58 protein-coding genes (1 of these 58 only partly in view) are annotated in these 57,501 nt (G+C 45.6%); 26 read left to right on the forward strand and 32 right to left on the reverse strand.

Going from position 1 to position 57,501, the window contains the following annotated elements:
* The 12 genes from GY843_RS17055 to ccoN form a co-directional block, all read right to left on the reverse strand.
* Positions 1–396: adenine phosphoribosyltransferase (locus tag GY843_RS17055; RefSeq protein ID WP_297311369.1), on the reverse strand; the 396-nt coding region annotated here is incomplete at its 3' end.
* Positions 397–553: 157 nt separating this feature from the next.
* Complete coding sequence (fnr, locus tag GY843_RS17060; RefSeq protein WP_297311370.1) at positions 554–1,348, reverse strand: fumarate/nitrate reduction transcriptional regulator Fnr; 795 nt, start codon at positions 1,346–1,348, stop codon at positions 554–556.
* Between the two features lie 83 nt (positions 1,349–1,431).
* The gene (hemN, locus tag GY843_RS17065) at positions 1,432–2,820 is read right to left on the reverse strand and encodes an oxygen-independent coproporphyrinogen III oxidase (protein WP_297311372.1); all 1,389 of its coding nucleotides are present in this window, start codon (positions 2,818–2,820) and stop codon (positions 1,432–1,434) included.
* A gap of 44 nt (positions 2,821–2,864) precedes the next feature.
* Positions 2,865–3,527: a sulfite exporter TauE/SafE family protein gene (locus GY843_RS17070; RefSeq protein WP_297311373.1), complete on the reverse strand. Its 663-nt coding sequence runs from the start codon at positions 3,525–3,527 to the stop codon at positions 2,865–2,867.
* Positions 3,520–3,714: a cbb3-type cytochrome oxidase assembly protein CcoS gene (ccoS, locus tag GY843_RS17075; protein WP_297311375.1), complete on the reverse strand. Its 195-nt coding sequence runs from the start codon at positions 3,712–3,714 to the stop codon at positions 3,520–3,522. The genes GY843_RS17070 and ccoS overlap by 8 nt, the downstream gene beginning before the upstream one ends.
* Before the next feature lie 47 nt (positions 3,715–3,761).
* Complete coding sequence (locus tag GY843_RS17080; protein WP_297311377.1) at positions 3,762–6,278, reverse strand: heavy metal translocating P-type ATPase metal-binding domain-containing protein; 2,517 nt, start codon at positions 6,276–6,278, stop codon at positions 3,762–3,764.
* Positions 6,279–6,294: 16 nt separating this feature from the next.
* A complete protein-coding gene (locus GY843_RS17085; RefSeq protein ID WP_297311379.1) occupies positions 6,295–6,849 on the reverse strand; it encodes a FixH family protein in 555 nt (184 codons plus the stop codon).
* A gap of 97 nt (positions 6,850–6,946) precedes the next feature.
* The gene (ccoG, locus tag GY843_RS17090; protein ID WP_297311381.1) at positions 6,947–8,371 is read right to left on the reverse strand and encodes a cytochrome c oxidase accessory protein CcoG; all 1,425 of its coding nucleotides are present in this window, start codon (positions 8,369–8,371) and stop codon (positions 6,947–6,949) included.
* Between the two features lie 161 nt (positions 8,372–8,532).
* Positions 8,533–9,426, reverse strand: a complete 894-nt coding sequence (gene ccoP, locus GY843_RS17095; protein ID WP_297311492.1) for a cytochrome-c oxidase, cbb3-type subunit III — start codon at positions 9,424–9,426, stop codon at positions 8,533–8,535.
* A 5-nt stretch (positions 9,427–9,431) separates the two neighbouring features.
* Positions 9,432–9,620, reverse strand: coding sequence for a cbb3-type cytochrome c oxidase subunit 3 (locus tag GY843_RS17100; RefSeq protein ID WP_297311383.1), 189 nt, complete (start codon positions 9,618–9,620; stop codon positions 9,432–9,434).
* Positions 9,621–9,627: 7 nt separating this feature from the next.
* A complete protein-coding gene (gene ccoO / locus GY843_RS17105) occupies positions 9,628–10,248 on the reverse strand; it encodes a cytochrome-c oxidase, cbb3-type subunit II (protein ID WP_297311385.1) in 621 nt (206 codons plus the stop codon).
* Positions 10,249–10,268: 20 nt separating this feature from the next.
* Positions 10,269–11,699, reverse strand: a complete 1,431-nt coding sequence (ccoN, locus tag GY843_RS17110) for a cytochrome-c oxidase, cbb3-type subunit I (RefSeq protein ID WP_297311387.1) — start codon at positions 11,697–11,699, stop codon at positions 10,269–10,271.
* Between the two features lie 371 nt (positions 11,700–12,070).
* Between ccoN and GY843_RS17115 the strand changes: the two genes are divergently transcribed.
* On the forward strand, positions 12,071–12,673 hold the full coding sequence (locus tag GY843_RS17115; RefSeq protein ID WP_297311389.1) for an alpha/beta family hydrolase: 603 nt from the start codon (positions 12,071–12,073) through the stop codon (positions 12,671–12,673).
* On the forward strand, positions 12,670–13,743 hold the full coding sequence (gene rlmM, locus GY843_RS17120; protein ID WP_297311391.1) for a 23S rRNA (cytidine(2498)-2'-O)-methyltransferase RlmM: 1,074 nt from the start codon (positions 12,670–12,672) through the stop codon (positions 13,741–13,743). The genes GY843_RS17115 and rlmM overlap by 4 nt, the downstream gene beginning before the upstream one ends.
* Before the next feature lie 26 nt (positions 13,744–13,769).
* On the opposite strand, the gene GY843_RS17125 is transcribed toward rlmM, so the two are convergent.
* Positions 13,770–14,051 (reverse strand): antibiotic biosynthesis monooxygenase, encoded by a 282-nt coding sequence (locus tag GY843_RS17125; RefSeq protein WP_297311393.1) that lies wholly within the window; start codon positions 14,049–14,051, stop codon positions 13,770–13,772.
* Between the two features lie 160 nt (positions 14,052–14,211).
* Between GY843_RS17125 and tusA the strand changes: the two genes are divergently transcribed.
* Both tusA and GY843_RS17135 read left to right on the forward strand, forming a co-directional pair.
* Positions 14,212–14,451 carry a sulfurtransferase TusA gene (gene tusA, locus GY843_RS17130; protein ID WP_297311394.1) on the forward strand — a complete coding sequence of 80 codons (240 nt, stop codon included), beginning with the start codon at positions 14,212–14,214 and terminating at the stop codon, positions 14,449–14,451.
* Positions 14,452–14,559: 108 nt separating this feature from the next.
* Positions 14,560–14,976: a ProQ/FinO family protein gene (locus GY843_RS17135; RefSeq protein WP_297311396.1), complete on the forward strand. Its 417-nt coding sequence runs from the start codon at positions 14,560–14,562 to the stop codon at positions 14,974–14,976.
* A gap of 63 nt (positions 14,977–15,039) precedes the next feature.
* Here the strand turns inward: GY843_RS17135 and GY843_RS17140 are convergent, their stop codons facing one another.
* From GY843_RS17140 to GY843_RS17155, 4 genes are all read right to left on the reverse strand, one after another.
* On the reverse strand, positions 15,040–16,992 hold the full coding sequence (locus tag GY843_RS17140) for an EAL domain-containing protein (RefSeq protein ID WP_297311398.1): 1,953 nt from the start codon (positions 16,990–16,992) through the stop codon (positions 15,040–15,042).
* A 24-nt stretch (positions 16,993–17,016) separates the two neighbouring features.
* Complete coding sequence (locus GY843_RS17145) at positions 17,017–17,700, reverse strand: transglutaminase-like cysteine peptidase (RefSeq protein ID WP_297311399.1); 684 nt, start codon at positions 17,698–17,700, stop codon at positions 17,017–17,019.
* A 53-nt stretch (positions 17,701–17,753) separates the two neighbouring features.
* Entirely contained in the window at positions 17,754–18,680 is a 927-nt protein-coding gene (locus GY843_RS17150) for a DUF3080 family protein (protein WP_297311493.1), read from the reverse strand.
* A 183-nt stretch (positions 18,681–18,863) separates the two neighbouring features.
* The gene (locus tag GY843_RS17155; RefSeq protein ID WP_367183867.1) at positions 18,864–20,237 is read right to left on the reverse strand and encodes an MATE family efflux transporter; all 1,374 of its coding nucleotides are present in this window, start codon (positions 20,235–20,237) and stop codon (positions 18,864–18,866) included.
* A gap of 349 nt (positions 20,238–20,586) precedes the next feature.
* Between GY843_RS17155 and GY843_RS17160 the strand changes: the two genes are divergently transcribed.
* On the forward strand, positions 20,587–20,790 hold the full coding sequence (locus GY843_RS17160; RefSeq protein ID WP_297311401.1) for a cold-shock protein: 204 nt from the start codon (positions 20,587–20,589) through the stop codon (positions 20,788–20,790).
* A gap of 397 nt (positions 20,791–21,187) precedes the next feature.
* Here the strand turns inward: GY843_RS17160 and mqo are convergent, their stop codons facing one another.
* Entirely contained in the window at positions 21,188–22,732 is a 1,545-nt protein-coding gene (gene mqo / locus GY843_RS17170; RefSeq protein ID WP_297311402.1) for a malate dehydrogenase (quinone), read from the reverse strand.
* 469 nt (positions 22,733–23,201) lie between these two features.
* On the opposite strand from mqo, the gene GY843_RS17175 reads away from it, so the two are divergent.
* Both GY843_RS17175 and GY843_RS17180 read left to right on the forward strand, forming a co-directional pair.
* Positions 23,202–23,603 carry an SMI1/KNR4 family protein gene (locus GY843_RS17175; protein WP_297311403.1) on the forward strand — a complete coding sequence of 134 codons (402 nt, stop codon included), beginning with the start codon at positions 23,202–23,204 and terminating at the stop codon, positions 23,601–23,603.
* Between the two features lie 4 nt (positions 23,604–23,607).
* Positions 23,608–24,018: a tetratricopeptide repeat protein gene (locus GY843_RS17180; protein ID WP_297311404.1), complete on the forward strand. Its 411-nt coding sequence runs from the start codon at positions 23,608–23,610 to the stop codon at positions 24,016–24,018.
* Between the two features lie 45 nt (positions 24,019–24,063).
* Here GY843_RS17180 and GY843_RS17185 read toward each other — a convergent pair whose 3' ends face one another.
* The 3 genes from GY843_RS17185 to GY843_RS17195 form a co-directional block, all read right to left on the reverse strand.
* Positions 24,064–25,824, reverse strand: a complete 1,761-nt coding sequence (locus tag GY843_RS17185) for a class I poly(R)-hydroxyalkanoic acid synthase (protein ID WP_297311406.1) — start codon at positions 25,822–25,824, stop codon at positions 24,064–24,066.
* Between the two features lie 263 nt (positions 25,825–26,087).
* Positions 26,088–27,581 carry a methyl-accepting chemotaxis protein gene (locus GY843_RS17190; protein ID WP_297311408.1) on the reverse strand — a complete coding sequence of 498 codons (1,494 nt, stop codon included), beginning with the start codon at positions 27,579–27,581 and terminating at the stop codon, positions 26,088–26,090.
* 5 nt (positions 27,582–27,586) lie between these two features.
* Entirely contained in the window at positions 27,587–28,114 is a 528-nt protein-coding gene (locus GY843_RS17195) for a PAS domain-containing protein (RefSeq protein WP_297311410.1), read from the reverse strand.
* A 144-nt stretch (positions 28,115–28,258) separates the two neighbouring features.
* On the opposite strand from GY843_RS17195, the gene GY843_RS17200 reads away from it, so the two are divergent.
* Positions 28,259–28,513 (forward strand): glutaredoxin family protein, encoded by a 255-nt coding sequence (locus GY843_RS17200; protein ID WP_297311413.1) that lies wholly within the window; start codon positions 28,259–28,261, stop codon positions 28,511–28,513.
* Positions 28,514–28,522: 9 nt separating this feature from the next.
* Here GY843_RS17200 and GY843_RS17205 read toward each other — a convergent pair whose 3' ends face one another.
* Positions 28,523–29,326 (reverse strand): TatD family hydrolase, encoded by an 804-nt coding sequence (locus tag GY843_RS17205; protein WP_367183866.1) that lies wholly within the window; start codon positions 29,324–29,326, stop codon positions 28,523–28,525.
* A 45-nt stretch (positions 29,327–29,371) separates the two neighbouring features.
* Complete coding sequence (locus GY843_RS17210; RefSeq protein WP_297311416.1) at positions 29,372–31,336, reverse strand: transglycosylase SLT domain-containing protein; 1,965 nt, start codon at positions 31,334–31,336, stop codon at positions 29,372–29,374.
* 157 nt (positions 31,337–31,493) lie between these two features.
* Between GY843_RS17210 and GY843_RS17215 the strand changes: the two genes are divergently transcribed.
* Entirely contained in the window at positions 31,494–33,389 is a 1,896-nt protein-coding gene (locus GY843_RS17215) for an ATP-binding cassette domain-containing protein (protein WP_297311418.1), read from the forward strand.
* Between the two features lie 24 nt (positions 33,390–33,413).
* On the opposite strand, the gene GY843_RS17220 is transcribed toward GY843_RS17215, so the two are convergent.
* Entirely contained in the window at positions 33,414–33,854 is a 441-nt protein-coding gene (locus GY843_RS17220; protein WP_297311420.1) for a universal stress protein, read from the reverse strand.
* A 188-nt stretch (positions 33,855–34,042) separates the two neighbouring features.
* Between GY843_RS17220 and GY843_RS17225 the strand changes: the two genes are divergently transcribed.
* Together GY843_RS17225 and GY843_RS17230 are read left to right on the forward strand one after the other, a co-directional pair.
* Positions 34,043–34,549, forward strand: coding sequence for a hypothetical protein (locus tag GY843_RS17225; protein ID WP_297311422.1), 507 nt, complete (start codon positions 34,043–34,045; stop codon positions 34,547–34,549).
* An 11-nt stretch (positions 34,550–34,560) separates the two neighbouring features.
* On the forward strand, positions 34,561–34,773 hold the full coding sequence (locus GY843_RS17230; RefSeq protein ID WP_297311424.1) for a DUF1653 domain-containing protein: 213 nt from the start codon (positions 34,561–34,563) through the stop codon (positions 34,771–34,773).
* Here the strand turns inward: GY843_RS17230 and GY843_RS17235 are convergent.
* Entirely contained in the window at positions 34,770–35,471 is a 702-nt protein-coding gene (locus GY843_RS17235) for a DNA topoisomerase I (protein ID WP_297311426.1), read from the reverse strand. The genes GY843_RS17230 and GY843_RS17235 overlap by 4 nt on opposite strands.
* Positions 35,472–35,755: 284 nt before the next feature.
* Here GY843_RS17235 and topA point away from each other — a divergent pair, with 284 nt between their 5' ends.
* The 3 genes from topA to GY843_RS17250 are packed head-to-tail and all read left to right on the forward strand — an operon-like array spanning position 35,756 to position 39,203.
* Positions 35,756–38,392: a type I DNA topoisomerase gene (topA, locus tag GY843_RS17240; RefSeq protein WP_297311428.1), complete on the forward strand. Its 2,637-nt coding sequence runs from the start codon at positions 35,756–35,758 to the stop codon at positions 38,390–38,392.
* A gap of 11 nt (positions 38,393–38,403) precedes the next feature.
* The gene (locus GY843_RS17245) at positions 38,404–38,928 is read left to right on the forward strand and encodes a DUF6586 family protein (protein ID WP_297311430.1); all 525 of its coding nucleotides are present in this window, start codon (positions 38,404–38,406) and stop codon (positions 38,926–38,928) included.
* Between the two features lie 5 nt (positions 38,929–38,933).
* Positions 38,934–39,203, forward strand: a complete 270-nt coding sequence (locus tag GY843_RS17250; RefSeq protein WP_297311432.1) for a hypothetical protein — start codon at positions 38,934–38,936, stop codon at positions 39,201–39,203.
* Between the two features lie 144 nt (positions 39,204–39,347).
* Here GY843_RS17250 and GY843_RS17255 read toward each other — a convergent pair whose 3' ends face one another.
* Together GY843_RS17255 and lexA are read right to left on the reverse strand one after the other, a co-directional pair.
* The gene (locus tag GY843_RS17255; RefSeq protein WP_297311434.1) at positions 39,348–39,806 is read right to left on the reverse strand and encodes a SulA-like leucine-rich domain-containing protein; all 459 of its coding nucleotides are present in this window, start codon (positions 39,804–39,806) and stop codon (positions 39,348–39,350) included.
* A gap of 2 nt (positions 39,807–39,808) precedes the next feature.
* A complete protein-coding gene (gene lexA, locus GY843_RS17260; protein WP_367183868.1) occupies positions 39,809–40,414 on the reverse strand; it encodes a transcriptional repressor LexA in 606 nt (201 codons plus the stop codon).
* Between the two features lie 175 nt (positions 40,415–40,589).
* Between lexA and dinG the strand changes: the two genes are divergently transcribed.
* From dinG to GY843_RS17285, 5 genes are read left to right on the forward strand one after another with little or no spacing between them, the layout of a single operon-like run.
* Positions 40,590–42,707: an ATP-dependent DNA helicase DinG gene (gene dinG / locus GY843_RS17265; protein ID WP_297311437.1), complete on the forward strand. Its 2,118-nt coding sequence runs from the start codon at positions 40,590–40,592 to the stop codon at positions 42,705–42,707.
* Positions 42,708–42,736: 29 nt separating this feature from the next.
* Entirely contained in the window at positions 42,737–44,242 is a 1,506-nt protein-coding gene (rhlB, locus tag GY843_RS17270; RefSeq protein WP_297311500.1) for an ATP-dependent RNA helicase RhlB, read from the forward strand.
* The gene (locus tag GY843_RS17275; RefSeq protein ID WP_297311439.1) at positions 44,214–44,438 is read left to right on the forward strand and encodes a hypothetical protein; all 225 of its coding nucleotides are present in this window, start codon (positions 44,214–44,216) and stop codon (positions 44,436–44,438) included. The genes rhlB and GY843_RS17275 overlap by 29 nt, the downstream gene beginning before the upstream one ends.
* Positions 44,439–44,491: 53 nt before the next feature.
* Positions 44,492–45,520 (forward strand): NAD(P)H-dependent glycerol-3-phosphate dehydrogenase, encoded by a 1,029-nt coding sequence (locus GY843_RS17280; RefSeq protein ID WP_297311441.1) that lies wholly within the window; start codon positions 44,492–44,494, stop codon positions 45,518–45,520.
* On the forward strand, positions 45,517–45,966 hold the full coding sequence (locus tag GY843_RS17285; protein WP_297311443.1) for a histidine phosphatase family protein: 450 nt from the start codon (positions 45,517–45,519) through the stop codon (positions 45,964–45,966). The genes GY843_RS17280 and GY843_RS17285 overlap by 4 nt, the downstream gene beginning before the upstream one ends.
* Here the strand turns inward: GY843_RS17285 and GY843_RS17290 are convergent.
* Entirely contained in the window at positions 45,914–47,191 is a 1,278-nt protein-coding gene (locus tag GY843_RS17290) for an O-antigen ligase family protein (protein ID WP_297311445.1), read from the reverse strand. The two genes, GY843_RS17285 and GY843_RS17290, sit on opposite strands and share 53 nt — an antisense overlap.
* A gap of 692 nt (positions 47,192–47,883) precedes the next feature.
* Here GY843_RS17290 and GY843_RS17295 point away from each other — a divergent pair.
* From GY843_RS17295 to GY843_RS17305, 3 genes are read left to right on the forward strand one after another with little or no spacing between them, the layout of a single operon-like run.
* On the forward strand, positions 47,884–48,681 hold the full coding sequence (locus tag GY843_RS17295; protein WP_297311447.1) for an alpha/beta fold hydrolase: 798 nt from the start codon (positions 47,884–47,886) through the stop codon (positions 48,679–48,681).
* A gap of 60 nt (positions 48,682–48,741) precedes the next feature.
* Complete coding sequence (locus GY843_RS17300) at positions 48,742–49,578, forward strand: DUF4892 domain-containing protein (protein WP_297311449.1); 837 nt, start codon at positions 48,742–48,744, stop codon at positions 49,576–49,578.
* Positions 49,579–49,600: 22 nt separating this feature from the next.
* Positions 49,601–50,491 (forward strand): patatin-like phospholipase family protein, encoded by an 891-nt coding sequence (locus GY843_RS17305; protein WP_297311451.1) that lies wholly within the window; start codon positions 49,601–49,603, stop codon positions 50,489–50,491.
* Position 50,492: 1 nt separating this feature from the next.
* Here GY843_RS17305 and GY843_RS17310 read toward each other — a convergent pair whose 3' ends face one another.
* A complete protein-coding gene (locus GY843_RS17310; RefSeq protein ID WP_297311452.1) occupies positions 50,493–51,050 on the reverse strand; it encodes a Smr/MutS family protein in 558 nt (185 codons plus the stop codon).
* Positions 51,051–51,116: 66 nt separating this feature from the next.
* On the opposite strand from GY843_RS17310, the gene prmB reads away from it, so the two are divergent.
* From prmB to GY843_RS17325, 3 genes are read left to right on the forward strand one after another with little or no spacing between them, the layout of a single operon-like run.
* Positions 51,117–52,043 carry a 50S ribosomal protein L3 N(5)-glutamine methyltransferase gene (gene prmB, locus GY843_RS17315; protein ID WP_297311455.1) on the forward strand — a complete coding sequence of 309 codons (927 nt, stop codon included), beginning with the start codon at positions 51,117–51,119 and terminating at the stop codon, positions 52,041–52,043.
* Between the two features lie 47 nt (positions 52,044–52,090).
* A complete protein-coding gene (gene aroC / locus GY843_RS17320) occupies positions 52,091–53,182 on the forward strand; it encodes a chorismate synthase (protein WP_297311457.1) in 1,092 nt (363 codons plus the stop codon).
* Positions 53,183–53,205: 23 nt separating this feature from the next.
* On the forward strand, positions 53,206–54,015 hold the full coding sequence (locus GY843_RS17325) for a lytic transglycosylase domain-containing protein (RefSeq protein WP_297311459.1): 810 nt from the start codon (positions 53,206–53,208) through the stop codon (positions 54,013–54,015).
* Here GY843_RS17325 and GY843_RS17330 read toward each other — a convergent pair.
* On the reverse strand, positions 54,012–54,869 hold the full coding sequence (locus GY843_RS17330) for a LysR family transcriptional regulator (protein ID WP_297311460.1): 858 nt from the start codon (positions 54,867–54,869) through the stop codon (positions 54,012–54,014). The genes GY843_RS17325 and GY843_RS17330 overlap by 4 nt on opposite strands.
* Positions 54,870–55,014: 145 nt before the next feature.
* Between GY843_RS17330 and GY843_RS17335 the strand changes: the two genes are divergently transcribed.
* Positions 55,015–55,671, forward strand: coding sequence for a glutathione S-transferase family protein (locus GY843_RS17335; protein ID WP_297311462.1), 657 nt, complete (start codon positions 55,015–55,017; stop codon positions 55,669–55,671).
* A gap of 115 nt (positions 55,672–55,786) precedes the next feature.
* Here the strand turns inward: GY843_RS17335 and GY843_RS17340 are convergent, their stop codons facing one another.
* Together GY843_RS17340 and GY843_RS17345 are read right to left on the reverse strand one after the other, a co-directional pair.
* Positions 55,787–57,199, reverse strand: coding sequence for a coniferyl aldehyde dehydrogenase (locus GY843_RS17340; RefSeq protein WP_297311464.1), 1,413 nt, complete (start codon positions 57,197–57,199; stop codon positions 55,787–55,789).
* A gap of 246 nt (positions 57,200–57,445) precedes the next feature.
* Positions 57,446–57,501, reverse strand: the final stretch of a protein-coding gene (locus GY843_RS17345) for a LysR family transcriptional regulator (protein ID WP_297311465.1). It continues 829 nt past the right edge of the window; 56 of the gene's 885 nt are visible here — the last part of the coding sequence; its start codon lies off the right edge, out of view; it ends in the stop codon at positions 57,446–57,448.

Below are 57,501 nucleotides of genomic sequence, written 5' to 3' on the forward strand. Positions count from 1 at the left end.
AATTGTTCCACCAGTGGCGATTAGGTCATCAAATACTAGTACCCGGTCGCCCTCGGTTACCGCATCCACCTGCATCTCAACTGCTGCGGTGCCATATTCCAGTTTGTATTCCTGATGGATGGTTTCACCAGGTAATTTACCCTTTTTACGCACCAGCACCAGTGGAATGTTCAGGTGATAAGACATAATTGAGCTGATCAGAAAACCACGAGCATCAATACTGGCGATATGTGTGATTTCACTGTCGATATAACGCTGAATAAATGCGTCAGAGATCATGCGCAGTGCTTTAGGGTCTTTGAACAGAGGTGTAATGTCACGGAATTGAACGCCCGGCTCAGGCCAGTCAGGAATGGTACGAATAACTGACTTCACATAACATTCGTCGTAAGACATTGAAAACTCCTTGGTAGCTACGTTTTGACTTAGCTCAATGATTTGCTGGTGGTCTAGCTGTTTAATGTAACCGTTGGGTTACACATTGAGATGGCTACTTAATTGTGCAACTAGCAGGCATCGGCGACTCAGGTCGCCGGTGCTGTTTTATCTCAAGTCAGGAACAACCGTTCTTTCCGCATTGGGCAGCGAGCTGTTCAGTATCTTCTGAGCTAATGCTCTCACCAGATAGCTCGTACAGTTTTTCTAGATCATCGATATGCACTTCCTTGCCTTCAACCTGTAATAGATTGCTTTTCTGGAAGCGGGTAAAGATACGGCTGACAGTTTCAACGGCCAGACCCAGATAATTACCTATCTCATTACGAGACATGGATAGGCGGAAGCTGGTTTCGGAATAGCCACGAAGCTTGAAACGCATAGATAGTTTTACCAGGAAAGTGGCAACACGTTCTTCTGCATTTTTCTTCGACAGCAGTAACATCATCTGCTGCTCTTCGCGGATCTCTTTACTCATTGTGCGCAACAGCTGTCTACGCAGTTCAGGTAATTGTCCGGATAGCTCATCTAAGCGTTCGAAAGGGATTTCACAAACTGTGGTGGTTTCCAGAATCTTAGCTGAAACGGGATACTCATTATTATCAAAACCACTCATACCCACCAGTTCACCCGGGAAATAGAAGCCAGTGATCTGCTCTTCACCCTCGTTGGTGATGGTATAAGTTTTAACGGTTCCTGCACGGATAGCATAGACACTGGCGAAAGGAGAGCCTTGATGAAATAGGTGTTCACCTTTCTTCAAAGGGCGGCTTTTTTCGATGATATCGTCCAGGCGCTCCATCTCAGTCATATCCAGAGAGACTGGTAGACAGAGAGAGCTAAGGCTGCAGGTGTTACAGCTTACCTGCTGCAGACTGCGAAGTTTGCCTTCAGATGCCTTATTTTCAGCCATAATATGATCCTGTTGTGTTTATTATCGAGTGGCTACCGTTTGATTATGTAGTATTTCTATCGACTCGGGAAGCTCCCTTCGGATTAAATAATCCGTGAGAATCGCTGAGTATTCTGGTCCTTTGGTATATAAGCATCAAATGCCATACAAATTCGGCGGATCAATAATCGGCCTGAAGGTGATACAACAATCCGTTCACTATCCAGTGAAATCAAGCCATCTTCGGTGAATGCCTCTAGCTCCTGCTGAGCTTCTGCAAAGTATTCGTCAAAGTTAATATCGAAGCGTTTTTCTACAGCCGCTTTTTCCAGCTCGAAGTGGCAAATCAACTGGGTGATCACATGACGACGGATAATATCGTCTTGAGTCAGGCTCACACCGCGTTTGATGGCATGATCGTTACTCTCAACTGCATTAGTGTAGGCAGAGATTTCATGTTCATTCTGATAGTAAACAGAGCCAATTTGGCTGATTGAAGATACACCCATTGCCACTAAATCACATTCCGACTGTGTGGTATAACCCTGGAAATTACGGTGTAAGTTACCGGTACGTTGTGCCACAGCTAACTCATCATCTGGTTTGGCAAAGTGGTCCATGCCTATATAGACATAACCTGCCTGAAGCAGTTTATTGATGGTGGATTCCAATATAGCCAGTTTAGTTTCCGGGCTTGGTAGATCTTCTTCCTGAATATGGCGCTGTGGACGGAAACGATCAGGTAGATGCGCATAGTTGAATACTGACAGGCGATCAGGATTCATCTCAATCACACGATCCAGTGTGGCATTAAAACCTTCCAGTGTCTGGTGAGGTAGGCCGTAGATCAGATCCAGGTTCAGAGAGCGGAAACCTAGACGACGTGCTTCTTCCAGGATTGCGGCAGTCTCTTCAACCGATTGCACACGATTAACAGCTTCCTGAACTTTAGGATCAATATCCTGCAAGCCGAGGCTGATACGGTTAAAGCCAATCTCACGTAGAACCTTAATGGTTTCCAGTGATGCTTCGCGTGGATCAATCTCGATCGAGTAATCACCGCTATCATCATCAAGAAGATTAAAATTCTTACGCATTTCACCCATCAGCTCGATCATCTGTTCATGGCTGATGAATGTTGGTGTACCACCGCCCCAGTGCAACTGTGTTACAGGACGATCATTGCTGTACCATTCAGAAAGCTTAGCCATCTCTTTGTATACAGTATCGAGATAAGGCTGAGCTTTTTTACGGCTACGGGTAATCACTTTGTTACACGCGCAGTAGTAGCAAACATGTTCGCAGAATGGAATGTGTACATACAGCGATAACGGAGCGCTTAAATCTGCGCTGGTCTGGCCAGTTTTAACCAGATCGGCAGCGGATAACTCAGGGTCAAACTGAACAGCGGTTGGATAAGAGGTGTAACGCGGACCAGATAGGTCGTAACGTTTGATCAGGTCTAGATCCCATTTAATCAGATTATTATCCACGCAAACTTTCCTCACTCAATGTAACCCGCGCTCTTTGCGGATAGCTAGCTAATTATGCCCTGCCATGGGATTGTGTAGATTCCCATCAGAATAATTACGCTGCCAGATATGTGTTTTGTCAGACTCTTCTGGAGAATCTGTTTAACCTGTTGGGCAAGTACGCCCGTGAGTAGCATCACTGGAAGCGTTCCTAAACCAAAGGCGATCATCAATTCTGCACTTAGCACCCAGTCGGAAGCTGCAGAAGCCCAGATCAGTGTGCTGTAAACCAAACCGCAGGGTAACCAGCCCCACAGAAGTCCAAGTAATATGGACTGGCCTAAAGTTTTCACTGGTAGCAGCTTACTGGCAAGGGGGCTGATTTGTTTCCAAACAATGCCGCCTGCCTGTTCAACCTTGCTAAGTATTTGCCACCATTGCGCTATATATAAGCCCATAAAAATTAGCATCAGGCCTGCAAATGTGCGAAGTGCAAGCTGGACGGTTGGATTTTCGATCAACCAACTCAGGCTGCCTAAAATTGCGCCTGCGATGCCGTAGCTGATAATCCGTCCGCTGTTATAACCCAGTAACAGTCCTAACCCTTTACTACCGCCGGGACTGCTCATCGATACTGTGGCAGCAATACCTCCACACATTCCCAGGCAGTGTGTACCACCTAACAGACCCAGAAAAAAAGCGGTTGGCAGCGCCAGGGCTTCAGTCATCTTTTTTCTGTTCCGGGGTTACCTTGGCATCATCGGGAATAAGGTCTTCGTCGTCATCGTACAAAATACTGTGCGCAGGGCTTTCCAGATCTTCGTACTGGCCTGTGTTTACACTCCAGAAAAAGGCCCAGATACCACAGCCAGCAAGAATTATAGCGATGGGAATAAGCAGGAAAATAATATCCATTGAAACAGATGGCTCTTTATATAACGAAGCCGATATTCTACCTGATTTTACTGCGCGGAGTTAGCTTTGAGCTCTTCTGAGGCCTTTTCTGTCTGCTGGTTATCGATTGCTCGGTGTTTTGGCAGACGGTTAAGTCTCATGGCGTTACCTACAACCACCAAAGAACTGGCTGACATACCTATAGCTGCCATATAAGGGGCGATAAAACCAAGTGCAGCGAGAGGTAGAGCTAAGAGATTGTAGCAGAGCGACCAACCCAGATTCTGACGGATAACGGCCCGAGTCTTGCGTGATAAGCGGATACCATCCACCAGACGAAGTAGGTCGTGACTGATCAGTACGCCATCGGCATTGGTTTTTGCCAGGTCTGTGGCTGTGCCCATGGCAACAGAGGTCTGAGCACCGGCTAACACGGGGATATCGTTGATTCCATCGCCAACCATAATAACTTGAGCGCCTTGTTCCTGAAGCTGTTTTACATGCTCCAGTTTCTCCGCAGGAGAAACGCCCGATACGGCCTGGTTGATACCCAGATAAGCTGCTACTTCTTCAACGGCAGAGGAGTTGTCACCTGTTAGCATTTCACAGGTCAGCCCTAGCTGCTGTAGTTGTTCGATTGCTTGTTTAGCCTCTCGGCGGATCTGGTCGTTCAGGCGGAACCAGGCCAGAGGTTTTTCTTCACTACAGAGAAGTAACCACTGACCACTGGTTTGTGGCAGCGCTGGAGCAGAAGAGGAGGTGATTGCAGCAGCGTAATCTGGTTTACCTATGCGGTATTTGACTTGATCTAACCTGCCTTGAATGCCCTGACCAAGCTCAGCCGTAATCTCTGTTGCTTGTAATTCACCAAACTGCTCATGGAAAGCTCTGGCAATAGGGTGTTCACTGTGCTGTTCCAGTGCAGCTGCTAGCTGAGTACATTGTTCAGCGTTCAGGTTTGAGAGGGGAACCACTTCCTGTAGGCTCAGATTACCTTCTGTCAGGGTTCCTGTTTTGTCGAAAATAACGTGAGTTGCATTGGCTAGACTCTCCAATACATGACCGCGGGTGATTAATAATCCGTTCTGACGCAGGGTCCCAGTGGCAGCGGTAAGAGCTGTCGGTGTCGCAAGGGAGAGTGCGCAAGGGCAGGTCACCACAAGGACAGACAGGGTAATCCAAAAAGCGTGGGCCGGTTCTACTATCCACCAACCGAAGCCTACACCACTTGCGGTTAGAAGAACCGCTGCAACAAAATAACTGGCAACTTTATCTGCTAGTTGAGCCGCTTTCGGTTTTTCCTCTTGCGCACGTTCCAGTAATCGGACTATGGCAGATAGTTGTGTATCACCACCAACCTGTGTGATTTCAACAGTGATTGGGTTTTCAACGTTGATCGTACCCCCAACGACATGGTCGTCGGTTTCTTTACGAATAGGTAGGTATTCACCGGTTAGAGCAGATTCATCAACAGAGCTGCTACCAGTAATAATTAAACCATCGGCTGGAATTGTGTGCCCTGGTTTAATCAGTACTCGGTCGCCTGTTTTAAGGTCCTGGGCAGGAATTAGCTGTTCTTCACCATCAACTATCTTGATCGCACTTGCGGGTAATAAGTTAAGTAGAGCATTACCTGCACGACCGGTACGGTGGCGTGCCACCATCTCCAGAAAACGACCGATTAGCAGGAAGAAGGTGAACATGGTGACTGAGTCAAAATAGACTTCACCACTGTCAGTAATGGTCGCCCAGACACTAGCAAAGTAGGCACCATAGATTGCAATGGATACAGGTACATCCATGGTCAGATGACGGGTTTTAATGTCGCGTAGGGCCGCAATTATAAAGGGACGCGCAGAATAGAGCACAACGGGTGTGGCAATTATCATGCTGGTCCAGCGGATGAAGGTGACATACTTATCATCAATGCCTTGCAGAGCTCCACCATAGAGGGCGACTGCCATCATCATGGTTTGCATCATGCCAATGCCTGCCACACCTAGTCTGCGGGTTGCGCGTTTCTTCTCCTGCTCCAGCAGTTGTTCTTCTTTATCTGGATGGTAGGGGTGGGCTTGATAGCCGATGCGATAGATCTCGGCCAGAAGATGACTAAGTTTGCACTCTTCTGTTTTCCAGCTGATTCTAGCGCGGTGATTTGTCAGGTTTACGCTGACCTTTTCAACACCTGTAATGTTCTTGATATGATTTTCGAGTAACCAAACGCAGGCCGCACAGGTAATCCCTTCGATGACCAGTATCGCTTCAGCGCTGCTATTTGTCTCATCATGGGTAACAAACCCTTGCTGAACCGATTCATCATCGTAAAGGCCTAATTCCAGCAACAGGTTATCGGATAGATCTTTACTGCTGATGTCAGGGGAATAAGCTGATTCTGTGCGATGTTTGTAGTAGTTATCTAACCCACTCTCAACAATGGTTTGCGCCACCGCCTGACAACCAGGGCAGCACATTTGTTTAGGTTCACCATTGATAATGGTTTTATAGTTGCTTCCTGCGGGTATTGTTAGTCCGCAATGGAAGCAATCGCTTGATGCCGGAGTCGGCTGGGAGCTAGTTTCTTGCACAGAAGTTAACCCTGATTTAACGCTCAAGTGATGGAGTCAGCTCAATAGTCTTCTGATCATAAGGTGGGTAAGACTGAGTACTTAGACGCCAGCTGCCGTCAACAGGCTCCAAAATTATGTTGCGCTTGCCTTGGAGTGCCGATTTGAGGCTGCCTGTGTATGCTTCACTTGAGGGTACTTTCTTCAAAGTAATGGTCTGGTCATATTTTTTATGAGTAGGGCTGGCAATGTCCAGAATTAGCTCATCAGGCCTTTCGCTGTGGTCAGATTTTAACAGCAGCATCAAATCGCCAGTAAGGTTATCTAACTGTAGGTTTGCGCTTATACCCATCTCTGCAGCTGCTCGAGATTTAGTAGAATCAACTTCGTATCCACGTACCACTCGGGAATGGTCTGAGGTTACTAGTCCGTCAGCGGTAGTAATGGCCAGGTAAAGGAGCGTCATGCCGACGAACACTACTACAATCAAAGGTGCCAGAATAAACCATAACCAGGGTTGTTTATACCAAGGTGCTACTGCGTTGTTACCGTTATCACTCATTACATCAATACCTAAAAAAACAGCTGCCATGCTTATGCCGGATGAAAGTGGCATAAACGGGGCAGCTATTCTAACTCATTGTTACTCACAGGGGGAGGTGTAAACTTCCCGCTGTTTTTGACCGTTATCAGCGTTTAGGTGCAGGGCCGATAAAGCGGTTTTCCTCTTCAACAAGTATTGATGGTGTATCAACCGCTTGTACCTTGAAGTGGATGGTGTTGTTGGATTTACTTAGATACTTAGGCTCGATATTCAAGCGTATCGGAAGATCAAGCAGTTCACCTGATTTAACGGTAACAACCTCGTCCCCCAAATACTCAATACCTTCAAGTCCAACAATAGATACCTGGTACTTATGGTCAACCTGTTCTTTGTTGGCAATTTTCAGGGTGTAGACGTTTTCTATCTTGCCTGATGACGTTTCAACAAAGAGTTGGCCACGGTCACGCAGAATATCAACCTCAAGCGGTACACGGCTGAGTAATGTATAGCCAAAAGCGATAAACATGGCGCAAAGTACGGCAAAATAACCAACTAGGCGCGGGCGTAGGATGTGTGTTTTGTTCCCTTCAAGTTGATGTTCTGTAGTGTAGCGAACAAGGCCTTTGTCGTAACCTACACGTTCCATCATATCATCGCAGGCATCAACACAGGCACCGCAGGCAACACATTCGTATTGCAGGCCATCACGGATATCAATTCCTACAGGGCAGACATGGACACAGGCATTACAGTCTATGCAATCACCCAGGCCCTGAGCTTTGTAGTCTGCATTTTTCTTACGCTTACCACGGTTTTCGCCGCGTTTTTCGTCGTAAGAGATAATAAGCGTATCCTGGTCAAACATTACAGACTGGAAGCGTGCGTATGGGCACATGTAGATGCAGACCTGCTCGCGCAGCCAGCCAGCGTTACCATAAGTAGCGACGGCGAGGAAACCAAGCCACCATGTTTCCCATGGGCCAAGGTTCCATGTAGCGATATTGTTGAGCAGTTCCTTTATTGGTGTGAAGTAACCAACAAAAGCAATTGCTGAAGCGACAGAAAACAGTACCCAGAGGGTGTGTTTAACGGCCTTCTTGCGAATTTTTGTTGCCGTCCACCCTTTCTGCTTATCCATTTTCATGCGGGCGTTACGGTCGCCTTCAGCAAAGTTTTCGATCCAGATGTAGATCCAGGTCCAGACAAACTGAGGGCAGGCGTAACCGCACCAGAGGCGGCCAGCAAATACAGTAAAGAAGAACAGAGCGAAGGCCAGAATGATCAGAAGCCAGGAAAGCAACATGAAATCCTGTGGCCAGAACGTCATACCAAAGACATGGAACTGTCTGTTTGGTAGATCGAAAAGTACCGCCTGACGGCCATCCCAGGGAATCCAGGAGAAGCCAAAGAACATAAGTAGCATAATGAAACTACTTATCTGGCGGAATTTCTTAAAGATACCTGTGTAGTGCTTTACGTAGATGTGTTCACGTTTGGCGTACAGGTCATAGCTCTCTCCCTGTGCCTTTTTTGACTTCGGAGTGACATCTTTAACCGGAATCTGACTCATACTGTTGCTCACCAGTGAAAATTAAGTCTTTAACTCTTTGTTTTTTAATAAACCCTACGCTCTATAAGGTTTATTAGAAAACTTGAATATTATAATAGAGGAGCACAAAAAAAGGCGACATGATCTACATCATATCGCCTTTTTATTTTTAGCTCTTGTCCTTATTTATTGGACAGGCTGTATACGTAAGCAGTGATCAGGTGAATCTTGTCATCGCTCAGCAGATCTTTGTGAGCAGGCATTACACCGTTACGACCGTTACGGATAGAGTGTGCTACCTTCTCGAAGGAGCCGCCGTACAACCAAACATCATCTGTCAGGTTAGGCGCGCCCAGAATTGGCAGACCTTTACCATCAGCACCGTGACAAGCAGTACACAGAGCAGCGAACTGTGCTTTACCGCGCTCAGCGCCTTCAGCATCAGATTCAGCACCGCTCAGAGACAGTACGTAGTTTGTTACGTCACGCACGCCTTCTTCGCCCAGTACAGTGCCCCAAGGAGGCATTGCACCGTTACGGCCGTTAGCGATAGATGCTTTGATTGTCGCAGCATCACCACCATACAACCAATCAGCATCAGCCAGGTTAGGGAAGCCGTATGCACCTGTAGCTGCTGTACCGTGACATACGGAGCAGTTGTTGGCGAACATACGCTGACCCATTTTCAGGCCGCCTTCGTTTTCTGATTTCTGCAGGTCTTCAACAGACAGTGCTGCATACTTAGCGAAAACTGGCTTGTAGGTTTCTTCAGCGTGCTGCATCTCTTCTTCCCACTGACCGTGAGAAGACCAGCCCAGCAGACCCTGGAAGTTACCCAGACCTGGGTAAAGGGCCAGGTAAGCCAGACCAAAGATTACAGTCGCGATGAACATCTGGAACCACCAGCGAGGCAGTGGGTTGTCATACTCTTCGATACCATCGAAAGAGTGACCCACAGTTTCCTCTGTGGTTTCTTTGTGTGTCTCGCTTTTGCGAGTTGCGAGCAGCAGCCAAGTACAACCGAAGATGACTGCCAGGGTAATCACTGTTACCCATGCGCTCCAAAAGGAACTCATATCACTCATTTATCTTTTCTCCCGTTATTGATCTCACTATTCACGACCGGTTCGTCATCAGGTTCCTGAAGAGGCATGTTTGCTGCCTCGTCATACTTGTCCTTGTTCTTTGGATTGAGAACCCAAGCGAACAGGGCCAGGAACGTGATAAGCATCACGACCGGAATATATGGACCATAAACTTCGTAACTCACGCGTTACTTACCGCTTGTTGGTGTATTCAGAATGCATTTTGCCCAGAGCCTGCAGGTAAGCTACGAGAGCATCGATCTCGTATTTGCCCTGTACAGCATCCTGTGCACCAGCGATCTGTTCGTCAGTGAATGGTACGCCCAGTGTTTGCTGCGCTTCCATCTTCTTAACGATGTCCTTACCAGTCAGCTTGTTTTCGAACAGCCAAGGGTAAGCCGGCATTTTGGACTCAGGTACAACACTACGTGGGTCGTACAGGTGAGCACGCTGCCAGTCATCGGAGTAACGACCACCTACACGAGCCAGGTCTGGACCTGTACGCTTAGAACCCCACAGGTGTGGATATTCAAAAACGTGCTCGTTAGCGGTAGAGAAGTGACCGTAACGCTCAGTTTCCGCACGGAACGGACGGATCATCTGAGTGTGACATACGTTACAACCTTCACGGATGTAGATGTCGCGACCTTCAAACTCCAGAGGAGTGTAGGTACGCAGGCCTTCAATCGGCTTAGTAGTCGAAGTCGAGAAGAACAGAGGTACGATCTCGGCCAGACCACCACCACTGATCACAACGATGATCAGCAGGATCATTAAGCCGATATTCTTTTCAATAGTTTCGTGTTTGATCATTTCTATCTGCTCCTTTGACCTTAAGCTGCCTGTGCAGAAGCATCAGCTTCTGGTGCAGTGCTGCCTTTACGAACAGTCTGCCAAGTGTTGTAGGCCATCAGAACCATACCTGTCAGGAAGAATACACCGCCCAACCAGCGTACGAAGTAACCTGGGTGAGATGCTTCCAGAGCTTCTACGAAGCTGTAAGTCAGGGTGCCGTCTTCGTTAACTGCACGCCACATCAGACCCTGCAGGATACCGTTAACCCACATCGCGCAGATGTACAGTACAGTACCAACAGTTGCCAGCCAGAAGTGAGTGTTGATCAGGCCAACGCTGTACATCTGAGCCTTACCGAACAGGCGAGGGATCATGTGGTATACAGCACCGATAGAGATCATTGCTACCCAACCCAGTGCACCAGCGTGTACGTGACCAACAGTCCAGTCAGTATCGTGAGACAGTGCGTTTACTGTCTTGATAGACATCATTGGACCTTCGAACGTAGACATACCGTAGAAAGACAGGGATACAACCAGGAAGCGTAGAACAGGGTCTGTACGCAGTTTGTGCCATGCGCCAGACAGAGTCATCATACCGTTGATCATACCACCCCAAGATGGAGCCAGCAGGATCAGGGACATAACCATGCCTACAGACTGAGTCCAGTCTGGCAGCGCAGAGTAGTGCAGGTGGTGACCACCAGCCCACATGTAAGTCGCGATCAGAGCCCAGAAGTGAACTACAGACAGACGGTAAGAGTAGATTGGACGCTCGGCCTGTTTTGGTACGAAGTAGTACATCATACCCAGGAAGCCCGCAGTCAGGAAGAAACCTACCGCGTTATGTCCGTACCACCACTGAACCATCGCATCAACAGTACCAGGGTAGATAGAGTAAGATTTCCACAGAGTAACAGGGATAGCCATGCTGTTTACGATGTGCAGAACCGCAACCGTAATGATGAAGGCCATGTAGAACCAGTTACCAACGTAGATGTGAGAAGTCTTACGCATTTTCACTGTTCCCAGGAAAACGATTGCGTAAGCAACCCAAACTACAGTGATCAGCAGGTCGATTGGCCATTCCAGCTCAGCATATTCCTTGGAGGAAGTCAGACCCAGAGGCAGTGTAATCGCTGCAGACAGGATAACTAGCTGCCAGCCCCAGAAGGTAAAGGATGCTAAAGCGTCAGAGAACAGGCGAACCTGGCTGGTACGCTGTACAACGTAGTATGAAGTTGCAAACAGCGCGCATCCGCCGAATGCAAAGATAACTGCGTTTGTGTGCAGTGGACGCAGACGACCATAGGTCAGCCACGCGGTATCAAAGTTTAGTGCCGGCCAAACCAACTGGGCAGCGATCAGGACACCGACGGTCATACCGACGATACCCCATATCACTGTCATAATGGCGAACTGGCGCACCACTTTATAATTGTAGGTGGGGTGTTCAGTTGCTGTGCTCATGTCAGGCTCTCATCAACAAGCTATTTATGGAAATTTTGAGTTTCGCTGGCAATTATCTTGGAATAGGAGAGCGTTTTCAATGTGTTTAGGCGATTTGATGAGGCATTTTGTCGCACTTGCGAAATTGCGACATAGGTCTAATTATGCTGCTACTTAATAATTAGCCGTGTTTTTAACCTGCTGAAAAATATAGTCTTTTTGCTTATTCTAAATATGGTTTTATTTATTGTTTTTCGGAATAAGCTGGCTTTTTTTGACTTAGGTCTAGGTTTTATTCCAAAGTTCGCATCTCTTTTTCGAAATTCTTTTGATTTAAGTCAAGTTTGAACTTGGGGTTTTCCCTAGTTCTGGCCTGTTATGGAGCTAACTCTGTGTTAATTAATGGAAAACCTACATTTGGAAGGGTTATTTTGGGGCATGGAGCGGGTGCTCCAATGGACAGTGAATTTATGGAGGTGATAGCACAACAGTTAGCTGAAATAGGTTTGGAAGTAGTGCGCTTCGAATTCCCATATATGATTAAGAGAAGAGAGGATGGCAAAAAGCGTCCGCCGGACCGAATGCCTGTACTTCTTTCGCATTTGCAGCAACTGATTTCAGAAAGCAAAAAAGAGGGCACGCCCTTATATATTGCTGGCAAATCAATGGGTGGGCGTGTAGCGACTATGCTGCTTGAATCAGAAGATGTCGATGCCTGTTTCGTTTTCGGTTACCCGTTTCACCCAGTAGGCAAGCCCAACAAGCTGCGTACCGAACATTTAGAGAATTTAAGTAAGCCTCTGCATATCTTTCAAGGGACCCGGGATACAATGGGTTCCTTTAATGAAGTATCGGAGTACAATCTGTCGCCTTCAGTTCATCTTCACTGGTTAGAAGATGGCAACCATGATTTGAAACCGCGTAAAGTTTCCGGTTACAGCCAGCAAGATCATATTGATCATGCGGTGAAAACTATTAAGGAATGGATTAGTTGAGTTATTTTAATCGTCTCCTCCTTCAGTGCCGTTCGGGCTTTGAAAAAGAAGCTGCCGCAGAGATTACCGATCAGTGTGCTAATGTAGGTATTTATGGCTACTGCACCCTAAATCAGGGAGATGGTTATCTGTGCTTCAATATTCAGCAGCCGGGAGAAGCTGAGAGGGCGGTTAAAGAGATTGATTTTCATGCCTTGATTTTTATCCGACAATGGATGGTTTGTGGTGATTGCAATGAGTTGGAACGTGAAGATCGGATCACTCAAATAGAGGCAGTAGTCACCGATATAGGTTTCCCTCAGTGTTCGGATCTATGGGTAGAGTACCCTGATACCACTGAAGGCCGTGAGTTAGCTACATTTGCGCGCAAGTTTTCCTCTGCCTTAGCTCAAAAGTTAAGAAAGAAAGCTGTGCTGAGGAAGGCAAAGGCCAGCAGTGCTATCAAATTGATGCTCTTTGCTCTGTCTGGTTCTGAGGTTTTTATTGGCTATATTCCAGCGAAAAACTCGGCCCCGTGGCCAATGGGTATTCCTCGACTGAAATTTCCGAAATCAGCCCCAAGTCGCTCTACCCTCAAATTAGAAGAGGCCTGGCATTGGTTTATCCCCAAATCCCAGTGGGACGAGCGATTAGCATTTGGTTCTCAAGCTGTGGATTTGGGAGCTGCGCCCGGAGGATGGACCTGGCAGCTGGTTCAGCGCAGTATGTTTGTAGCAGCTGTGGATAATGGGCCTATGGACCCAGGTCTGATGGAAACAGGTCAGATCAATCATGTTCAAGAAGATGCCTATAAGTTTGTTCCTGAACAACAGGTCAATCTTATGGTGTGTGATGTGGTGGATAAGCCTGTAAAAACAGCGGGAATGGCTGCTGACTGGGTAATTAATGGTTGGTGCCAGGAAGCGATTTTTAATCTGAAACTACCTATGAAACAACGCTACCAGGAAGTGATCAGTTGTCTAAACTTGATTGCTGAAAGGTTTATGCAGGAAGGTTTAGCTTACGAGTTATCTGCCAAGCACCTCTATCATGATCGTGAAGAGATCACCTGTCACCTGCGTATCTTGTGATAACGCAGGTGAATTGAGTAAACAGCTTAGTGCTCGAAAATAGTTATCTTTTCTTCAGTTTCAAGCATTGGGTTAATAGATGTCATCATCTCCTGTCTCTCACTGGAGCCTGCCCAGCGTTGCCAGTCCTGTAAGGTGCGGTACGTGGCTATGACGACTCTGTGATTTGGGTCATACGCATTTCTTAAGGCTTCTCCTGAAATAAATCCGTGTGCTTGCATGGCCAGCTGCAAGGTGTCCCGTGCGGCTTTTTCGTAATGTTCCGCAAGATCTTCAGCAATATGTCGTTCTATTAATACGCGAATCATGTGATCTCCCCTCTAACTACCTTCCTAAGAACGTTCCCTGATTTATAGAATGGTGCAAATCTTGGATAAATGCGACTTTTGTTGTCTATTTCATTCTAAAATCACTTTTTCTGTTATGGGTAATTTGAGACAATACGCCACTTTCTGCAAGAGATTAAAAATGATCGATATCAAAGCTGACCATATTCTTGATGCTCAGGGGCTATATTGCCCGGAGCCGGTTATGATGTTGCATAACCGGGTGAGAGATATGGAAGCTGGGGAAGTGCTGCATATTTTAGCGACTGACCCATCTACTCAGAGGGATATTCCTAAGTTCTGTTCTTTTTTAGGTCATGAGCTGGTATCTCAGTATGAGGAAGCTGAGCTGTTTGGGTATTACATCCGTAAGGGTGAGTGATGGCCGGTAGCGGTTACTTTTAACGATAATTTTAGATGATTAATACTTTGGGGTATTCGGGCATGTGGTTTATATTGCCACGAATTATTCCGGTTTGAGGCAAACAAGGTGAATGACGTAGTTAACAAAACGCCAAAGGCGAAATCCAAAAACCGAGCTGCAAATATGGCTGCGTTGCAGCAGTTGATGGAGGCATACCCGAAAACCTTTGACCGTACTAATGTCAGGCCTCTTAAAATTGGTATTCAGGAAGATCTGGTTGCCGATGAGAAAGTCGCTAAGAATAAGATCAAGCGTGCGTTAGCAAGTTATGTACGTTCTCTGAATTACTACCGTTCTTTACGTGAAGGAGCTGAGCGTATTGATATTAATGGCGAGCCTGCTGGGCTGGTCACTAAGGAAGAGTCTGATCATGCTAAAGGCAAGTTAAAAGAGATCAATAAGGCTCGTCAGGAGAAGCGTAAAGAGCAGGAGCGCGAAGAACGCATGAGCAAAAAGCTGGAAATGCTTGTTGCTAAAAAATAGAAGAGTTTCCTCTTAAATAAAAAACGGCGGTTAATCCGCCGTTTTTTTATGGATGAGGTTTACTTACTCATCCAGTGGTCTGGGTGCTCCGTGTAAGTAACCCTGAGTGCCATCAATTTCGAGTGATGTCAGCAGTGTTAATTGAGTTTCACGCTCAACATGCTCTGCATAGGCTTGTATACCCAGGCTGTGGGCCACACTGATCAGGCTGCTGACAAAGAAGCGGTCTTCAGCGTTTTCATCAATATCCCGTATCAGGGAGCCATCAATTTTTACGTAGTCTGGTTGAACGCCATAGAGGTAGGCGAATCCGCTAGGATGCACACCAAAGTGGTCGACGCCAAAGCTGATGCCCAGCTTTTGCAAGGCCTTGCGGAATTTGGTGACTTCCTCCATATGATTCAGCACACTGGTTTCGTCTACTTCGAACATAAGCTTGCCAGCAAAGGATCCGCTTTGGAGTTTGTTGACTAGCCAGTTATGGAACTCAGGAGTGGCGACCGCTTCGTGACTCAGGTTGATGGTCAGCGGCGTTGCTCGTTCATTCGACTGATTAACTGCCAGTTCAATAACAGCTTTGTCCATCTCCGTGATAAGGCCTAATTCTTTAACCACATTGATGAACTCACCCGCTGAAGCCGGTTTATCTTCACGGTCTAAAATACGTGCAAGCAGCTCATCCTGAAGAGGCATAGAGCTTGGGCTTTTGCTAAAGACGCTCTGTATCTGCAGGAATATTTTCCGTTGATTGATAGCTTGAGCGACATGCTGTTTCCAGTCAGAACCAACGGGCTGGCTTATGCTCTGCTTATCAAGATCAAACTGTTTCCAGAGCTCTTGCTGAGATTCTGCTTCATCTGCCGCTAAACGAGCCTGTGACAGCAGTTGTTTTGTATTGCTACTGTCATCACACAGGCAGCTACCAATACTGATAATCGGTACTGTTATTTCAGATTCTGAGAGTTGGGAAAGCTGTTTTCTGCTCTCTTGGTCCAGGATCTCTATCAGACGTTGTAGTTGATCGAGGTCGGTCTGATTGGTTAGAAGAATAAAGTCTGCGCCGGTGATTCGTCCCAGAACGCTTTGGTCAGCGTTGCGGGCCATCTCTTCTAAACGGTTGGCTAAGAATTTAAGGAGAGTGTTGGTTTTATCCATACCTATCTGCTGGTTAACGGACTGCAGATTAAGCAGGTGGATATTGAACAAAGTTCCACGCCCAAAATCTTTACGGTAATCGAGACGTTCGGCGAGCTGGGATTCTGTAGCGCGTTGGTTAGCCAGTCCAGTTAATCCATCTTGATATGCGCTACGGCGAAGGTCTTCGATATTACGGGCTTGTTCCTCAAACATCCCTTTTACCTGGCGCACCATGTTATTCATTGCTTCCACAACACGTTTAAGTTCACGTGTACCAGGTAGTTTTTCCTGCTCGATATAACGTTTTTCTGTTAATGCCACAGCTTGGTCTTCAACACGATGAAGCGGCCTTAGAAGGAATCTGACTAGAGAGCTGATGGCCAGCAGACAGACAATAGAGAGGGATACAAAGAGAATTATACTGTCCTGGGCGCCTTTCCAAAGCTTTTCATAAGCGTATCCTGCGCGGCTTTGTACGTAGATTTTACCGACCTGACGCCATTGGTAAGTGATATCACGGTGCATAGAGGGTGGTGTGATTTTCACCATATTTTGAAACCAGCCAGGTACTTCTGAGCTAACTTCAGGAGGTGTTTGTTTTTCAAATAATACGGTTTCATCAGCGTTAGTAACGATAATACGTTGGTAAAAACCGCTATCGAAGATCGCATTAACAGCCGTTTCGATTGTGGCGCTGTCATCATCGGCCATATAAGGGGCAAGATACAGACCCAGGTGGGTTGCTGAGTCTTGTGCGTGTGATTCCAGCTGGTTTTGCAGAATCGACCTTGAGCTTTCTGACATGATATACAGCGTGCCAGAAACCAGGCCGATCAGTACTGCAAATATCGCAGCAATCAGTTGGTTAACCAGTGACATAGCTCTTACTCCTCATCATTAAACCTAACGAAGGTTAATGTCCTTATTTTCAATTCTTGATTGCAGTTTAACCCAAGGCTTCAACCTATCGGATGTGCCTACCAATGTTGTTCTGCGCCCCATTTTAGATAGCCATAGCTTGTCACCATTGAAGCTATACACGTGTAATAGATCAGGTCGCTTAGATGCAGGTAGGATCGACTTGTTGATGTTATCCAACACCAAAGGGGTTGATTTGGGGTTTTTATAATAGGTTAGAACCATATGGGCCTGGTTAAGGCGCAGGGCTTTTACATAGGCCAGGTTCATTTTATCTACGGGTACACCCAGCTCTTTCAGGGTGTAATATTTGGCGATACTAAAGTCTTCACAGTCACCGCCATTGGTTATCAGGAACTCTACTGGTGTCGCCCAGTAATCCTTTTTCTTCCAATGCTTAATGTCATCGATAAACCGCACCTGGTTGAAAAAGTTATTTACGCGTTCGAGTTTGTTTCTTTCGCTTTCGCCTTTGAGCTCGGTCAGCAGCTTTTGCCATGTTTCCAGACGTCGTTTTGCCTTGGCACCATACTTTTGCCCCAACTTTTCAATATCAGCTTTACTCAGGCGAACACTTTCTGCATCAACTTGAATAAACAGCAGGCAGGAGATAACGAACAGGACACCCAGAAGAGTGGGGCTGCATCTGCTGTTATGACTTCTACACATTGAAGACCGCTGCAAAGTCGAATCCTTCACCTGATAACAAGGCCTATTAAGGGCTAGTCTCTATTAGTCGGCATCATTCTGCATTGTTTTAGGATTTTTTGCCATGCTTGAGTATGCTTTTTGCGGGCTGACTGGTATCTGAACCATAAGCTCCCCTCAGCTGTTTCTGACAATACTAGCAATTGGTAAGTTTCCATTGCTTTGGGGACGTTCAGACCAGCTTGCTCAAAGTTGAGAAACAAGAGGTTATTTAACTCAATCCAGTTCTTGGCGTGACGGTGAGATTGGGCGAGGTAGGGTTGAAATTCGCCAATATAGAATTTGTAAAACACATTTTTCAGAATCTGTGCTTTTGCGGAAGGTTTTTGGTTAAAACACAAAGCACGTTTTTTTAGCCGTGTTTCTATGATTTGTGTGGCTTCGTTCATGCTATGGGTGAGGAGCAGGATGGACTTAAGGGCCTTGGCGCCTGAACGATTTCTATGAAGGGGTTCATAGAGAGTTTCAATACTATTAACTTTATCGGGTAAAGCCCATTGATTTTGATCGATTAACAGTTCTGAGAGTTGAGCAATTGCCGTAAAATTACTCAACATATTGGCTGCAGAGCCATCATCAATTCGGTCTAGTGGCGGTTCCCCTCGAGAGAAATTGGCTTCTACCTCGCTGGATACGTATATCCCGTTCCAGATTTCTGCGGCGAGGTTATCTTTTTTTATACGATAGATTTGAGAGATCAACGACAGTAGCTCTGGGTCGGCACTTGGCTTGTTTTGCAGTTGTGTATGGCAATCCCTTATCTGTACAAAAAACTTTAACTCATAGAGCATTTTTTGCGATGGGGCATAGACTTTGCCCAATGAACTGTTGCGTTCTGCTATGAGGGGCAGAATTCCGCATTCCTCAAGCTGTAGTAGATCGATTAAACCCTCTCGGATCTCTTGAGTTTCAATTAGCCTATCGCGTCGGTGAGGGAACAGGGGAAGAAGAGGGGGGGGGCATGATGGATCTCTGTCTCAAGTACTCTGCTTAGTCGAGAGGTGTAATTATCCATCATCGACTCAGGAGTATCTCTACTGCATGCGGCGAGCAAGAAAACCGCCAGGGTTAAGCAGAGAGTTTTTCTTATTAAGCGCGAGTCATGGTGTTTCATTAGTTATAAGTTAGCGGCTCTTCCAGTGTAATCGTGACAATAGCAGTATAGCGCCAATGCTTAGCCCAATAAGTAAACCGATCCAGAACCCTTTAGGACCCATCGCCGGAACTAAAATATCTGTTTTACCCAATACGAAACCCGTGGGCAGTCCGATCAGCCAGTAGGCAATAAAAACCATTAGTAAGGGAATCAGGGTGTCCTTATAGCCACGTAACGTCCCGGAACAGGTGATTTGGATAGCATCGGAAAACTGGAAGAGCGCTGCGATCAGTATCAAAGAAGCGGCAATGTCAAGAATGCGGGTGTCGGTGGTATATAAATCTGCGATCTCAGCAGCAAACAACGCCATCAGACTGGAGCTGAAAATCGCAATGGTCAGAGTAATAAGCAGGCCTGTTTTAGCGCTAAAACGTGCTGCTTGTGGCAAGCCATAACCTAGTTGATGTCCTACACGGATTGTCAGGGCCATGGATATGCTCAAGGGGAGCATGAAAACCAGACCTGTAAAGCTGAGCGTAATCTGGTGCGAGGCAATCATTATTTCACCTAGATCGGCCAATAACAGAGCGATCACTGAGAACATACTTACTTCTACCAACAGTGATACACCTATCGGCAGGCCTAGTTTTAGATAGTTCGCCAGTGCCGTTAGTTGCGGAGTTTGCCACCGGGAAAAAGGCTTTAATTCTTTGAAGTCGGGCGTTTTTAGAATATAAACAACAGCAACAAACAGCATTATCCACATAACAATGGCGGTAGCCCATCCGCAACCCACTCCGCCCAGTTCGGGTAAGCCGAATCTTCCATAAATCAGCACGTAATTTAGAGGTATGTTACAGATTAAACCGAGAATAGCGATTTTCATGGCGGGCTGAGTTTTACCAAACCCCTCTATATAACTACGTATCAACTGATAGAAAAGTAGGGCCGGAAATCCCCAGGAAACTGCTTTTAGGTATTGATCGGTAAGGTTGGCCAATTCCGGCTCTACATTCATTGCCATAAGAATAGGCATGCAGTTATGCAGAAGTGCCATGGCTAAGACTGTCAGAATCAGAGAGATAATGGTGCCTTGATGAAGTGTTTTCTGAGTTTCTTCTGGCCTATCAGCTCCTACTAAGTGCGCAACTAGAGGGGTTGTTGCTATCAGGATTCCTTGGCTGGCGATAAAAACCGGAAGCCAGATGCTGGAACCCAGGGATACTGCCGCTAAGTCAGTAGAGTCATAACGCCCTGCCATCAGAGTATCTACAAAACCCATTGAGGTTTGTGCTATCTGGGCAATGGCAATAGGTAAGCCTAATGCCAGAATTACTTTGATTTCAGAAAGCGTTTTCAGAGGTTTACTCCATTTTCTGATGTTACTAGTTGTTGTGAATATCTGTGGTCAAGAGGGCAGGTAAGGATAGGTGGCTTGACCTCTGAGTACAATTTTTAATTGTTTATTGAGGTTAAAGGGGTTTAAAAACATCGAAAATCGCTTAACTACGACTATTGTTGGATGCTTTTGCATGTAAAAAACATCGGTTTGTCATTGAATTAACGTTAAACAGAGCTATGATCAGATGGCTAGAAAAGAATACGGCTTGCATTATGTAGTGACGTTACCACTTCTGAGCGTTCTATTTTACATAAGTAATTCCATATCTTCTCAGCTAGAACAGTCGTGAGCACAGGGATAGTCCCGAGGTTCAGGGCAAATTACTAATGTCTAAATAGGACGATGAAAGATGGCAACAACTGGTACAGTTAAGTGGTTTAACGACGAAAAAGGTTTTGGATTTATTGAGCAGGAAAACGGCCCAGACGTTTTTGCTCACTTCTCAGCAATTCAGGGTGATGGTTTCAAAAGTCTGGCAGAAGGCCAGAAAGTAGAATTCACAATCACTCAGGGTCGGAAAGGTCCACAGGCTGAGAACATCGTTAAAGTTTAATCTGTCTCTCAGATTGCTGTTTAAAAAGCACACCTTTGGGTGTGTTTTTTTGTGCATGTATTATAGGGTTTCTGATTCCAGAAAGGTCAGAATCTGTAATGCCTGATCTCTGTTTTCTCCGCAGAATTCTTTTTCCGGTTGAAACTGAGCACAAACATCAGGACGCTCAGGTCTGTCAAAGATCGTGCAGCGGTAATCCTCAGTAAGATACTGGCATTTGACACCTGCAGGTTTGTTCAGGCTGCTGATACTTGGGGCAATACAGCACGCGCCGCATTCAGATCTACATTGCATTAAAACGGGATTATTGTTTGTGAGCATTCATCTTACTGCAAGTCCGGATAAAACGAAAAAGCCGGTCGTGTGACCGGCTTTATAGATATGCTCTGTAAATTGATTACGCTGCGTTATCTGTGTCGTTTTGCAGGCTGGTTAGTTCAGCCTGCTCTTCAGGCTTTTTTTCAGGATCAAGCCCCAATACAGATAGTGTGTTTTGGCGAACTTCTTTAAGAAGTTCTGCATCAGCGGTTAGGTCCTGACCGTAAGATGGGATCATCTCGACGATCTTGCTTTTCCACTCAGGCGTTTCTAGTTTCTCAGTAAAGCACTTTTCAACAATACTCAGCATTGCTGGTACAGCCGTAGAAGCACCTGGGGAAGCACCTAGGAGAGCGGCCAGGCTGCCATCTTCGGCAGTGATTACTTCGGTACCGAACTCTAGCTTACCTTTACCACTTTCATCTTGTTTGATGATCTGTACACGTTGACCCGCGTGAGAAATCTCCCACTCTTCTTCCTTAGCATCCGGGTAGAAGTTGCTCAGAGACATTACACGTGAACCGTGTGTCTGCATGACTTCGCTGATCAGATACTTAGTCAGATCCATACTTGTCGCGCCAACTTGAAGCATTGGCTTCAGGTTATCCGTAGAAAGGCTTCGGAACATATCTGTTACAGAACCTTCCTTGAGGAACTTGGTGGTAAAGCCCGCAAATGGACCAAACAGAAGTGCTTTTTTACCGTCAATTACGCGGGTGTCCAGGTGTGGAACAGACATTGGAGGGGCACCGATAGGAGCTGCTCCGTATACTTTGGAAGCGTGTTGTTCAACGATTTCCTGGTTTTTACATACCAACCACTGACCGCTAACCGGGAAACCACCATAGCCTCGAGCTTCAGGGATACCAGTTTTCTGAAGAAGTGGTAATGCACCGCCGCCAGCACCAAGGAACACAAAGTTGCTGCGGATGGTCACGCTTTCGCCATTGCCGTTTTTGAGACTCACATCCCAGCTTTTATCTTTATTTTGATAGAAGCTGCTCACTTCGTGGCTTAATAGAAGTTCATAGCCATCCTGTTTTTCCAGGAAGTTGACCATATTGCGCGCTAGAGAGCCGAAGTTTACATCGGAACCGTAACGTACGCGTGTCGCAGCAATTTTTTCACCCGCTTTACGCCCCTGCATTATCAATGGCATCCACTCACGGATAACATCTGGATCTTCAGAGTATTCCATCACATCGAACTGGTGATGCTTACTCAGAGCTTCATAACGTTTGCGTAAGAAATTAACGTTTTTCTCACCCCAAACAAAGCTCTGATGTGGGACTGGGTTAATGAACTGTGCAGGCTCTGGCAGAGCGCCTTGCTGAACAAGGTAAGACCAGAACTGTAAACTAACTTCGAATGCTGCATTGATTGCGTAAGCTTTGCTGCAGTTGATGCTGCCATCAGCCTGTTCAGGCGTGTAGTTCAACTCGCAATAAGCTGCGTGACCAGTGCCGGCATTGTTCATACCGTCAGTACTTTCTTTGGCCACATGATCCAGGCGCTCGATCATAGTGATTTTTAGGGATGGATCCAGCTGCTTGAGCATAACACCTAAGGTTGTGCTCATAGCTCCCGCGCCGACTAGCAATACGTCTACCGTTTTTGTGGTCATATAAGCTTCGCCATATTAATAGTAATTATGGGGTTTGAAGTGACACCGGAGACGGGGCTTGTGGCCACAGCAGAGAGAAATATTAACTCGGCTATCTCCAGAGACTTCATGTTCTGCAAAATGAAAGGTCACATAATAATTGTGACAATTTGTACATGTTGCAGTGCAGTTGGCGCGAATTATACGGATTCCTACGCTAATGTCTTGGGAAATACAGCCAAAGGCGTTAGCAATTTGGAGTATATTAGATCTAAAGTATTAGTTTTTGGGTGAGAGGGTTTGTAGTTAATTTGCGTGTGCGTAAGGGTATATGCTTATTTTTTAGTGTTCTGTTTTTGGGCTAGGGAATCTTATGAGATCTGTTTGGCTTCATCATTGATTCCCTAAACTGCGTGTATAGAACTAAATTTCCGCTAGAATATCTGAGTTGAAGTAATTGTTATTTTGCCGTTTGGAGTGGAGCCATTAAATGGAAGATGTTATTGAGTTACTGCAAGAGAGGAATTTGGATGTGCCGGTCCCTCTTGAGTTACCCGATGAGGATGATCTTGTAGAGATTGAGGAGCAGATTCTTATCTCGCTACCTGATGAGTACAAGCAGTTCCTGCTGGAGGTCAGTGATATTGTCTGTGGTTCGATTGAGCCTGCAACTGTTACTGATTCACAATCACACACCTTCCTTCCTGAAATGGCGGCCACGGCTTGGGATGTTGGGTTGCCCAGAGAGTATATTCCTATCTGTGAACACGTTGACGGTTACTACTGTATCACTCAGGAGGGAGAGATCCTTCTTTGGATGCATGGTGATATGACCGAAGAGGAGTGGCCCTCTATCTGGACCTGGGCAAAAGAAGTCTGGTTGGAGAGTTAATACCTTGAGTAGTGTAATCTTTAAAGAAGTTGAATCTTTAGCAGAACAGTTGATGGATGCTGCTGAAGCGAATAATGAGACCAAGTTCTACGAGCTCTATGACCAGTTGGAACAGCTGTGTGAGAAATATAGGGGAAGTAAAAAGGATCATCCCGTGTTGTGGGAGACCTTGGCTGATTTCACCGAAGAGAATGAAAAATCTATAGAGACCTATGAATATGCCTATGGATTGGCGCAGGCGCTTAAAGACAATGAATATAAAGCGTCTATTATGTTTTCAATGGCACAGCGACTTGTTGAAGAAGGTGAAAAGGATAGGGTGAAAGAGGCAATAGACAAGGCTGCCAAGTTTGCTTCATTTACAGAAGACCAAGAACTTATAGATGAGATTAAACTGTTAGCGGATCAGCTATAAACAAAAACGGAGCCAAAAGGCTCCGTTTTTTATTACCGCTCTAAATTAGTCGATACGTACAGCTACATAGCGACCTGGAGCTGGTTCGATCTCTTTATAAGTATCGTTACCAGTTGCCGCAGGAGCTGGAACTTTCTTGCCAGCACGACGCTTCAGCCATTCAGCCCAGTGAGGCCACCATGAGCCTTCTTCGCGCTCTGCAGTTTCCAGCCAGTGGTCAGCGCCCTGGCCCTGTTCACCATTGATCCAGTAGTTACGACGGTTTTTGGATGCTGGGTTGATTACACCCGCAACGTGTCCGCTTGCACCCAGAACGAATTCGTTCTTACCTTTGAGGATATCAGTGCCTTCGAAAGTGCCTTTCCATGGAGCGATGTGATCTTCGATAGTAGACAGGAAGTAACATGGGATTTTGATTTTGCCCAGGTCGATCTTCTCGCCACAAAGTGTCAGTTGATCTTTCTCGCGCAGATTGTTTTCCAAGTACATGTTGTTGATGTAGAAGGTATACATTTCTGCTGGTAGGTTTGTAGAGTCGCTGTTCCAGTACAGGATATCAAATGGAGGCGGAGTCTGACCCTTCAGGTAGTTGTTTACTACATAAGACCAGATCAGGTCATTTGAACGTAGCATGTTGAAAGATGTTGCCAGTTCACGACCGCTTAGGTAACCCTGATTAGTTACCTTGTTTTCCAGTTTCTTAACCTGTTGCTCATCGATAAATACGCACAGATCACCTGGATCCTGGAAGTCCAGCAGTGTTGTAAAGAAGGTAGCTGAAGCTATAGACGTATCTTTACGAGCAGCCATCACTGCCAGTGAAGAAGCTAGCAAAGTACCACCTACACACCATGCAACAGCGTTAACTTTGTCAGTGCTAGTGATATCTTTAACAACTTCAGTTGCTTTCAGAATACCTTTCTCTACATAGTCATCCCAGCTGATGTAACCCTGTTCAGTTGTTGGGTTCAGCCAGGAAACCAGGAATGTTGTCTGGCCCTGATCAACGCAGTACTTAACGTATGAGTTATGTTCCTGCAGATCCAGAATGTAGAACTTGTTGATGCATGGGGGAACGATCATTGTAGGACGAGCGTAAGTTTCTTCAGTTGTTGGATTGTACTGAATCAACTGGAACATTTCGTTCTCGTATACAACGGAACCTTTAGTTGTAGCGATGTTTTCGCCAAGGATGAAGGCAGACTCATCAGTCATAGAGATGCGACCTTTCTCCGCATCTCCTAGCAGGTTCTTAAGACCGTCAACCAGGCTCTGGCCTTTAGTTTCCAATGCCTGTTGCAGTACTTCAGGGTTAGTCAGAGCGAAGTTAGTAGGAGACATCGCGTCGATGTACTGCTGTGTGTAGAACTCAAGCTTCTTCTGCTCTTGGTCAGATAGATTAGCATTCGCAGCCATCTCCTGAAGTAGCTTGGAGCTCAGAAGGTAAGACTGTTTGATGTAATCAAAAACAGGGTTCTGAGACCATTCTTCAGCCTGGAAGCGACGATCACCTCGAGCTGGAGCGGCAACAGAATCTGCCGTTTTACCGGTTAGCAGGTTAGTCCACAGGTTCATCTGGCTCTGCTGGTAATCGGTAATTGCGCGAATCCAAACAGTAGGGTCTTCCCACGAGCGGTTAGCCAATTCAGTCCATGATTGGGTGAACTGGGTGAAAATATCGTCGCCGCCGGAAGCAGAGAACATCTCCAGTACTTTTTTTGTTTCAGAGTTTAAGTAATCGATAAACTCTTGCGGGTTGGAGAGCAGGTTACTGTTGTTTTCCATAGATTCGCCTTTCTTTGTCATATCCATCCGTCCATCTTTAGGTGCTTCACATATTTGGTCACAATATGGAGGCGGGATTTTGATCTGTTACTCACTAAGGGTTTTCCAGCATATGCTTGCAATAATACTTTTGCAAGTGCGTAGAAAAGTCCATCAGCATATTATTGTGCAACGCAATGTATCAAGATATTCCTTGGTCGATCACACTAAGGTTTTAAGACTAAGGGATCGAAAAAGTGCGCTCTAGCGCTAATCTTAAGTTTCGCGAGCTTTACTCATGAGCTTTATAGCTTATGCCGTTCTTCTATCATGTCATCGATATATTGCAGTATTTTGTAACTTTCATCTTCGGCTTTACTCATATTGGCAACGATTTCCTGGCGGATTGCAGGGTTCTTCTTCCAGTTTTCGTCACGTAGTGCAACTGCTTTCTGTACGGCAGTATGCACTGCAGCATGAGGGACCTCTAATTGAGGGTAAGCTCGGGTGGATTGGAAACTATCTGCGCCAAAGCCTTCGTAATACCATTTGCCTAGACGGCATTCAGTATGATTGACTGATACTGCTGATACTTCCTGTTCCCGGTGTTGCGAGTCATCTAGTGCAATGTATCCGTTTTGCTTGAAGATAACGTGGTCGGCTTTGGCCAATGAGCCAAATGTGCGGTCTTTGGCATAGGATATATAGCGCTGGGTATCCTCGGCAGAGCGAGCGATGTCAACAAACTGTTCTCTGAATTGCTGTACTTGTTCGCTAATTTTCTCTGCCGCTTCGGTTGAAACTGCTGCCTGCTGGACCATCTCGGTTACACTTTCACTGAAACTATTGATGGTTTCTGTTACTTCAATGGCTGCTTCTTTGGTTCTGTTTGATAAAGCTTTAACTTCATCTGCTACCACTGCAAAGCCTCGTCCCTGCTCGCCTGCGCGTGCTGCTTCTATCGCCGCATTCAGTGCAAGAAGACTTGTCTGATCTGCAATGTCAGTAATGATGGAGAGTGATTCAGATACTTTGGCGCTGTCTTTCTCAAGCGCTTGCGTAACTTGTGACACACTAGCGATATTCTTGGAGATACTTTCCAGCGAGTTACTCATTCCCTCAACTGTTACCTGACTATTTGCCGCGGCTTCACCGTTTTGTGCGGCAATAGATTCTACCTGTTCCATCTCATCAGAGATTTTCACCAGATCAGCCTGATTGCGCTTCAGGTTTTCAATCAAGTGACCCGTGTTGAGGTTATGCAGTTCAGATTTAAGTTGATTGGAAACGAGGAATTTTGCCCCTTCTTCCATTTTCTCAAGAGAAACATTTATTTGAGAAAGCGATTTGCGCAGGCGCCCAGGCATACCTTTATATAAAGCTTTCCTATCGTACCTGCCTTCGGCAACATAGCTGAAGCAAGCGTCAACTTCCTTGAAATATGATTCGACCCGATCCAGAAGGTCGTTAAGCTCCCAGGCAACCTTACCCACTTCTCCCAGCCCGGCAACAGATGTAATTCGTGTACTGAAATCACCGGAATTAGCTTTTTCCAGTGTGTGGTTTATACGTTCAAGAGCATTGATGCCATAAGCATTTGTTTTTAATACAAAAATCGATAGTATGCAGGCAAGCAGTACAGGGACTAGAAGCCACCAGACCGGTTCAAAGATAATGGCTGTGGCTGCGAGGGTGGCGATAATCAACAGATTCCACAACGCTATAATCAGCTTCATGCGGGAGCGCAGGAATGGAACACCTTTGCTGGTGGAGTTGTGATAATTTTTACCAAATTTCATAACGATTACTCCTGATCCAGGCTCATGACTAATTCAAAATAGCTTAAGCCTAACGCTTCCAGTTTTTCCTGAAGTAACGCAATGGATCTATCAGCAGCATCTCGGGCGCCTGCGCCTTTCTCTACGGCAAGCATCTCGGCATAAATCGGGGCTAACGTATTGATTGCCTTCTGGCTTGGCTGACGTCTAACTGAGTAATAACCGGTCAAGTTACCACGATCATCATAATCTGGTGTTACATTGGCAAAGACCCAATAATAGGAGCCGTCTTTGCACATGTTTTTAACGTAGCCGAAAAACTCTTGTTCCTGTTGCAGTGTTTGCCACAGAAACTTAAAAACCCCTCTGGGCATATCAGGGTGGCGGACAATATTGTGCTGAACCCCAATAAGTTCAGATTCTGAATACCCTGCGATCTGCATAAAAACACGATTGGTGTAGGTAATTACACCTTTCAGATTGGTTTTGGAAACGATGAATTCATCTGCACCTAAGCGTACTTCATTGTTTTTAGGTGTTACTTGGTTTTTCATTACTACTGTCCAAGTGGCTGGTATTTACGCGAGGCATTCTAACACAAATTTAAAGGTTATTTGCTGATCTGTTACAGGTTATAAGGTTGGGGCTGATGCTAAAAATCGCTATTATGTTCTGACTTTTGAGGCTTCAGGATTGATATGAGAGAGCTAGAATTAATGGGAACTCTGGGTTGCCATCTTTGTGAGCTGGCAGTGGGGGTTATTGTTTCCGTAGTAGATCCAAACCAGTTTGCTGTTTTCCAGGTTGATATTGCTGAAGATGATGAATTGATGGAGCAATATGCGATCCGGATTCCAGTGCTTGTCGATGTCGAAACGCAAGCAGCGCTTGATTGGCCTTTTGATCAGGAAGCCTTACAGCAGTTTCTAATCAGCCTAACCACTCCTTCTTAACTCTATTACTTAAGTCAGATTAAACAGACGAATGCTGTTTTCGTACACCTCTTCTTTTAACTGTTCTATAGGCTTGCTCTGCAATTCAGCTACCTTATTAGCAATATGTGGCAGATAGGCTGGTAAGTTACGCCTTGATTTAGGTTTTGGGCGTATATCCCGCGGAATCAGATAGGGAGCATCAGTTTCGAGAAGCAGGCGCTCCGTTGGGATGTCTTTGACACTTTTCTGCAGCTCCTGCCCCCTTCTTTCATCGCATACCCAACCAGTAATCCCGATGTAAAGGTCCAGATCAAGATAGTTGTACATTTCCTCTTTGCTACCGGTAAAGCAATGAGCAACAGCCGCTGAGAAATCATCTCTGTGACTGCGAAGCATCTCCAATTGTTTCTGATGAGCATCTCTCTCATGTAGAAATAAGGGTAGCCCTGTTTCATGGGCCAGTTCTAATTGTCGTTCAAATGCGCTGATCTGTTGCTCTGGCGTTGAAAAGTTACGATTAAAATCGAGGCCGGTTTCACCACAGGCAACTACACTCATTTCCTTTGTTAGTGATAGGAGATCTCGGTAATCCTTGGTTGAGTGATCTTTTGCATAATGAGGGTGAATTCCCACCGTACAAAAAAGATGCTCAGGGAATTGAGAGCATAGCTCTACAGCTTGAATGCTCTCTTCCAGTGTTGTGCCGGTTACTATCAGTTTTTCTACACCTTCGGAAATCGCATGCTCAATCACTTCATGCCGGTCTTTGGCAAAACTGCTATCGGTCAGGTTAACGCCGATATCTATCCAAACCGGGGAGTTAATACTCAAGCTATAGTTCCTTAAAAAAATAGGCCCTTAGAAAGTTCTGATAAATTACAGAGAAGCTTTATTGTTCTGGTTAAGAGCCAATAGCTGCATCTGTTTCTCGGTAAGCAGGTTAGCCTGACGGCCTTCCAGGCGGTCGTAAATCACCCTGAATGCGAGAACATTTTGCACATAGTTTCGGGTTTCTTTGAATGGAATAGTCTCAATCCATACGTCGAGTGGCAGATCACCTCGATCTTTAAGCCACTTTTTAACCCTGTGTGGTCCAGCGTTGTATGCTGCGGCAGCGTAGGCTGGGTTATTGTTGAATTTCTTCAACATATCACCGAGATAGGCGGAGCCGAGCGTGATGTTGGTTTCTGGGTCCAGAAGTTGTGAGCGTCGACGATATTTTACTTTGTGCTTTTTGGCTGTTTCCAGTGCCGTCTTAGGCATAAGTTGCATCAAGCCGCTCGCTCCAACTCTGGAGCGGGCGTTAAACAGGAATGCACTCTCCTGACGGGCAATAGCAACCGGAAAGCTCAGGTCCAAATTATTTTTCTCGGCGTGTTGGGAGAACAACTCGGCATGAGGATGAGGAAAACGCAGATCAATATGATCCCAACGTTTAGTTTTAGCCGCGTTTATAATCGCTTGCAGGTGCCAGCCCCATGATTTAGCCAGATAGCCTGCAGTGAGCTTTTCTTCATCATTCATTTGTGACTGAGCAAGGTTCCATTCACGATTGGCTTCCGTAAGCATGCCTAGCTTGAATAATTCACGTGCTCTAAGAACAGCAGGTTTTTCTAATAACGCATCCAGTTGTTCTTGCGAACTGGCACTACTTTTGGCGTTAAGCTTAAATGGTTTATCGCTCAGTTCTGCTGATAGGAAACCGTAGAAACTTCGATCAGTTGCAACGTCATGTAACTTTCCTTCGTTGTCTTCATTGGGAGTAAGATGTTTCTCTGATACTGCTGACCAGTACTGCCACTGCGCTTTCTTTTTCTCCTCTTCAGGTAGGTGCTCAATAGCGGTGTGGACCAGTTTCCAATCCTGTTTAGCCAGCGCATTACGGATACGGGTTTCCGTTAAAGCCGGATAGTTGAATGTTGGGTCGAGCTTGTGACTGAGTTGGATTGCCTTGCTGTGATAATTGCGGTTAAGGCGCAACCCCATATATTCAGTAACCGTTTGTTGCTGCTCTTGCGAGAGTATTTTGTCGCGTTTTTTTACCCACGATTGTGTTGCAGTAATCGGTTGCAGTCTGTACCAGCGCTTGTAACTCAGAATTACCGTTGTTGCCTGGTGCTCTTCTTTGATTTTCTTAAGTGAGCTGGTCGCTACTTTTTCAGGCTTATTGTATATCTGCCAGAAAAGGGAGGTTTGTTGCTTGTGTTGTTTAGCGCTTACCTTTTTATCAATGTAACGGGCCAGTTTAGTATTGCCCTGGTCCAGAGCAAGCCAGAAACGCTGGTGGGCTTCTGCAGAGGTTGGGTGTCCCGTCTTCATCCAAGCTTTAAACAGCGGGTCACAGGCTTTTGGTTGAGAATTGCCAACCATCCATAACTCTTTAGCTTTGTTAAGGGCATTTTTTTTCTGCTTAGGAGTCCCGTTGAGTAGAGCGACCTGTTGCTGACAGATATAACGAGTGCTCAAAACCGGATGTTTTGCGTAATGAGTCAGATATTCAGGCCAACGTTGCTTTTTCGCTAGATGGTTTAACCAGGTACGGTTCAGACGATTAGCCAGCGGTGTATCCTTATTTTCAGAAATGAACTCATTAACCTGACTGTGTTTCAGGCTGGCTCTATGTCCTATGTGCTGAGCGTAATCTAGATAGGGAACTAATGGATAGTCGCCTAGTTTATCTTTAACTTTCTTAAACTCTTTGAGTTTGTTCTTAGCAAGCAAAGAGTTTGCTTTTTGGAATAGCTTTCTTTCTTCAGTGAAATCTTGAGTTAACGCCTGAGATGTACACGAAATAGTAGCGATAACCAGGGGTAAGGCAAAAAACTGCAATGTGCGATGCATTCTCTGTTCCTAAGCGGTGTCCTTATTGCTTTATAGCTATTTATACGGCAGTTTTCCGTTTTTTTTAAATATTAATTCAACTGTATGCAGCAATTTCATGCAGTTAACTGAAAAATCAGTAAAATAGCGCCCTTCACTGATCAAAAGCCGAACAAAAATGCCTCTGATAAGACTTGATAAAATCTCTATGGCCTTTGGTGCCAAACCACTTCTCGATAATGTGGATTTTCAGATAGATCCTGGTGAGCGGGTAGCCCTTGTTGGGTTAAACGGTGCTGGTAAATCTACGCTATTGAAAGTCGTAGGGGGGCATCACAAAGCAGATGGTGGGGAGTTTTGGGTATCACCAACCTGTCGTATTGCTGAGTTGCCACAGGCGATGCCCGCTGCTGATGAGCGTAAAGTTCGTGATGTTGTTACCGCTGGACTTGAAGATATTTGGTCGTTGCGACAGGCATATGATGAGATGGCTGGATCTGACAATGTGGATATGGCCAAGCTGGATAAATTGCAGCACCAGATTGAAGCTGTGGATGGTTGGCATCTAGAGCAGAGAGTTCAACGGGTTATCGAACAGCTGGAACTACCAGCTGAAAAATCGATGTCAGAACTATCAGGGGGCTGGCGCAGGCGTGCAGCCTTGGGCGCTGCTCTGGTACAGCAACCGGATCTTCTATTACTGGATGAGCCGACTAACCACCTGGATATTGAAACGATCGAGTGGTTAGAGCAACAGCTGCTCGAGTTTAAAGGTGGGCTGCTGATTATCTCTCATGACCGTGCTCTGGTAGATCGATTGGCAACGCGAATTGTTGAGCTTGATCGCGGTGTATTGACCTCATTTCCGGGCAGTTACTCAGCGTATGTGGAGTTAAAGCAGAAGCTTCTGGAAGAGGAAGCAAAGCATAACGCAGAGTTTGATAAAAAGCTGGCACAGGAAGAGCGTTGGATAAGGCAGGGGATCAAAGCGCGAAGAACCCGTAATGAAGGGCGTGTGCGAGCTTTGAAGAAGATGCGCAATGAGCGGGCTGATCGTCGCGAAAGATCAGGTAAAGCCAAGTTTGCTCTGGAAGAAGCAGCACGCAGCGGAAAACTGGTTGCGGAACTGAATGGAGTCAGCCTCGGTTATGCAGGTCAGACGCTGTTCCATGATTTTGATTTTCTACTGCAGCGTGGAGATCGTGTCGGACTGATTGGTCCAAATGGGGCGGGTAAAAGTAGTTTGCTAGGCGTATTGTTGGGCAAACAGGAACCTGATTCGGGCAACGTGAAGCTGGGGACAAACCTCAAGGTTGCCTACTTTGATCAGCTTCGTGCTCAGATTGATCCGGAAAAAACAGTAATCGATAATATTGCAGAAGGTCGCGAGAGTATCAGTATCAATGGCCGTCAGCGTCATCTGATCAGTTACCTGAATGACTTTATGTTTGCACCGGAAAGAGCGCGTACACCGGTTAAGGCTTTGTCTGGTGGTGAAACCAACCGTGTGCTGCTGGCTAAGCTATTCAGCCAGCCTGCCAATCTTCTAGTGCTGGATGAGCCAACCAACGATCTGGATATTGAAACTCTAGAGCTGCTGGAAGAGATTATTCTCGACTTCGATGGGACGATCCTTCTGGTTAGCCATGACCGTTCTTTCCTCGATAACGTTGTCACCAGTACTCTGGCTTTTGAGGGTAATGGTGAGCTAAGAGAGTATGTGGGTGGCTATCAGGATTGGTTAAGGCAGAAACCTAAAGTCGTTAAACCTGTTGATAAGATCGAGAAAAAATCTGGTCAGCCTGAGAAGTTTGAAGCTAAGGAAGAGAAACAGGCTGGGAAAAAGAAAAAACTTAGCTATAAGCTGCAGCGGGAACTGGATGAATTACCTGAGAAAATGGAGCAGGCTGAAGTGGATCTGGAGGCGTTGCAAGAAGAAACAGGTGCTGCCGATTTTTACCAGCAAGATCACGAAAAAGTGGCGGAGAAACTTGCCCAATTAAACGCTCAGGAGCAGCTAGTTGAAGAGCTAATGGAGCGTTGGGTTGAACTGGAAGCGATGCAGGAGGAATAATCCTCCTGCTTCTTTTTTAGGCTGTTAATCCTCTTCCCGAACTCTCACAGCCAAGACATCGCAATTCGCACCATGCAAAACTCCATTCGCGGTTGAGCCAAGAAGCAGGGCTATGCCATGGCGGCCATGACTCCCGACAATGACTAAGTCGATATCCATCTCATCAGCAATCCTGTGGATCTCTGTCTCAGTATGCCCTGTGACTACCAATTGCTGTTTCACTGGATAATCCAACTTATCCGCGTAAGCAGATAACTTGTTTTTGGCATGTTCATCCAATTGCTCCTGAATAGCGGTTAGGTCGATTGGTACGTCACCACCATAAGCGAAACTGAGAGGCTCTATGACATGTATGAGATACAGGTCAGCATTATTTGCCTGGGCAATAGTTTTCGCCTTTTCCCTTAACTGTTCTGATTCCGCAGAGAGATCCAGAGCGAGAAGAATTTTTGAGTAACTGCTCATATGCTGCTTCCTTAATCACAATAACCGGATGGAAGACCATCGGTTTTCATAAACTGTATCTGATTAGAGATTAGCATAGGGCGAGAAGAGGGCTAGTCTGTTAAACTTCCGGCCTGATTTCAGTCAATAAAGAAACCAGCACATTTAGACCTATTCGTTGCTTTCTTAAATACCTTGGAGTTCATTGTATGAAGTGGATGATCATCATTCTTATCATGATGTCACTTATAGGCTCGATGATGTGGGTAATGCCTACTCAACGTCAAAAGTATCAAGCTGCTCTACGTATGAAAGCTAAGAATTTAGGTTATCAAGTTCAGCTTGAGAGGGTTACTGCGCCGCGGGCTAAAGGGGAGATGGAAGCAGAAGCCCGAAATATGACAGCTTACCGTTTGCTGAGAATTGGGCTGAGCAACGAGCAAAAAAACAATTTTGCTGCTTGGCAGATCTTTCGTGTTGAATCGATAGCAGATACGGGTCTACCGGAAGGATGGAGCTGGTCCCATGGTGAAAAAACTTTGTCTCCCGCTCAGCTTGAAATACTAAGGGATGTTATTGCTGAAATACCTGCAGGGGTGTTTTCCATTGAATCTAATCCGGCATACATAGGCATCCATTGGGATGAAGAGGGGGGTGAGGATATGTTGGAAAAACTAAAAACTCTCCTTGAACGTTTTTTGGAACAGGCTTTTTGAGGTTAAGTAGAATGACATCAATAGAACTAGGCCGTTACCGTCATTATAAAGGTGCTGAGTACGAGGTTTTACACCTGGCTAGGCACTCCGAAACAGAAGAATGGCTGGTGGTATACAAGCAATGCTACGGAGAGAACGCAGTTTGGGTAAGGCCACTGGATATGTTTGTTGAGACAGTTGAGCGTGAAGGGGCTGTAATCCCTAGATTTGAATTTATTGGTTAAAGCAATCGATCCATAGAATCAGCCAAAGTACCCATTGAGCGCGGTTTACGAGGCTGAATTTTTTCTATTAAAGCATTCACCTTATCAAGGCGTGATTTTTTATTGTGGTTCGGGATGTTGGCTCTTACAAGCAATGCTTTAGCATGTCGGAAGTGTGAAACTGCCGTCATGCTATCTTCAGACTCCAGAAATTTTTCACCCTGCGCTAGATGGGCGTCTGCAACCACGGTTATGCGCAGCCAGTAAAGCTCCTGTTGATAACTTCTGGCCAGAGTCAGGGTGATTTTTCCTCCTCGGGCCAATTGCAAAACAAGTTTCTCAGCAAAATTGATATAGATCTGAGCACGTTTCAGTGAACGGTCGCTGTCGAACACGTTCGGGGATGCAAAAGCTTGATCAGCGGTATCTTTCTGTTTTGACAGGGAATGGAACAGTTCGGAGTCTGGTGCAAGCATTGCAACTTCTTCCAGAAGTGAGGTCGCATGCTCATTAATCTTGTGGATAATTTCCTGCTTACAGTCAGCTTCACGCAGGACTGCGATGGCTTGCAGGATATGTTCAGCTTGACCTTTTAGCCAAGTGAGACGTTTGTCTTTGGCTTCTTCCTGCTGTTCGCGTGTGGTAATGACGAAATTGACCGTAATGGCGATTAAACCCACTACCGCAATTAAAACCACATATAAAATATTATCGTTCAATATTAAGCTCGCAGACGCAAAGTAAGCTGTTGTTAAAACTACCGAATATTGTGGCCTTAAAGGGGCGATTGGTAAAGTTATTGTGACCTTTTTCGGACAGTTTTATCACAATTGTTGCTTGACCCCAGCATTTTCAACACTTATATATGCTCCCAAATTATTTGTATTTAAGTAGCCATATAAAGAAGCCAAACGGTTTTTTGTGCTGTATTGTGAATTATACAGCCGGTTTTTTAGTCTGCTTCTTTAATTGTAAATGTCAGCCCTGAGGAAAGAAGGACTCTATGGGAAAGTCTCTTGTTATCGTTGAGTCACCAGCTAAAGCTAAGACGATAAACAAATATCTGGGTAGCCAGTATGTTGTTAAATCAAGCGTGGGTCACATTCGTGATCTGCCTACCAGTGGCAGCACCAAAAAATCTGATCCTAAGGAAAGGGCGCGCCAGGCTGCTATAACCCGGAAGATGTCTCCGGATCAGAAAGCTGAGCACAAAAAGAAAAAGGCTCGTGAACAGCTGATTGGTCGGATGGGTATCGATCCTGACAAAGGTTGGGATCCATACTACGAAGTACTTCCTGGTAAAGAAAAAGTTGTTGATGAACTGAAACGTTTGGCTAAAACGGCCGATGAAATCTATCTCGCAACCGATTTGGACCGCGAGGGGGAAGCGATTGCCTGGCACCTACGTGAAGCAATCGGTGGTGATGAAGACCGCTATCGCAGGGTGGTTTTCAACGAAATTACCAAAAAAGCGATTACTGAAGCATTTGAACAGCCATCAGCGTTGGATATGGATCGTGTAAATGCGCAGCAGGCACGACGTTTCCTAGACCGTGTTGTGGGCTATATGATCTCTCCACTGCTATGGGAGAAGGTCGCACGAGGATTATCTGCAGGGCGAGTACAATCTGTAGCTGTGAAGCTGGTAGTTGAGCGTGAGAAAGAGATTCGTGCCTTTGTACCGGAAGAGTTCTGGGAAGTACAAGCTGAGACTCTGACAGCGGCTAAAGATGCCTTGCAACTTCAGGTTCACCGGGTAAGTGGTGAAACCTTCCGTCCAGGTTCAGAAAGTGAGACAACCGCTCATCTTGAGAAGATCCGTTCGGCTTCACTTGAAGTAATCAGTCGTAAAGATCGTCCGACGTCGAGTAAACCTTCTGCACCGTTTATTACCTCTACTCTGCAGCAGGCTGCCAGTACACGCCTGGGTTTTGGTGTGAAGAAAACCATGATGATGGCTCAGCGTTTGTATGAGGCGGGTTACATCACCTACATGCGTACAGACTCTACAAACCTGAGTACTGAGGCAGTAGCGAGTTGCCGTGAATATATCGGTGACCATTTTGGCAGTAAGTACTTGCCAGAAACACCAAACAGCTATAGCAGCAAAGAAGGCGCTCAGGAAGCCCATGAAGCGATTCGTCCTTCAGATGTAACCGTGGAAGCAACGGCGTTAAAAAACATGGATCGTGATGCTGAGCGCTTGTATGAATTGATCCGACGCCAGTTCCTGGCTTGTCAGATGACGCCTGCTCAGTTCCTGAGTACTCGTGTCACTGTATCCGCTGGTGATTATGAACTGGTAACAAAGGGTCGTATTCTTAAGTTCGATGGTTACACCCGTGTGATGCCAGCTAAAGGTAAGGGTGAAGAAGATATTATCCTGCCTGATGTTAAGGCCGGTGATCTGTTGGAGCTACAGGACTTATTGCCAAAGCAGCACTTTACTAAACCAGCACCACGCTTCACTGAAGCCTCTTTGGTTAAAGAATTGGAAAAACGTGGTATTGGCCGACCATCTACATACGCAGCGATTATCTCTACGATTCAGGACCGTGGTTATGTTGAAGTACAGAACCGTCGTTTCTATGCCCAGAAAATGGGTGATATCGTTACTGAGCGACTCGGGGAAAACTTCTCCGACCTGATGGATTTCAGCTTTACTGCACGTATGGAAGAGAGTCTGGATGATGTTGCTGAAGGTAAGGCGGATTGGAAAGCTTTGCTAGACGAGTTCTACTCTGAATTCTCAAGTAAGTTGGAAGAAGCGCAGAGCGAAGACAATGGCATGCGTCCGAATTCTCCAACTGAAACAGACATCGAGTGCCCTGACTGTGGCCGTCATATGATGATCAGAACGGCAAGCACTGGGGTATTCTTAGGTTGTTCAGGTTATAGCCTGCCTCCTAAAGAACGTTGTAAGTGCACTATTAATCTGGTTTCAGGTGATGAAGTGGTTAGCGCAGATGGGGATGATGAAGAAGAATCCCGTATCTTGCGTAAAAAGCATCGTTGTTCGCTGTGTGGTTCAGCAATGGATTCCTACCTGATCGATGAGAAACGTAAATTACACGTCTGTGGTAACAACCCGGACTGTAGTGGTTTTGAAGTTGAGAAGGGTGAGTACCGTATTAAGGGTTATGACGGTCCTACACTCGAATGCGATAAGTGTTCTGCTGAGATGCAGTTGAAGACTGGGCGATTTGGTAAGTACTTCGGTTGTACCGAGTGTAAAAATACCCGCAAATTGCTGAAAAGCGGCGAGCCTGCACCACCAAAAATGGATCCGGTGCCAATGCCGGAGCTGCAGTGTGAAAAGGTTGAAGATACATACATCCTCAGGGATGGCGCATCTGGCCTGTTCTTAGCGGCTAGTCAGTTCCCTCGTAATCGTGAGACCCGTGCTCCGAAAATTGCAGAGCTGTTACCTCATCAGAGTGAGATTGATCCAAAATATGAATTCCTGTTCAGTGCACCAAAACAGGATTCTGAGGGTAATTTGAGTGTTGTTCGCTACAGTCGAAAGACAAAGGAACAGTACGTTATGACCGAGGTCAATGGTAAAGCAACCGGTTGGCGTGCATTCTATCGGGATGGAAGCTGGGTTGTAGAAGAGACCCGCAAGAAAGCTAAGAAATAGTTGGGGTTATTATGAGTTGTATCTATCTGGCACGTACCAACCAGAAACTAAGTTTTTCCCGTCTTCATCTGGATCGGTTGAAGCAGGTGCAGGATGATACCAGTTGGAATAAACATGCACTGATTGAGTCTTATAACGAATCAGTGTTATTCCATATGACTTCCGCATACGACGCGTTTCTTCGTGAGATTGCAGAACGCTACAATGTGGATACTGAATCACTGACAGGTTACCGTTCTCTGGCGGCTGAGTTGGAGAAAACCGGTGTTGAAAGTCCTGAATTAAAGCAGCTCAGCATGTTAGAAAGCGATGACACAGGTTGGCTGCATAAATTGGTGGCAGCTTATGAGGCGTGCTGGCATGGTTCGGATAAGAAACAGTCTGTGTCGGAAACAAGCAGCGTGTCTGAAATTCATGTGCTACAGGTTAATCCTGATCACGCTGAAGACGCAGAGATTGTTGCTGAATACGAGCAATGGTTCGGTGAGTTATCTGAGTTGGTCAATCGCCTCCGTGAAGGCATGCAGGAGTGGTAATTTAAGTGTCTGAAGCAACAAGGCCAGAAATGGTTCTCGAGATCATTGAGCTCGAAGATGGTGAATTAGCTATTCGGGATGCGGATAGTGAATCAACAGAACCGATGATAAAGGTAAACTTTTCTGAAGAGCTTAAAGATAAATTAAGTGATCAGTATTTTGATGTCGCACGCGTCATGCTTACGGCAGGTATACAGATGGTTGCTGATTCAGGTCTGGATTTGTCATCTGATGAAAAGTCGGAAGAGTTTGAGCCGGAGCCTACAATTCATTGATTGGATGTAGAGCAAGCGCATAGACGTTTAGATGTAAGAGTAAATAACAAAGGGTTAAGCATTGCTTAGCCCTTTGTTACTTTTGGGGGAAATGTTAACTATCTGTTTGTTTTCAGGCGGGTTGAGATCTACCTCTAGGCTTTCTTAGCTATGCTGACGGCGGCGAATAACAATACCGTGGCTTTGCCCTTGCTTGGCCGCAGATTCGAGATCATTCAGCTCATCATCAGAAAGATAACCAGGCCAGGAGATTACAGCATGGCTTGTACCAGTGCTTAATGCCTGTTTAGCCAGCGCAAAGGTGCTGTGTTTACTGTTAGGGTTGAGCAGAATCACTTTGTTCAGATCAACACCTGCTTCCATCAGCAGTTGTTTGGGTAATAGGACCGGGGGAGCAATCCAGACAAACCAGCGGTTATCCTGGCTCAATTGTGCCAGCAAAGGCATCAGCATCGGCATGTTGAAATCATCACCTTGAACGACAATTTCAGTGACAGTTCCAGCAAGCTGGTTTACATGCTTCTCGCGAGTAGCAGTATGAGCTGCTGCAGAGCGGCGGATAATACCTGAAGATGCTTGATAGTTTGTCTGTAGTGCTAGCATGGTTAGTGACCTCTGCGAATGACGCCTACGCCTAAACCTTCGATTGCAAGTGGTTGTTCTGTGAGATCGACCACAATTGGTTCGAACTCTTCATTTTCTGCAATCAGGTAGACCAGGTTGCCTTCTTTCTTGAAGCGTTTCACTGTTACCTCGTCCTCAAGGCGGGCAACAACTATTTCTCCATCCTTAGCTGTTTGGCATTGATGTACTGCCAGTAGGTCACCATCCATGATGCCTACATTTTTCATGCTTGTTCCCTTAACCCGGAGGAGATAATCCGCCTTCGGGTAGAAGAAATCTGATGAGATCGTACAGTGATCTTCTACATGTTCTTGCGCCAGGATTGGCGAGCCTGCGGCTACCTGGCCGACTACCGGGAGTCCCAGATCCTCTTCCAGTTCAGGAACCCGTATGCCCCGTGAGGTCCCAGGAATAATCTCAATCGCGCCTTTCTTTGCTAGTGCTTTGAGATGCTCCTCTGCCGCATTTGCTGATCGAAACCCTAAGTCTTTCGCAATATCAGCACGGGTTGGTGGGTAACCGGTGTCTCCTATATGGCGCTTGATACACTCAAGTACTTCTGTTTGTCGTTTTGTTAGTTTCATGATCATGTCTGTTTGTTTATACAGTACTTGTATTTTTATACAGTATTTTTGGTTTGTAAAGAAAATAATGTTTTTTTATACAGTGTTTTTGTGTTTATAGCCTATTCAGCCTGTTAGAATCTGTTTATTCATTTCAATCATTGGTTCATATGGCGGTTATTCCCGTTAGTAAACAAACATGCTAGATAAGCAACTCAAGAAAACCATCCAAGAGGCGTATTCTACTTTTCTAGATAAGCGTGGCCTTAAAGCGCGCTATGGCCAGAAAATGATGATAGCCGAGGTCGCACGTACTCTTGCTGCAATTGAGCAGAATTATGATGGTGATCGTGAGGGCGGTAACCATATCTGTGTCACCGAAGCTGGTACTGGTACAGGTAAAACTATGGCTTACCTGCTAGCTGCAGTTCCAATAGCCCAGCATAAAAAAAAGAAAGTTGTCGTTTCTACAGCTACTGTAGCCCTGCAGGAACAGCTAATTCTTAAAGATCTTCCTCAATTAATTAGTGATGCTGGTGTTAACCTCACCTTTGGTTTAGCCAAGGGTCGAGGGAGATACTTCTGTGTCTCAAGCGCAGAAAAGGCTCTTGAGCAACAAAATGAGCTTGGTCAGATCGCACTCTATGAAGATGAAGCAGTGCAGAAAATTGGAAAGGATGATGTTGAAGAGGTTAAGCAGCTTTTAAGTCTATATGCTTCCGGCGAATGGGATGGTGACCGTGATGCTTTACCTGATACAGTGGCTGAGAACATCTGGCGTTTAAGTACCAGTGATCATCTGCAATGTACTAACCGTCGTTGTAGTAATTTTTCCATCTGTCCTTTTTTCAAGGCTCGTCAGGAGTTGGATAAATGGGATCTGATTGTAGCCAACCATGATCTGGTATTAGCCGACCTCTCTCTGGGTGGTGGAGCAATTTTGTCAGAGCCCGGCGACACAATTTATATTTTCGATGAAGGCCACCATCTTAGCACTAAGACAACAGGGCATTTCTCCTATAGTTTAAGACTAAAATCCTCACAACGTTGGTTATCTAAGACGACCCGAAGTTTAAATAAACTACTCAATGATGCATCTGAGCATATCGTTTTACGGGATTATGTTGAAAAGCTTTCCAACCCGTTTGCAGATATGGAACGTTCTCTTGAGGAGTGGAGTTTGTTAATACAGCAATTGCTAGAGGATAAGCTCCAGTATGGTGACCGATATCGCTTTGCTCAGGGGATGATCCCCGAAAGTCTTCAGTTGATCTGTCATAATTTTGCTACGGCCGCCGAACGAGTTGTATTAAAGTTTGAGCAGATAGTCGATCTGTTGAAAGAAGCGATGGATGGTGAACTTGCTGACTTGCCAAGGGAGATGGGTGAGAAATGGTATCCTCAGATGGGTATTCTTCTATCCCGTATGCAAGCAATGTATTGGCTCGCACGATCCTATTCAACTCCTGATGGGGAGGGGAGTATACCTAAAGCCCGGTGGATCAACCGGGTTGATGGTGCAGAGGGGCTAGACCTTGAGTGCCGCAGTAGTCCGGTTTCTGCTGCGGAAACATTGCAGGAGCATCTTTGGGAGCATTGCTATGCTGCTGTTATAACCTCTGCAACTCTTACTGCGCTGGGAAGATTTGATCGTCTTTATGCAGATCTTGGTCTTCCTTTTGATAGTCCTTGCTCTGTTCATTTGAGCCCGTTTGATTTTCAGAATTCTGCCGAGCTCATTGTACCGTCAATGAAAACAGATCCGGGAAACCCTGATCTGCACAATCAGGAGTTAAGCGACTATCTGGAGAAACTGCTTCCTGCAGAGCAAGCTTGCCTGGTCTTATTCAGTTCATGGCGTCAGATGCGGTATGTTCTTGAGCAGATGCCTGATAACATTGTGACAAATACTTTGGTTCAGGGTGACCTAGCCAAACATGAAATATTACGACAGCATCGTGAACGCATTGATAATAATGAGCCGAGTATCATTTTCGGCCTTGCGTCCTTTGCTGAAGGTGTTGATCTGCCTGGCGATTACCTTACCCATGTGGTGGTGACTAAATTACCGTTTGGGGTGCCGGATGATCCTGTTGATGCAACTTATTCGGAATGGATCGAATCTCAGGGTCGGAACCCTTTTGAGGAGTGGGTTATCCCTATGGCTTCCATGCGTTTAACACAGGCAACAGGACGCTTGTTGAGAACTGAGCAGGATAAGGGCAAGATCACACTATTGGACCGACGCTTTATTACACGTCGTTATGGAAAGCAGCTTTTAGCCGCGCTACCGCCGTACAGGCGAAATTTTTCTTAGGATATACTGAATTGACTACTGAAACCCAAGTGGATAAATCTGAAAAAACAACAAAAAACAGATCATCTTCTTCGCGAAAGCCACAACGCCGTCGTCGTTATTCAAATCGCAAAGATACAACCTGGAGTCCAGAGCAGTTTGTTGTGCCTGAGGTTGAAGGCAAAGTGAGATTCCACGACTTTAACCTACCTGATAACGTTATGCGTGCAATCGCAGAGCTGAAGTTTGAATATTCTACTGCTATCCAGGCAGAAACCATTCCTGCAGCGCTGGCCGGTAAAGATATTATCGGTAAGGCACAGACTGGCACGGGTAAAACAGCAGCTTTCCTGCTGGGTATTATCACTGACCTGATTGATTATCCTCTGGATGAAAAATTGCGCTTGGGTGAACCTCGCGCTTTGGTTGTAGCTCCAACACGTGAGCTGGCACTACAGATCGCTGAGGATGCAAAAACACTGGCCAAGTTTACCAACCTGCATGTTGTGAGCCTGGTTGGTGGTATGGATTACGATAAGCAGCGTCAGAAGCTTAAGAAAAGGCCAGTAGATATTTTGGTGGCGACCCCTGGACGTCTGATCGATTTTGTAAATCGTAAAGATGTTGATCTTTGGAATGTTGAGGTCCTGGTTCTGGATGAAGCAGACCGAATGCTGAGTATGGGCTTTATTCCAGATGTACGTACTATTGTCAGAAACACTCCTCGTAAAGGCGCAGATCGTCAGACGCTGTTGTACAGCGCAACCTTTACTGAGGACATTCTCAATCTTGCTGAACAGTGGACACTGGATGCGGTAAAAATTGAGATCGCTCCAGAAATCAAGACAACAGACAATGTGACTCAACAGGTATTCCTGGTTTCAGGTGAAGAAAAATACCGTCTGTTACGTAACTACATGGACAAAGATCATGCGGAGAAGGTTATCGTATTTGGTAACCGCCGTGATGAGACTCGTAGACTGGCTGACCGTTTGTGTAAAGATGGAATAAAAGCCGCATTGATGTCTGGTGAAATTCCTCAGCAGAAACGTGTGCGTACACTTGAGGATTTCCGTAGTGGAAAAATCCAGGTTCTGGTGGCTACAGATGTGGCAGGACGTGGTATCCATATTGATGGTGTTACCCATGTGTTTAATTACCAACTGCCCGAAGATCCGGATGATTATGTACACCGTATAGGTCGGACTGGCCGTGCTGGTGCCACGGGTACATCAATCTGCTTTGCCTGTGAAGATGACTCATTCCTGATCCCTGAGATTGAAGCGGAAACTGGTGTAAAACTGGAGTGTGTACATCCTGATCCTGAACTATTGAAGAAGCCTGGTGAAGTTAAGGCAGAATCTGTTGAACAGGTTGAACAGGTTGAACAGGTTGAACAGGTTGAACAGGTTGAACAGGTTGAACAGGTTGAACAGGTTGAACAGGTTGAACCAGCCACTACCGCTGAAGTGGAACCGGAAAAAGTTGAATCAGCAGTAGAGACGTCAACTGAAGAAGAGACAACAGATGAGCGAACAGGACAAGCACAAAACTAAGCGCATCGCTAACATTGTTGCAGTTGTCTTCAGTGCTGTAATTGCTGCCTTAGGGGTAGCAGGGTATCAGCGAACTGAAGATCCTCTGCAACTTCTCCTTTTTTTAGCGTTGGCAGGATTAGGCTATCTGATCGTAATACTCCTGTTTAAAGGGGTAAATAAGATATTGGATAGCCTCGATAACTCAGCAAAATAAACAGCTGAGAGTTCATCGGATCTGAGTTGTTAGGTGTTTTAAGGTATTAAGTGATGTCAGGCATCGGTAAAGTTGCAGTGCTGGGTGGTGGTAGTTTTGGTACTGTGATCGCCAATATGGTGGCAGAGAACGGTCGAGAAGTTCGGCTTTGGTTGAGAGATCAAGAACGGGCTGAGCAGATTAATCAGACCCATGAGAACACCCGTTACCTGTCGGGTTATGCGTTGTCTGATAATCTTCAGGCATCCACTAATCTGGAGGAAGTACTCAGCAATGCTGAGCTAGTTTTTGTTTCTATTCCTAGTCAGTCGTTTCGCAGTGTGGTGCAACAGGCGAAACCTTTCCTTAAACCCGAACAGATGCTGGTCAGCACAACAAAAGGTATTGAAGCGCAGACATTCAGCCTGATGAGCGAAATTCTCAGGGAAGAAATGCCTGAATCTCCAGTCGGTGTGCTTAGCGGCCCAAATCTGGCAAAGGAGGTGGCGGGACGCCAGTTAACCGCCACTGTTATTGCCAGCGATGATCATGCCCTTAGGGCATCCGTTCAGAGCATTCTGCACTCCTCATACTTCCGTGTTTACGCCAGTTCAGACACTTATGGTGTGGAACTAGGCGGTACGCTGAAGAATATTTATGCCATTGCTGCAGGTCTAAGTTCAGCACTGGGTATGGGAGAGAACACCAAAAGTATGCTTATGACCCGTAGCCTGGCGGAGATGAGCCGCTTTGCAGTGTGTATGGGGGCTAATCCAATGACATTTATTGGTCTTGCCGGAGTTGGAGACCTTATCGTAACTTGTATGTCCCCTTTAAGCCGTAACTATCGTGTTGGCCATGCACTAGGTGAAGGTAAATCATTAGATGAAGCTGTGGCAGCACTGGGGCAAGTTGCTGAGGGTGTAAACACGATTAAACATGTTCGTGAAAAAGCCGCTGAAATGGATGTTTATATGCCGTTGGTGGCAGGGCTGTATGAAGTGGTATTCAATCACGCCCCTGTTAAGGATGTGGTTAAGATGTTGATGATGAACGAGCAAAGCACTGATGTTGAGTTTGTTCTGCCCCGCGGAGAAGTATGAAATTCTTCCTGATGCGGCATGGTGAGGCAGAGACGTTTGCAGCGAGTGATATGCTGCGTAACCTCACCGAACGTGGACGTTTACATGTTTCTGAGCATATAAGGCATTTTGCGCATCAGCTAAGCGATGTGGATTGTATAGTTCACAGCCCCTATCTACGAACCTGCCAAACTGCTCGGATTGTCGCAGATATATTATCTGTAACTGATCTTATTGAATCTGATTTGTGGACACCAGATAGTAACCCAACCATCGCTTTACAAAGCCTGGAACAAGTCGAAAGCAGGTGCCCACTTGTCGTCACACATATGCCAATCGTCGCTAGGGTAGAAGCGCTCTGTTGTGACGATGAGAGGTTCCCGCATCCTTTTCAATGTGGAGAACTCTCACAGATTATTGCTGATTGGCCTGCGGCAGGGCTTGGGAAACATCAGCGCCTTGTTTAAGTGACGGATTAGAAAGATTCTGGCGTTGCTCCTCTTCCTGCTTTAGCAGCTTTTCTTGTAGTACAGGCAAAGATTTGTCTCGGTTATACATCATTTGAGCTTCTTGTAGTACAGCATCCCTTAGCTCAAAATCCTTTTTCTTATGGTAAGCAATGGCCAGATCTTGGTAAATTGATGTTGATGGCATAGTTTTTAAGGCTTCATTTGCCCATTCAATATATATATCAGTTGCTTCTGTCTTCCCTTGTTGCAACTCAATATACATGTTACGTCGATAATACAGGTACTCCGAATATCCTCTGAAGTACAGTGATTTTAGGCCTTCAACTATAAATATTGGTTGGCTCTGGTTTCGTTTCAGGTAACTTATTATACCTGCATTAGCTACTTGAGACTGAGCGAGTATCCAGCTGGAAAGGGTAAATAGAACGATGAAGAAAACAGGGATACTTTTATGCGCTGCGATGGATAGTTTCTCCGTAGAAACTTCTTTTTTACCAAACTGATGTGTAAGAAAAAGTAAGAACAACAACATGAACCAGTGGGTGTTGGAGATATAAAACGGTAACTCTACCTGGGTGTGGAGAACTATAGGTATCAGGAGCGCTGCGTAAGCTATGCCCCGTTGCCATCCCGCCTTAGCAAGCTGCATAAATGTAACGATGGCGGCGCACATGATGCCTAGAATGGCAAAAATACCTCCTTCAACCATCCAAAAAATTATTTCATTATGGGGGTGAGTAAAACGTGGATTAGTCCCGAGTGAATTACCTTCGATTTTCTGGTACTCGGCACGTTTATCCTGAAATACTTTCTGAAAACTACCCAAACCGTGGCCAAAGAGTGGCGCTTCTTTATATAGCTGCCATGAAAGATCATATACTTTCCAGCGTACATCTTTTTCCATCCCTCCAATAGCCCGATCAGCTTTGTCGGTCGCTTTTTCTAGCCCGGATGTATTTACAAGTGTTCCAGCCAGCATGCAGAAGAGAGCGATGATAAACGTAGTACGGGCATGTGGTGATACTAATTGTCTCCAGCGCCCTAATAGCATCATTAACAATCCCAATATCGCCCCCAAAAGGCCAATACGAGAACCGCTAACAGAGATAGTATAACTTGCTAAAAAAGCAGCAGTAAAAAGCGCGATTTTTATTACAGGGGATAGGCTGCTTAAGGTTGGACGGCTGATAAGGTAAAAAACTAAGATCAGCAGTGTAGCCATAAAGCTTGCTTGTAAATTAACCTGTTGGAATATCCCTATCAGCTGTCCCTTTGGTGACACGGGGAATAGACCGTACTGGTCTAGGTTAGTTTCCGTTTGTAGAAAGCCATATCCAGCATGAATTATTCCTGCTGCGACGATTAGGTAGAGACTTCGTTCTATATGCCGAGATGTGAGGTTAAATTGAAATAAAGCGATTAGAAAAAGGTAACCGCTGATAATTACAGAAACCCTAACCAACCACTCTGTAGGGTTATTGTTGTCAGCGATATAGCCCGTAATCAGTGTTCCAATGGGGAGTAAGGCAAGTCCGAACCAATACTTGGGTAATATAAGTTTATCGGTACGTACTACGATAAAACTGGCGGTTGCGATAATCCAACCCGCTGCTATCCAGATCGTACTGTTGAAGGGAATATAAAGTCCTTCGCCACCCAGGTTGGGTTGGTAGTAAAAAGGCGCTACTAGAAACAGGATGCCGAACAGAATAAAAAAAAGCTTTTGTGGCTTTTTTAGAGAACTATCATGTTCCAACTTCAGAGCGAAGCCCATAGAATTAATTCCAATCATAAATGCTGAACAGTTTCAGCATACTACCTTAAATCTATGTTGCTGTAAGTGATTGTTGCTATTAGAAAAGGAGTCCTATGGGCTGTTGCCATGAAGTTTGTCTAACTCTCCCGGAATACAGTGTGAAAGCGGTTATATACGGGGACCCGGATGGTTTACCTGTCATTGCCCTCCATGGCTGGCTGGATAACGCGGCTAGCTTTTATGCGGTAGGTAAGCATTTGGAAGGAATCAAACTGATCTCACTGGACCTGATTGGGCATGGGCGATCGTCCTATCGCCCAGATGGAATGCCATACCATATATGGGATAACGTCACTGACCTCTACCAGGTATTGGAACAGCTGAAAATTGATAAGACCTGTTTGGTTGGTCACTCAATGGGGGCTAGCATCGCTATGCTCTTTGCCGGGACATTTCCTGATCGGATACAGCATTTAATGGCTATCGATGGTCTGGTTCCACTTGCTTATGATGTTGATTCGCTGCCTGAGCTCCTTTCAGACGCTATAGTTAAAAGGGAGAAAATGGGGTCCCGAAATCTCAAGCCTTATAAAACAAAGGAAGATGCAGTTTCTGCCCGGATGAATGGGCGCTGGCCAGTAAGTCGAGAGGCAGCAGAGAGATTGCTGGAGAGGGGCCTAGCTAAAACAGATGACGGATATATTTGGAGTAATGATCCTCGTTTATTGATGCCTTCGCTGGTGCGTTTTAGCCCGGATCAGATAAGAGCTTTTTTGAAAGCTGTAAAAGCACAAACCACGGTTATTCGCGCCAGCAATGGGGCAGCAAATTTGATAGATGGTTGGGTTGGTGAACTTTCTAGCGCTGAACTGATCGATATGCAGGGAGGGCATCACCTTCACTTAGAGCCACATTGCGCCAAAGAGATAGCTTCTCTTCTAAATAGCTGGGTGTAGCGTGAGAGCAATATATTAAGTGTCATGGGAATTAGTTGGGGTCAATTAATGGAGAGAAAAATGAAGCGTTTTTTCTGGATTTTATCTTTAACGCTGCTATCTGGTCTGACGATGGCTGCCAGTGATATTCATAATTCAAGTGACCTGGATTCTCTTGAGCGTTTTCCTCGTTCATTTATTGTTCAGTACGAGCAGAAGCAAAATGAAGACTACCGTCTTGTCTTGGGCGGGCTTGAAAAAATTAATGGTGTTCTTGTTACAGAAAAAGAAAAGCGTTTAGCTGGTTTACTAACACAGATTACTTATCGCATTCCAGAAAACCACTCAGCTCAACAGGCATTTAATCATTTTCAGCGTCAGTTGACCCAGCAGGGAGCAACTGAACTTTTCTTCTGTTCAGGTCGGGACTGCGGTAGCAGTAACCAATGGGCAAATAGTATTTTTCGATACTTCCGCCTGTATGGTGTTGATAAAACACAGAGTTTTGCGAGCTACCAGCTAAATAATACCTATTTTTCCCTTTATTCAGTGAAACGCGGAAATAAGCGAGTTTATCTGCGCGTGGATGCTTTAGCTTCGCAGGTCGAAGAGGCAACTGATAAATTGCCAAATGTTTCTGGTGTAGAAATTCAGGAAACGGATAATGATATTCAGATGATTATTAATTATCTTGAGTCCTCACCTTCGGCCTCTATTTGGCTAGCGGCTTTTGATTTGGCTGCTGGGTCCAGGTCGGAACAACTGAAGAGATCGGAAACCCGATTAACCGAGTTTAAAAGTGTTCTGATTGATGCGGGTGTCGCCGTGTCTCGCATCAATGTTCATCCTGTTGGGTCCTTCGTTCCACCGGGAGCCCTACCTAAAGACAAAATACTCATAGTCTATAGTGAAGAGTGATAGTAAAGCTTGGAGTCTTACTATGACGACAGTTTCGTTAGTGCTCGGAAGTGGTGGTGCAAGGGGGTATGCCCATATCGGTGCAATCGAAGAGATTGAGCGCCGGGGGTATAAAATCGTTTCCATCTCGGGCAGTTCAATGGGCGCCCTCGTAGGTGGTATGTATGCAGCAGGTAAGCTCCCTGAATACAGAGATTGGGTGTTAACCCTTAACTGGGTCAGGGTTGTAAGGTTGCTGGATTTTACTCTGTCTCGGGGGGCAATTCGCGGAGATAAGGTGTTTATTCAGCTAGCAGAGTTGCTGGGCTCCCCCAATATCGAAGATCTGGATATTGACTATACGGCTGTTGCTGCTGATATTGCCCATCAGAAAGAGGTCTGGTATCAGAAAGGTTCACTACTTGAGGCTATCCGTGCATCAGTTGCAGTTCCTGGCCTTTTTACCCCAGTTATTAAAGAGGGACGAGTTCTTGTAGATGGGGGGGTTCTTAATCCGTTACCTATCATTCCTGCGGTCGCCGCCCAGGCCGATCTGATTATAGCCGTTGATCTAAATACCGGGGATTCCAGTCACAGCCACCTTAAATTACCCAGTAATAAGTATCTTAAGCGAAGTGGAATGAGTGATGAGTGGCATATGCCTGATGTTGAGCGTGAGCAGTCGGAAGAGGATGAAGAAATAAAGGCGAGTATCGGGGGGCGGATGGATATTCTGCTTAACTCGGTTGAAGTGATGCAGGCGAGTTTAGCTGAATACAAAATTGCGGGTTATCCGCCGGATCTGATCGTGCGTATCCCAAAAGACCTTTCCAGTTTTTATGATTTCCATCGAGCAGCAGAATCTATCGAATACGGGCGTTTAGCGACTAGGGATAAACTTGAAGCTCTGGAAAATGGAGAACCTATTAATTGATCTATTTATCCCTCTTAAGCAAGACGTAAAGCGCACCAGAACCACCATCCCTAGCTTGAGCTGAACAGAAGGCCAGAACCCCATTCAGCCTTTTCAGCCATTCATTTACATATGATTTGATCAATGCCTGCTGGTTTCCTGATGAGTGGGACTTACCGTGAACTATGAGGACGCAGCGATTATTTCTACGTCGTGCATCGAAAATAAAGTTGCTTAGCTGATCGCGTGCCTGGTCAACGGTATAGCCGTGCAGGTCCAGACCTTGTTCCCAGGGTATATGTCCCTGTTTCAGGCGCTTGAGCAGACGAAGTTGTACACCTGGGCTGGCAAAGAGTAACTCTTCTCCAGATTCAATAAGATCTACGGCTTCATCCGAAAGCCCATCAATTACCTTATCTTCTTCTTTAACAGCTGCCTGGCGCCGGTAGTGTTGATTGTGCGGGTCCAGCTTCGATCCAGAAGGCTTGAGATGTGCTTTGTCGTGCTTGTGCCGGGTCACGCCTTGCATCGCATCGAGAAAGGATAAATCTGTGTCTGGATCGTCATTCTGGTCTTTCATGGTGTTCCTGAGAGAGTTTTATTAAGATGGCTGTCCTAAATTTAGCAAAAAAACGGTTCTGACTGAATGAGTGATCAAGCGAATACAGATAATTCTGTTATAAATCAGCTGCATAGCTTACGTGATTATATTCGCTATGCGATGAGCCAGTTCGGTAAGCATCAAGTATATTTTGGTCATGGAACTGATAACGCCTGGGATGAGGCTACTCAGCTGGTTCTGGCGGCGGTTAATCTGCCCTGGAATGTTAACCCTGCTGTGCTTGATGGACGTCTTACTGATACAGAAAAATTAACTGTATTGGAATATATCAGTCAGAGAGCGGTTGAACGTAAGCCTCTGCCCTATATCACCCGTGAGTCCTGGTTCTGCCAACTGCCGTTTTATGTCGATGAACGCGTGCTGATTCCCCGTTCTCCGATAGCTGAGCTAATTGAAAACCAATTCAGTCCATGGCTCAGAGAGGGACCGGTGGAACGGGTGCTGGATCTGTGTACAGGTAGTGGCTGTATTGGTATCGCTTGTGCGTACGCTTTTGAAGAGGCTGAAGTTGATCTGGCTGATATCTCTGCGGATGCAATTGAGGTTTCCAATATCAATATCCACAAACACGAAATGGTTGATCGTGTTCATGCCGTAGAGAGTGATCTGTTTAGCAATCTTGAAGGTAGAAAGTATGACCTGATCGTTAGCAACCCTCCTTATGTTGATGAGGCTGATTTAGCTTCAATGCCAGAGGAGTATGATCATGAGCCTGAACTGGCACTGGGTTCAGGCCCAGATGGTTTGGATATTACCCGCAAAATTCTTCGTCAGGCGAACGATTATCTGACCGAAGATGGTTTGCTGGTGGTTGAAATTGGTAACAGTGAAGTGCATATGATGGAGCAATATCCACAACTACCTCTGATTTGGTTGGAGTTTGAACGTGGTGGTAATGGGGTATTTGCTATCACTGCACAGGATCTTCTCCAATACAGAGATCAGATTTGATATAATCCACGCCCCTGTTTTTAAGATAGTTTGAATGGAAGACTGCGATGTCAGGAAATAGTTACGGTAAGCTGTTCACGGTAACCACATTTGGCGAGAGCCATGGTAAAGCGTTGGGCTGCATTGTTGATGGTTGCCCTCCAGGTATTGAGATATCTGAAGAAGATCTGCAGATCGATCTGGATCGCCGTAAGCCTGGCACATCACGCCATACTACACAGCGTCGTGAGGCGGATGAAGTTGAGATCCTTTCAGGTGTTTTTGAAGGAAAAACTACGGGTACGCCAATCGGTCTTCTGATCAAAAATACTGATCAGCGCTCAAAGGACTACTCCAACATCGCGGAAACTTTCCGCCCAGCACATGCTGATTACGTTTATACACATAAGTATGGTTTCCGTGATTACCGTGGTGGTGGTCGTTCATCGGCACGTGAAACAGCTATGCGTGTTGCAGCAGGAGCGATTGCCAAGAAATTCCTGGCCTCTAAAGGTGTTGAGGTTAAAGGTTATCTGTCTCAGTTAGGTCCTATTAAGATCAACGAGCAGAACTTTGACTGGAACGAAGTGCCAAATAACCCTTTCTTCAGCCCGGATGCTGAATCTGTCCCTCAGATGGAAGAGTACATGGACGCTTTGCGTAAAGAGGGTAACTCTATTGGAGCCAAAATTAGTGTAGTAGCTTCAGGTGCTCCAGTTGGTCTGGGTGAGCCTATCTTTGACCGTCTAGATGCAGATCTGGCTCATGCGTTGATGAGCATCAATGCAGTAAAAGGTGTAGAGATCGGTGATGGCTTTGCTTGTGTTGAGCAGAAAGGCACAGAACACCGTGATGAGATGACACCGCAAGGGTTCCTGTCTAACCATGCGGGTGGTGTTCTGGGTGGTATTTCTACTGGCCAGGATATTATTGCCCATATCGCGCTTAAACCTACATCAAGCCTGCGTTTACCAGGTCGTAGTATCAATGACAAAGGTGAAGAGATTGAGGTGGTTACTCAGGGGCGTCACGATCCCTGTGTAGGTATCCGTGCAACGCCGATTGCAGAAGCGATGATGGCGATTGTTCTGATGGATCATATGCTACGCGACCGTGCGCAAAATGCTGATGTTCAGAGTAATGTTCCAGTAATTACCTAACTGCTACTCTACAGCAAACGATTATGGGGGCAGATTTAAATCTGTCCCCTTTCAGTTACTTACAATCGTCCCCTTCTAATCAAACTGCTACACTGCCCATTATGGGTATCTATTTTAAGAAACCACTTTCCTATCTATTTCCGCTAGTAGCTCTTTTACTGATGCTACAGGCTGGATTCGTTTACTCAGATCAGATCCGTAAGATTGTTCATCCTGATGGCCGGGTTGAATATACCAATCTCTCGGATAAACAGCGCCAGATCCACTTCACCAATAAGAGCGGAAGCTCTACCAAGAGTGTTTATAAATTCCGTAACGAAGAGGGTGTTTTAGCCTTTTCTGATCAGCGCCCGGTTAATCTGAATTTTGAGGTGTTGCGCTTTGACTGTTATGCCTGCCGCGTGAACTCAACTGTGGATTGGTACAACACTCCTTTAAATACCAAAGCTTATCGTTCAACTGTTAAAACAATGGCTGATAAGTATGGTGTAGAAGAAGCGTTGGTCCGTGCCGTGATTCATGCAGAATCCGCTTTCCGTAAAGATGCGGTATCAAAAGCGGGTGCACAAGGGTTAATGCAGTTAATGCCTGCAACAGCTAAAGATCTCGGAGTGACGAACCCATTCAGCCCTCAGCAGAATATAGAGGGTGGCACTAAATACCTAGCTGCATTGCTTGAGAACTTCTCAGGTGATATTACCTTAGCTACAGCTGCTTATAATGCAGGCCCTGGCGCTGTTAGTCGTTATAAGGGGATTCCTCCTTACAAAGAAACTCAGGCTTATGTTGAGCGTGTAGCAATATTACGCAACCGGTACGCACAACAACTTTAAGCAATTTTCATATCCTGAGCGTAATACTCGCTACTTAAAGTGACTGCTTGAGTTACCCCAAATAGTGGATGAGGGATAGGAGAAACGGCTAGCACAATATCTACTGCGGGAAGCGGGGGCATGTTTTCATTATCTACTGGGTACAGCCCCTCTGTCAGGCTTGATGAAGCAAGAGTTCCCAACCCCAGGCCTCGCTTAAGTAGTGTTTTTAAAGTAGCAGAACTGGAACTGGTGCAGACCAAGTCATGAAGCCTGCCCATCTTATCTAAGCCATCAATTGCCGCTGTGTGGAATTTGCAATCTTCGTCATAGAGAACCAGAGGGATAGCTTCTCTTTCTGCTAATTCAGGAAAGCCGCCGTGCACCCATAAGCCCTTGTCGTGACGTAGGATATAACCTTCTTCTTTATCCGGAGCGCGGGTAAGTATGGCAAGGTCTATATCACCATTATCGAGATACTCTCGTAACTTTGTGCTGCTATCGCATAAAACCTTTAAGTGCAGAGTAGGGTGTTGAGCGTGAATGATTTCCAAAAGGTCTGCTAATACCGAATCGACATAGTCATCGGGGCAGCCAATGGTCAAAGGCCTGTGGTTTTGTAGTGTGGAAAACTCGCCTACGGCTTCGTCGTGTAAAGAGACTATTTTGCGGGCATAACTGACCAACTTTTTGCCTTTTTCGGTTAAAAGAAGGTTTCGGCCCTCTTTAATAAACAGAGAGTGCCCTAAATCCTCTTCCAGCTTCTTCATCTGCATGCTGATAGCACCCTGTGTGCGATGAATCTGTTTAGCCGCACGGGTAAAACTACCAGTATCAACAAAGGCAACAAAGCTTCTTAAGGCGTCTAAATCCATCTGTTTCTCCTAGGGCATCACTAATTAGTGTTGAAAGACCGTAACAATCAGCCCTGCTAATAGGTGTTATCAAAATTAATCGTTAGTCCTGGCTTTAGCAAGTATGCAAAATAGCTCCAGTTATTCACTTCAAAGGAATTAGGAAATGGAACTGATCATCGGTAACAAAAATTATTCTTCCTGGTCTTTGCGTGGTTGGTTGATGATGGAAGCATTCAATTTAAGGTTTAAAGAGACAAAACTTTTATTATTCACGGAAGATTTTTACAGCTCTTTAAGCGCACATGAAGCTGCGGATAAGGTACCCGTTCTTATTGATGAAGGTATTACCGTTTGGGACTCACTAGCTATCTGTGAGTATGTGAGCGAGCGTTACCTGAACGGCAAAGGTTGGCCAGAACATTATGCAGATCGCGCTATGGCTCGTTCTGTCAGTAATGAAATGCACTCAGGTTTTTTTGGCGTAAGAAATGAGTTGCCAATGAACTGCCGTGCTAAACGCCGGGTTGAACTTTCAGAGCAAGCCAAGAAGGATATCGCTCGCATTGATCAACTCTGGTCTTCTCTACGGAAAACTCATGCTGATCAAGGACCATGGTTATTTGGGGAGTTCTCTATTGCTGATGTGATGTACGCGCCAGTGGCACTTCGCTTCAGAACTTATGGGATCGAAGTTTCTGAAGAAAGTCAGGCTTATTGTGATGCCTTATACAATCATCCGGCTATACAGTTATGGATGAAAGATGCGTTGCTTGAAACTGAAATAGTTGAGGAAGATGAAGCCGGTGAAGAAATAGATTAAGCAGTGTGAATTAGGGCTAGATCTGTAAATGACTGTCTGATTTGATCTAGCCCATATGACCACTATATGCCGTAGTTAGGCGTTAACCGCTGTTTAGAAACGTCCAAACTAGTAGTTACTTCAAGAAGAACTTACGTAACATCTTAAAGACCAAGTCACGGTTCTTAAGAATAAAACTGTTTTTGGGTAACCAAGGGCTTGAGCGAAGTACTGTTTTTGCTTTAGAAAAAGTCTGAAAACCTTCGTAACCGTGATAGTGCCCTGTACCTGAATTTCCTACACCGCCAAAGGGAGCATCATCTGCTGCTACATGCATAACAGTGTCATTAATTGATACGCCGCCACTATGTGTATTATTCAATAGGTACTCAATCAAGGCGTTATCCTTAGACATGATATACAACGCAAGCGGTCTTGGGCGCTCGTTGATATACCGAGTTACCTCTTCGATTTTTTTGTAAGTCATTACTGGTAGGATCGATCCAAAAATTTCCTCTTTTAGAATACTCATATCCTCAGTGACTTGTGTGGCCAGGTGAGGGTAGACGCGTCTTCCAGTATCAGATTCAATTGCTTTGACGGGGTGAATTTTACCGCCTTTGCTTGCGGTGTCTTCAAGGAAAGCCATTAAACGATCATATTGTCTTTCGGTGACGATATGAGTTTGTGAATTCTGGTTATCACCGTTCAAGTGATACTGAGTGTATCGTTCTATAAAGGTAGAGATAAATTTTTTTTCTCTCGCTTCCGGAACAAAAATATAATCTGGGGCTACACAGATCTGCCCAGAATTTACCGATTTACCTAAGATCACCGCATCAACGGCAATATCCATGCTGATCTGGTCATCAATGATAGTTGGTGATTTCCCGCCGAGCTCTAGCGTAATTGGGGTTAAATTATCAGCGGCTGATTTTGCAACAAGTTTGCCTACTGCAGATGAGCCGGTAAAAATCAGATGATCAAACGGCAATGCTGAAAACGCTACACCTACATCGGCCTCGCCTTCAATAATCTGAATATGCTCAGAAAGATCTTTAACTATCTCGCGTAGCACTTGATTGGCATTAGGCGTGAACTCACTCATTTTGATCATCACTCTATTTCCCGCAGCCAAAGCTTGAATTGCAGGTCCGAGTGCAAGGAATACTGGAAAGTTCCAAGGTGTGATAACGCCTACCACACCTAAAGGCTGGTAATGAACTTTTACAGAGGAAGGAAACAGCATTAAACCTGAATGACGCTTAGATGGTTTCATCCATTTCTTTAGATTTTTAAGCGCGTAATTAATGCCAGCGACACTTGGCAACACATCTGCAATCAGGGTATCGAACTCACTTCGATAGCCGTAATCTTGTTTCAAAGCATCGTAGATCGCTTGCTCATGTTCAATGACAGAGGCTTTAAGGGCTTTAAGTACAGTTACACGTTCAGCATAAGTGGGTGCTGGGTGCGCATTATATGCGGCACGCATTGTCTGAAAGGTTATCTGTAAATTATCTGGTGAGATGTGGTTCAAATTAGTCATCTTATTACCCTGGCTAAAGTCATCTAATGGCTTCCCTTGCCTCCAATTGCTCAAGCTTTAACGGACCTCTAAGGATTCACTTATCTAGCTGTATCAGATGGAATCGCTCACACACTTGAAAACATATCGATAGAATAGCCGCTTACTGGGTATTAAGGAATTTACAAAAATTATTAAGGGTAATAAAAAAATGGAATAATTTTTTTGTTTCAAAGAGATACGAGTAGCTCTCGTTGCTGAATTGGGCTATGTATCCGAATATTGTTTCAGAACCTGGATGAATTTCTTCACTGCAGGTGCAT

Source organism: Neptuniibacter sp., assembly GCF_024231755.1.
Classification (GTDB): Bacteria; Pseudomonadota; Gammaproteobacteria; order Pseudomonadales; family Balneatricaceae; genus Neptuniibacter.

Excerpts from the sequence above, each read along its gene's own strand:
- GY843_RS17220 (WP_297311420.1), bottom strand. The coding sequence starts at position 33,854 with ATGAGCAGTTACTCAAAAATTCTTCTCGCTCTGGATCTCTCTGCGGAA.
- fnr (WP_297311370.1), bottom strand. The coding sequence starts at position 1,348 with ATGGCTGAAAATAAGGCATCTGAAGGCAAACTTCGCAGTCTGCAGCAG.
- GY843_RS17300 (WP_297311449.1), top strand. The coding sequence starts at position 48,742 with ATGAAGCGTTTTTTCTGGATTTTATCTTTAACGCTGCTATCTGGTCTG.
- GY843_RS17195 (WP_297311410.1), bottom strand. The coding sequence starts at position 28,114 with ATGAAAAACCAAGTAACACCTAAAAACAATGAAGTACGCTTAGGTGCA.
- GY843_RS17145 (WP_297311399.1), bottom strand. The coding sequence starts at position 17,700 with ATGTGTAGAAGTCATAACAGCAGATGCAGCCCCACTCTTCTGGGTGTC.
- ccoN (WP_297311387.1), bottom strand. The coding sequence starts at position 11,699 with ATGAGCACAGCAACTGAACACCCCACCTACAATTATAAAGTGGTGCGC.
- aroC (WP_297311457.1), top strand. The coding sequence starts at position 52,091 with ATGTCAGGAAATAGTTACGGTAAGCTGTTCACGGTAACCACATTTGGC.
- GY843_RS17190 (WP_297311408.1), bottom strand. The coding sequence starts at position 27,581 with ATGAAATTTGGTAAAAATTATCACAACTCCACCAGCAAAGGTGTTCCA.
- GY843_RS17160 (WP_297311401.1), top strand. The coding sequence starts at position 20,587 with ATGGCAACAACTGGTACAGTTAAGTGGTTTAACGACGAAAAAGGTTTT.
- GY843_RS17290 (WP_297311445.1), bottom strand. The coding sequence starts at position 47,191 with ATGGCTACACTGCTGATCTTAGTTTTTTACCTTATCAGCCGTCCAACC.
- GY843_RS17210 (WP_297311416.1), bottom strand. The coding sequence starts at position 31,336 with ATGCATCGCACATTGCAGTTTTTTGCCTTACCCCTGGTTATCGCTACT.
- GY843_RS17310 (WP_297311452.1), bottom strand. The coding sequence starts at position 51,050 with ATGAAAGACCAGAATGACGATCCAGACACAGATTTATCCTTTCTCGAT.
- GY843_RS17185 (WP_297311406.1), bottom strand. The coding sequence starts at position 25,824 with ATGACAAAGAAAGGCGAATCTATGGAAAACAACAGTAACCTGCTCTCC.
- tusA (WP_297311394.1), top strand. The coding sequence starts at position 14,212 with ATGATCGATATCAAAGCTGACCATATTCTTGATGCTCAGGGGCTATAT.
- GY843_RS17125 (WP_297311393.1), bottom strand. The coding sequence starts at position 14,051 with ATGATTCGCGTATTAATAGAACGACATATTGCTGAAGATCTTGCGGAA.
- GY843_RS17280 (WP_297311441.1), top strand. The coding sequence starts at position 44,492 with ATGTCAGGCATCGGTAAAGTTGCAGTGCTGGGTGGTGGTAGTTTTGGT.
- prmB (WP_297311455.1), top strand. The coding sequence starts at position 51,117 with ATGAGTGATCAAGCGAATACAGATAATTCTGTTATAAATCAGCTGCAT.
- GY843_RS17230 (WP_297311424.1), top strand. The coding sequence starts at position 34,561 with ATGACATCAATAGAACTAGGCCGTTACCGTCATTATAAAGGTGCTGAG.
- ccoG (WP_297311381.1), bottom strand. The coding sequence starts at position 8,371 with ATGAGTCAGATTCCGGTTAAAGATGTCACTCCGAAGTCAAAAAAGGCA.
- ccoO (WP_297311385.1), bottom strand. The coding sequence starts at position 10,248 with ATGATCAAACACGAAACTATTGAAAAGAATATCGGCTTAATGATCCTG.
- GY843_RS17325 (WP_297311459.1), top strand. The coding sequence starts at position 53,206 with ATGGGGGCAGATTTAAATCTGTCCCCTTTCAGTTACTTACAATCGTCC.
- topA (WP_297311428.1), top strand. The coding sequence starts at position 35,756 with ATGGGAAAGTCTCTTGTTATCGTTGAGTCACCAGCTAAAGCTAAGACG.
- ccoP (WP_297311492.1), bottom strand. The coding sequence starts at position 9,426 with ATGAGTTCCTTTTGGAGCGCATGGGTAACAGTGATTACCCTGGCAGTC.
- GY843_RS17225 (WP_297311422.1), top strand. The coding sequence starts at position 34,043 with ATGAAGTGGATGATCATCATTCTTATCATGATGTCACTTATAGGCTCG.
- GY843_RS17085 (WP_297311379.1), bottom strand. The coding sequence starts at position 6,849 with ATGGCAGCTGTTTTTTTAGGTATTGATGTAATGAGTGATAACGGTAAC.
- GY843_RS17175 (WP_297311403.1), top strand. The coding sequence starts at position 23,202 with ATGGAAGATGTTATTGAGTTACTGCAAGAGAGGAATTTGGATGTGCCG.
- GY843_RS17140 (WP_297311398.1), bottom strand. The coding sequence starts at position 16,992 with ATGTCACTGGTTAACCAACTGATTGCTGCGATATTTGCAGTACTGATC.
- GY843_RS17200 (WP_297311413.1), top strand. The coding sequence starts at position 28,259 with ATGAGAGAGCTAGAATTAATGGGAACTCTGGGTTGCCATCTTTGTGAG.
- ccoS (WP_297311375.1), bottom strand. The coding sequence starts at position 3,714 with ATGGATATTATTTTCCTGCTTATTCCCATCGCTATAATTCTTGCTGGC.
- GY843_RS17340 (WP_297311464.1), bottom strand. The coding sequence starts at position 57,199 with ATGACTAATTTGAACCACATCTCACCAGATAATTTACAGATAACCTTT.
- GY843_RS17285 (WP_297311443.1), top strand. The coding sequence starts at position 45,517 with ATGAAATTCTTCCTGATGCGGCATGGTGAGGCAGAGACGTTTGCAGCG.
- dinG (WP_297311437.1), top strand. The coding sequence starts at position 40,590 with ATGCTAGATAAGCAACTCAAGAAAACCATCCAAGAGGCGTATTCTACT.
- mqo (WP_297311402.1), bottom strand. The coding sequence starts at position 22,732 with ATGACCACAAAAACGGTAGACGTATTGCTAGTCGGCGCGGGAGCTATG.
- GY843_RS17330 (WP_297311460.1), bottom strand. The coding sequence starts at position 54,869 with ATGGATTTAGACGCCTTAAGAAGCTTTGTTGCCTTTGTTGATACTGGT.
- GY843_RS17070 (WP_297311373.1), bottom strand. The coding sequence starts at position 3,527 with ATGACTGAAGCCCTGGCGCTGCCAACCGCTTTTTTTCTGGGTCTGTTA.
- GY843_RS17305 (WP_297311451.1), top strand. The coding sequence starts at position 49,601 with ATGACGACAGTTTCGTTAGTGCTCGGAAGTGGTGGTGCAAGGGGGTAT.
- GY843_RS17275 (WP_297311439.1), top strand. The coding sequence starts at position 44,214 with ATGAGCGAACAGGACAAGCACAAAACTAAGCGCATCGCTAACATTGTT.
- GY843_RS17255 (WP_297311434.1), bottom strand. The coding sequence starts at position 39,806 with ATGCTAGCACTACAGACAAACTATCAAGCATCTTCAGGTATTATCCGC.
- GY843_RS17215 (WP_297311418.1), top strand. The coding sequence starts at position 31,494 with ATGCCTCTGATAAGACTTGATAAAATCTCTATGGCCTTTGGTGCCAAA.
- GY843_RS17335 (WP_297311462.1), top strand. The coding sequence starts at position 55,015 with ATGGAACTGATCATCGGTAACAAAAATTATTCTTCCTGGTCTTTGCGT.
- GY843_RS17245 (WP_297311430.1), top strand. The coding sequence starts at position 38,404 with ATGAGTTGTATCTATCTGGCACGTACCAACCAGAAACTAAGTTTTTCC.